Origin of the sequence: Vibrio sp. V38_P2S17PM301 (assembly GCF_009904845.1) — a bacterium.
Classification (GTDB): Bacteria; Pseudomonadota; Gammaproteobacteria; order Enterobacterales; family Vibrionaceae; genus Vibrio; species Vibrio proteolyticus.
The window spans coordinates 1-57,671 of record NZ_WXWO01000021.1 but is presented as its reverse complement, the minus strand read 5'-3'; the positions used below and the strand labels follow the sequence as shown (position 1 = coordinate 57,671).

The following is a 57,671-nucleotide window of genomic DNA, read 5'->3' as shown; positions in this document are numbered from 1 at the left end:
CACTGCATGTGCTATCGAATGATAGAGACGCACATGCAGCGTCTTTCTTCATTTTAAATTGTCACAGACTGAAAGAGTGAGTTTATGATTAAATTCATTGCAAAACGGATATTTGAAGCGATCCCAACCATGTTGGTTTTGATCACTATATCTTTCTTTCTGATGCGTTTCGCACCAGGTAACCCGTTCTCTAGTGAGCGACCATTGCCTCCTGAGGTAATGGCAAACATCAATGCTAAATACGGTCTTGATAAACCAGTATTCGAGCAGTACACCACTTACTTGACCAACATTATGGTCGGTGATTTTGGTCCTTCGTTTAAATACAAAGATTTCACGGTAAACGAGCTGATTTCTGATGCCCTGCCTGTTTCAGCGAAAGTGGGCTTCGTTGCGTTTATCTTCACCCTTATTATGGGGGTCACCGTCGGGACGATCGCGGCTTTGCGGCAAAATACCTGGCTTGATTACACCATCATGGCGACCGCCATGCTCGGGGTGGTGATGCCATCCTTCGTGTTGGCTCCGGTTCTCATCTATCTATTCTCGATCAACCTTGGGTGGCTGCCCGCCGGGGGCTGGCTGGACGGCTCCTTCAAGTACATGGCGTTACCAGTATTAGGGATGTCCTTGTTATACGTGGCGACGTTCGCACGTATTACCCGTGGTTCAATGATTGAAACGCTGAACAGTAACTTTATCCGTACTGCACGTGCAAAAGGTCTGAGCTACCGTTACATCATCCTGAAACACGCGCTGAAACCTGCACTGCTTCCTGTTGTGTCGTACATGGGCCCGGCCTTCGTCGGTATCATTACCGGTTCTGTTGTTATTGAAACTATTTTCGGTCTGCCAGGTATCGGCAAACTGTTTGTAAACGCTGCATTTAACCGTGACTACTCACTGGTTATGGGTGTAACCATTCTGATTGGTTTCCTGTTCATTCTGTTTAACGCAGTAGTGGATATTCTGCTTGCAGCGATTGACCCGAAAATTCGTTACTAACAGGGAAGTATTAGTATGTTGACGAAAAAAGAGAATCTGGACGCGATCGAAAAGTTTTCCGAAAACCTGGAAATTGAAGGTCGCAGTTTGTGGCAAGACGCCCGTATCCGCTTTATGCGTAACAAAGCGGCGATGGTGAGCCTGTTTATTCTGATGCTGATGACTCTGGCAGTCATTTTCCTGCCAATGCTGGCACCGTATACGTATGAAGACACTGACTGGTACGCGATGCACGCAGCGCCGTCGATGGAACATTTGTTTGGTACGGATGCGTTGGGACGTGACTTGTACGTCCGTACTCTGGTAGGTGGTCGTATCTCATTGATGGTGGGCGTGATGGGCGCGTTGGTTGCGGTACTGATTGGTACGCTTTATGGCGCGGCATCGGGCTTCATCGGTGGCAAAGTTGACCGTATTATGATGCGTATTCTGGAAATCCTGTACGCGATTCCGTTTATGTTCCTGGTGATTGTTCTGGTGACGTTTTTTGGCCGTAATATCGTGCTGATTTTCGTCGCGATTGGTGCAATTGCCTGGCTGGATATGGCCCGTATTGTACGTGGTCAGACACTGAGCCTGCGTAGCAAAGAGTTTATCGAAGCGGCGCACGTGTGTGGTGTCAGCAACTGGAAAATCATCACCCGTCATATTGTGCCAAACGTATTGGGTATCGTTGCGGTTTACTCAACCCTGCTGATCCCAAGCATGATTCTGACGGAATCTTTCCTTTCATTCCTTGGTCTTGGCGTTCAAGAGCCAATGACAAGTTGGGGCGCACTTCTGCAAGAAGGGGCGAACACCATGGAAGTGGCGGTATGGCAGTTGGCCTTCCCGGCATTGTTTATGGTCGTGACGCTGTTCTGCTTCAACTACGTTGGTGATGGTCTGCGCGATGCGCTGGATCCAAAAGACAGATAAAAATAGAGCAAGATTAAGGAAGCAATGATGAGTTTATTAGATGTCAAAGATCTGCGCGTCGAATTCACCACGCAAGATGGTATCGTTACCGCAGTCAACGATTTGAACTTCTCCCTAAACCAGGGAGAAACATTGGGTATTGTGGGTGAATCGGGCTCAGGTAAATCCCAGACCGTTTTCTCTATCATGGGTTTGCTGGCTAAAAACGGTAAGATCTCTGGTAGCGCAAAGTTTGAAGGTAACGAGATCCTCAACCTGCCAGAAAAAGCCCTCAACAAAGTTCGTGCTGAACAGATCGCTATGATCTTCCAGGACCCGATGACGTCGCTCAATCCGTACATGAAGGTCAGCGATCAGCTGATGGAAGTACTGATGCTGCACAAAGGTATGGGCAAAGCAGAAGCGTTTGAAGAGTCTGTGCGTATGCTGGAAGCGGTGAAAATTCCGGAAGCGCGTAAGCGTATTACCATGTACCCGCACGAGTTTTCAGGTGGTATGCGTCAGCGTGTAATGATCGCCATGGCTTTGCTGTGTCGTCCGAAACTGCTGATCGCCGATGAGCCGACAACGGCACTGGACGTAACCGTCCAGGCGCAGATCATGGACCTATTGAATGAGCTGAAGAGCGAGTTCAACACTGCCATCATCATGATCACCCACGATCTGGGCGTCGTTGCTGGTTCGTGTGACAAAGTACTGGTGATGTACGCCGGTCGTACCATGGAATACGGCACGGTAGACGAAATCTTCTATAATCCAAGCCACCCATATGCGGAAGGTCTGCTAAAAGCCATCCCGCGTCTGGATACCGAAGGCGAAATTTTGCCGACGATTCCAGGCAACCCGCCAAACCTGCTGCGTTTGCCACCAGGTTGCCCTTACCAAGAGCGTTGTCACCGTGTGACTGAACGTTGTAAGAGTGAAGCACCGATTCTGACTCCGTTTGGTGACGGTCGTCAGCGTGCATGTTTTTCTGATTGGGAGGCTTGGGCAAAATGAGCATAGACAAAAAACTATTGTTAGATGTTAAAGATCTTAAAGTTCACTTCAGCATCGCATCGAAATCCGCCTGGCCATGGTCAAAGCCGGCTAATCTAAAAGCCGTCGACGGCGTTAATATCCGTTTGTATGAAGGTGAAACGTTGGGCGTTGTGGGCGAATCTGGTTGTGGTAAGTCCACTTTTGCTCGCGCTATTATCGGTTTGGTTGAAGCAACAGATGGCGAAGTAGTGTGGCTGGGTCAGGATCTGACTAAGATGCAGAACATCCAGCGCCGTGAAACGCGCAAAGAGATCCAGATGATTTTCCAGGATCCTCTGGCGTCACTGAACCCACGTATGACAGTGGGTGACATCATCGCCGAGCCGCTGGAGACGTTCTATCCGGAGTTGTCTAAAGACGAAGTGAAAGGCCGCGTCAAGCAGATGATGGCGAAAGTCGGCCTGCTGCCAAACGTGATCAACCGTTACCCGCATGAATTCTCAGGTGGTCAGTGTCAGCGTATCGGGATTGCCCGTGCTCTTATCCTTAAGCCCAAGATGATCATTTGTGACGAGCCAGTGTCGGCACTGGACGTTTCGATTCAGGCTCAGGTAGTGAACCTGCTGAAAGAGCTGCAAAAAGAGCTGGGCTTGTCTTTGGTCTTTATTGCCCATGACCTGTCGGTCGTCAAACACATTTCAGACCGTGTACTGGTGATGTACTTGGGGAACGCAGTGGAATTGGGGGAGGCCGATGCACTGTTTGCCGAACCTAAGCACCCTTACACCCGTGCGTTGATGTCTGCGGTACCAATTCCGGATCCGAAGCTGGAACGCGCGAAGAAAATAGAGATGCTGGAAGGCGACCTGCCATCACCAATCAGCCCGCCATCGGGTTGTGTCTTCCGTACCCGTTGCCCTCAGGCGACGGAGGTGTGTGCTCAGCAACGCCCATCTATTCAAGGTAACGACACACACGCGGTGTCCTGCCTGCACGTGGAAGTGTAGTATCCACCCATTCAGCCTGTGACGGGCTTAAGCGCGGCTGCTTTTTTAGCGTCGCGCTTTTTTTGTTTTTGTTGCAGGTAATTGAGTCTGACCACTTTTGCCAATTCCATCGAAATTTTCGAACAACTAAGCCAATTCGGTTGGGTTTAGCCACTATGCTGTCAGGCATAGAATGAAACCGTATTAGATATAAACAAGATTGAAACAGGTGAATGATATGGGCAAGCTGATAGAGGGTAAGTGGCACGACATCTGGTATGACACAAAGGCAAGCGGGGGCGAATTTGTCCGTGAAGATGCCGGCTTTCGTCACTGGATCAAGAACAAGCCAGACGCAATGTTTGCACCGGAGTCGGGGCGCTACCATTTGTACGTTTCACTGGCTTGTCCGTGGGCTCACCGCACATTGATCCTGCGTAAATTGAAGCAGTTGGAAGAACACATTGATGTCACGGTGGTGTGTCCGGATATGCTCAGCGAAGGCTGGCAGATGGGGTTGCCAGAGCCGCTGTTTGGTCATCGCCGGTTACATCAGATCTACACTGAAGCCAAATCTGATTACACTGGTCGGGTAACGGTACCTGTCTTATGGGACAAGAAGCACAACACCATCGTCAGCAATGAATCCTCGGAAATCATCCGTATGTTCAACTCGGAGTTCAACCAACTGACGGGCAATCAGGACGATTATTACCCGGCAGGGCTGCGACCGCTGATCGATGAGTGGAATGATTACATCTACCCGAACATCAACAATGGGGTTTATCGCTGCGGTTTTGCGACGTCGCAGGAAGCCTATGAAGAAGCGTACGATAATTTGTTTGCTGCTTTGGACCGCGTTGATGCACATTTGGCGACGCATCGCTATCTGGCAGGAGAGCAAATCACCGAAGCGGACTGGCGTTTGTTTACTACGCTGATCCGTTTTGATGCTGTGTATGTCGGCCACTTCAAATGCAACAAACAGCGCATTGCCGATTACCCGCATCTGAGTGGTTATCTGAGAGAGTTGTATCAGATTGACGGTATTCGTGAGACGGTCGATTTTTATCATATCAAGCGGCACTATTACTTTAGCCACAAGACCATCAATCCGACCCAAATCGTGCCGAAAGGGCCTGAATTGGATCTGGAGGCTCCCCACGGACGAGACACGCTCTTCGCCAAATAACTTCGTTTATCTTGCGCAGGTCAGCCTCAACAGCTGGCCTTTGTGCTATCTGGGCGGCATGTCGACAGAGCCACGTTTGAGTGGACGCTGACCAATAAAAAAGCCTCCCGGTTGGGAGGCTTTTCTGCTTAAGGTACAGAATCAGTTTTGATCCTGATCTGCCTGAATCGCGGTCAGTGCGATGGTGTAGACGATGTCGTCAACCAGCGCGCCACGAGACAAGTCATTCACTGGCTTACGCATACCTTGCAGCATAGGACCGATAGACACGAGGTCTGCAGAACGCTGTACGGCTTTGTAGGTAGTGTTACCTGTGTTCAGGTCCGGGAATACGAAGACAGTCGCTTTACCCGCCACAGGCGAGTTTGGTGCTTTTGATTTCGCTACGTTTTCCATGATCGCCGCGTCGTACTGCAGTGGACCATCGATAACCAGATCAGGACGTTTTTCTTGCGCCAGCTTGGTCGCTTCACGTACTTTATCAACGTCCGCACCTTTACCTGACTCACCAGTCGAGTAAGAGATCATCGCAACGCGAGGATCGATACCAAATGCCGCAGCTGAGTCGGCTGACTGGATTGCAATTTCTGCCAGCTGTTCAGCGGTTGGATCCGGGTTGATTGCACAGTCACCGTAAACCAGAACCTGATCAGGCAGCAGCATGAAGAACACTGAAGAAACGATTGACGCGTTTGGTGCTGTCTTGATGATCTGGAACGGAGGAACGATGGTGTTAGCGGTTGTGTGAACCGCACCAGACACCAGGCCGTCTACTTCGTTATTTTCCAGCATCATGGTACCCAGGAAGACAGAGTCCTGCAGTTTCTCACGAGCAACCACTTCAGTCATGCCTTTCGCGCCGCGCAGCTCAACCAGACGGGCTACGTAGTTTTCACGGATGGCATCCGCATCAATGATTTGTACGCCAGCACCCAGTTCAACACCTTGCTGAGCTGCAACACGTTTGATCTCTTCTGGGTTACCCAGCAGGACACACTCTGCTATGCCGCGTTCAGCACAAATAGCAGCAGCTTTAACGGTACGAGGTTCGTCACCTTCTGGCAGTACGATACGTTTGCCTGCGCGACGGGCAAATTCAGTCAATTGGTAACGGAATGCCGGTGGGCTCAGGCGACGTGAACGCGTGGTACCTTCCGTCATGGATTCGATCCAGTTGCCGTCGATGTGGCCTGCAACGTGATCGTTGATGAATTCAATACGCTCTTTGTCGTCTGCTGGTACTTCCAGGCTGAAGCTTTGCAGATTCAAAGATGTTTGCCAGGTGTTGCCTTGTGCTTTAAAGATTGGCAGGCCAGTCTCAAACGCAGGTTTACACAGGTTGTTGATCTCTGCCGGGATATCGTAACCGCCAGTCAGCAGGATTGCGCCGATTTCAACGCCGTTCATTGCGGCCAGAGATGCTGCAACGATTACGTCTGGGCGGTCTGCTGAAGTCACCAGCAGTGAACCTGGTTTAAAGTGCTCAATCATGTGTGGCAGAGAACGTGCGCAGAAGGTGATGCTCTTGATGCGACGAGTCTGGATGTCACCCTGATTCACCACTTCGGCATTCAGGTGCTTCGCCATGTCGATAGCACGAGTGGCGATCAGATCGATGCTCCAAGGCACACAACCAAGAACGCGGATAGGAGAGGTGTTAAAGATCTCCATCACTTTCATTTCGTTCTGTTTTGCGCTGTCGGCATCATCGAAGATCTCAGACAGGTCAGGGCGAGTACGGCCTGCTTCATCAACTGGTGCATTCAGTTTGTTGATGATTACGCCAGAGATGTTTTTGTTTTTTGTGCCACCGAAGTTAGAACAAGCGACTTCGATACGCTCTTTCAGCTGTGCAGGGTTGTCCGTGCCAGGGGTCGCAACCAGAACAATCTCAGCACCCAGAGTCGCAGCGATTTCTGCGTTCACCTGGTTAGCAAACGGGTGTTTGCGAGTCGGTACCAGACCTTCGATCAGCGTTACGTCTGCATCTTTATTGATCTGGTTGTAACGCTCTACTACTGTTTCCAGCAGCTCATCCATTTTGTCGTTACCGATCAGGCTGTCGGCAACAGACATCGCCATTGGCTCGCCGATTTTCATATCGCTGTTTGCTGCAACGATGGTCGACGTCAGATCCGGTTGATCGCCGCCAGCGCGAGGTTGCGAGATAGGCTTGTAGAAAGAAACCTTAACGCCTTTACGCTCCATAGCGCGCAGTACGCCCATGCTCACACTGGTAAGACCGACACCAGCGCTGGCAGGAATAAGCATAATAGTACGGGACATTGAGTAAGAACCTCTAACTATTTGACACCAAGCCGACGGAGCAGAGACTCAGTCAGAATGGTATTCGGGAGAAAAGCTCAATTTCTTTGCGACTCGGAACAAAAGCACAAACCAAATTGAGCCCCAAAACGGAAACTGGCTAACTTGAGTTAGCCAGTTTGGGTCAATTACAGACCAGCCAGACGTGCTGTGTCTTCTGCAATGACTAGCTCTTCGTTAGTTGAGATAACCATGGCAGGGATGCGGCTGTTTGCTGAAGTGATGGTGCCTTCGCCGCCGAAACGTGCTTTCAGGTTTGCATCGCTATCCACTTCGATACCGAAGATGCCTAGACGGTTTAGAACCATTTCACGGATAGGTGCAGAGTTTTCGCCGATACCGCCAGTGAAAACGATCGCATCCAGACGACCTTCCAGAGACGCAGTGTAACCTGCAACGTATTTCGCCAGACGGTGGCAGAATACGTCCATTGCGCGAGTCGCTTCTTCTTTGGTGCCGTAGTTGTCTTCAACGAAGCGGCAGTCAGACGTTACTTCAGTCAAACCTTGCAGACCAGACTCTTTGGTCAGCATGGTGTTGATTTGGTCTACAGAGTAGCCCAGAGTGTCGTGCAGGTGGAAGATGATCGCAGGATCGATGTCACCACAACGAGTGCCCATCACCAGACCTTCCAGCGGAGTCAGACCCATTGATGTATCAACAGACTGGCCATTTTTAACTGCACATACAGATGCGCCGTTACCCAGGTGACAGTTAATGATGTTAACTTCTTCTACTGGTTTGTTCAGCAGGTTTGCCACTTCACGTGTAATGAATAGGTGTGAAGTACCGTGCATGCCGTAACGACGGATGCCGTGCTCTTTGTACAGGTTGTATGGCAGAGCGTATAGGTAAGACTCTTGCGGCATAGTTTGGTGGAAAGCCGTATCAAACACAGCCACGTTTTTCAGTGCTGGGAATGATTTTTGTGCAGCTTTGATACCGATGATGTGCGCTGGGTTGTGAAGTGGTGCCAGAGTGGCACAGTCTTCGATACCTTTCACAACGTCGTCTGTGATCAGTGCAGACTGAGTGAACTTCTCGCCGCCGTGTACGACACGGTGACCAACCGCTTTCAGCTGATCTGCAAGTTCTGGTTTTGAAGCAAGGATAGTTTCGACGATGAAAGACAGCGCTTCATCGTGTGCAGCACCTTCGCCCAGTTGCGCTTCGTGTTTGCCATCAAGTTTCCACTTGATACGAGCTTCTGGAAGATGAAGACATTCAGCAAGACCTGATAGGTGCTCGTCGCCATTTTCCGCGTCAACGATCGCGAACTTAAGAGAAGAACTACCGCAGTTTAAAACTAAAACTAGCTTAGACATGAGTGACTACCTGTAATAATCGGTTTAGATAAAAATCATTCTCAAGAATAGCCGAACTCCAAGAGTGCGTACTAATCCTGGTCAAAAAAACTTCAATTTCCGTATAATGAGCTGCTGCTTTACCTTCAAAGCCAGCAGTGCGATCCTTGCAGAGATGGTCTCAAAGTTGCCTAAATTGTAAATAAGAGCAACAATGAGATTGAGGGTGTGCAAAGGATAGCGATAATAAGCAAATATAACAAAAAAAATTTGAAAGAATATTAACTTTCATCAATTTTTTACAATGAGAGTTGAATTGTTCAACTATTTTTTAGTTAAGGCCCCAGATTGAGTGAGGGAGTCCAATGAGTAATAGAGTCGGCTTGATACACAGTTTGAGAGATGGTCAGAAGTACATGGATACCTGGCCGATGCGCAAAGAGCTCAGTATGCTGTTTCCTGAGCATCGCATCATCAAAGCAACCCGCTTTGCCACTAAGGTGATGCCTGCCATTGCGGCGATCAGCGTGCTCACTCAGATGAGTTTTCAGAATTATTCAGCCATGCCTCAGGCGGTGGTGATTGCCTTGTTTGCCATCAGTCTGCCAGTACAAGGTATATGGTGGCTGGGGAATCGAGCCAATACCCAGTTACCTCCAGCGTTGGCTGGTTGGTATCGTGAAATCCACCAGAAAATTGTTGATACCGGCTGCGCATTGGAGCCGGTCAAATCTCGTCCACGCTATAAAGAGTTGGCTGCGATTCTCAACCGGGCGTTCCGGCAGTTGGATAAAACTGCGTTAGAGCGCTGGTTCTGATAAACAAAAAAGCTCTCACCAAGGTGAGAGCTTTCTTTATTCGTTCAGCAATGCTTAGTTGAACATGGCGATCGCGGTTTCCGGCTCTACGTATTCCAGATTAAACGCTTCTGCGACTTCTTTGCACGTTACTTTACCGTGAATAACATTCAGGCCTTCCAGGAAGCCGTGGTCAGCCAGCAGAGCTTCACGGTATCCTTTGTTTGCCAGTTTAACGATATATGGCAGGGTTGCGTTGTTCAGCGCAAAAGTGGAAGTGCGAGCAACAGCTCCAGGCATGTTTGCTACACAGTAGTGAACCACATCATCAACGATGTAAGTTGGATCTGCGTGCGTTGTCGCGTGAGAAGTTTCAAAACAACCGCCCTGGTCGATTGCAACGTCGACAACAGCCGCGCCTGGTTTCATTTTAGCGATGTGCTCTTTTGTCACCAGTTTAGGAGCTGCGGCACCTGGGATCAGAACTGCACCGATAACCAGATCGGCCGCCAGAACGTGTTTTTCAATCGCATCTTCAGTTGAGTAAACCACTTTGGCACGGCCCTGAAACTCTTCATCCAGCTTACGCAGTGTATCGATGTTACGGTCTAAGATAGTAACGTCGGCGCGCATGCCAACTGCCATACGAGCTGCGTTAGCACCCACGACGCCGCCGCCGACGATCACAACTTTCGCTGGTTCAACACCTGGTACGCCACCCAGCAGCAGGCCACGGCCGCCGTGAGATTTCTCGAGAGTTTGTGCGCCTGCCTGGATAGACATACGACCCGCAACTTCAGACATTGGTGCTAATAGTGGCAAGCGACCCATATTATCTGTTACAGTCTCATAGGCTATGCAGACAGCTTTGCTCTTGATCAGGTCTTCAGTTTGTGGAAAATCTGGTGCCAGGTGCAAATAAGTAAATAAAATTTGCCCTTCTTTGAGCATAGCTCGTTCGACAGCTTGAGGTTCTTTGACCTTAACAATCATATCTGCTTGAGCGAAAACCTCAGCAGCAGTAGGAAGAATGGATGCGCCTACAGCGATGTAATCATCGTCTGAAAAACCGATGCCTGCGCCGGCATTGGTTTCAACAAAAACTTGGTGACCATGTGAGATTAGCTCACGGACACTTGCTGGAATCATACCGACGCGGTATTCGTGGTTTTTGATTTCCTTAGGTACGCCAATGATCATCCTGACTCCTCATTGTATTGTGGTTGTATTGACTATGTGTAGGGTAATTCTGTCGAATTAAAGTCTAGTATAGATGTGAGTCAGTAAAATTTGATACTGAATATTAAAAAGTTGTAGTATATTTTTTTGCAAGGAAGTAATAAGGTGGAATAAAAAATGGCAGACAACTATAAAAAGCCGTCCAAGGATCTTGACCGTATCGACCGCAACATTCTTAACGAGTTGCAGAAAGATGGTCGTATTTCAAACGTTGAACTCTCTAAGCGTGTCGGGCTTTCTCCCACGCCGTGTCTTGAACGTGTACGCCGTCTGGAACGCCAGGGCTACATCACAGGCTACACCGCGCTGTTGAACCCACAGTTTTTAGATGCCTCTCTTCTCGTATTCGTAGAAATTACGTTGAATCGTGGTGCGCCTGACGTTTTCGAACAGTTCAATGCAGCAGTGCAGAAATTAGATGATATTCAGGAATGCCATCTGGTTTCTGGTGATTTCGACTATCTTCTCAAAACGCGCGTGTCGGACATGAGTGCGTATCGTAAACTACTGGGTGATACGCTATTACGTCTGCCTGGGGTGAATGACACCCGAACCTACGTGGTGATGGAAGAAGTGAAGCAAACCAATCAATTGGTGATCAAGACTCGTTAAAAGTGAGAATAGTGGTACTCCTTTCCATATTCTGACTTTATACAATTGGGTTTTTGACCTTGATATGGTTAAATCTTTAGACCGAGCGGCTTTGTGCCGCTCGGAGTTTTTCTACTCATTCTTAGATTTAAGTTGGTTATGTTCAAAGAGAACAAGAATAAGGTCGAAACCATCATCAAAACCGGTGAAGAGCCTCAGTCTTCCCGATTGAATGGTACACAACGTCTCAGAGAGTGTGGGCTGATTCTGGCCGTGCTCATTTCCATTCTGCTGTCCATTGCCTTACTCACGTTTAGTCCGGCGGACCCATCCTGGTCGCAGACTGCCTGGGGGGTAGACATTGAAAATGCTGGCGGCATCGTTGGCGCCTGGACGGCCGACACGCTGTTTTTTACCTTCGGTTCTCTGGCGTATCCGCTACCGATCCTGATCACCGTTGCGGCGTGGATTGTTCTGCGTAAGCGTGACGAAGACGAACCGATTGATCTGATGCTGTGGGGTTCCCGTCTTGCGGGGTTGGTCGTGTTACTGCTCACCAGTTGTGGTCTTGCTGATATTAACTTTGATGATATCTGGTATTTTTCATCGGGCGGGGTGATCGGGGATGTCCTGACCAGTTTGGCTCTGCCAACCCTCAATGTATTGGGAACCACACTGGTTCTGCTGTTTTTGTGGGGCGCGGGTTTTACACTGTTGACCGGCGTCTCCTGGTTACGCATCGTCGAATGGATTGGGCAAGGCAGTATTTCTCTCTTCAGTGGTCTGGTGAATCGTCTGCGCGGCGAAAAAGAGGAAACTCTCGAACCACAACTGATCACGCCACAAGCGCCGGTTAAAATAGCGCGTCAAGTGCCGTCATTCGGCGAACTTGATGACAATAACACCGAATCAGAGGACGATGTTGCGATTGAGACGCCAAGTGCGCCATCACGCCGATACAACATCCATATGCCGGACAAAGCCGAAGCCAAACCGGCAGAGTACGATCCGCTGCTGGCTACACCAGTTGAGCCTGAGCCAGCGCCAACACGTCAACCTCAGGCAGTACCGAGCCGTCCAGTAGTGACGCCGACCGTTCAATCCGAGTCTCAGTCTGCCGCGAAAGCAGCATCAACAGCTGAGACAGTTGAGCGGACACGCCAGCTCGGTGCAACGATTGAAGAACTGGAACAGGCTGCCTGGGATGACGACGATATGGCGAGTGAGTATGAGGTTCAGGAAACGCCGGTGGTGAACCCAGAGCCGCAACCTGCGCCAACCGATACGCCGCCTTGGCTGAACGATGACGAGGAAGATGAACTTCAACCGACGCTTAACCCGTCTGAACTGGCGCATATCTCTCAACAGGTCGAACCGGACGCACATCATATTGAACCCGTGATTTCTGACTTTGATGTCGCCGATGACGAATTCGTTGAAGAAGATGTGCAACCTGAGCCGCTATCTGCTCAGCCTGAGGTTGAAGACCTGGGATACGAGGAAGACTCTGCGCAGGATAAAGACGTCAACGCCTTCCAGAGTATGGTTGCAGAAGCGCAAGCCAAAGTGGTTGCGCAGCAAAACCCGTTCTTGGTGCAACAGGATGTAAATCTGCCGAAACCTGCAGAGCCAATGCCGACACTGGAGTTGCTGTACCATCCTGAGAAGCGTGAAAACTTCATTGACCGTGACGCACTGGAAGAGATAGCACGTTTGGTGGAGTCAAAACTGGCTGATTACAAGATCAAAGCGCGCGTGGTCGATATCTTTCCAGGCCCGGTGATCACTCGCTTTGAACTGGATCTTGCGCCAGGTGTGAAAGTCAGTCGTATTTCCGGGTTGTCAATGGACCTGGCCCGTTCGCTGTCAGCCATGGCGGTTCGGGTAGTCGAAGTGATCCCAGGTAAACCGTATGTGGGACTGGAACTGCCGAACATGAGTCGTCAGACGGTGTACTTGTCTGATGTCATCAGCAGCCCGCAGTTTACGGAAGCGAAATCACCAACCACGGTGGTACTCGGTCAGGATATCGCAGGTGAAGCAGTGGTGGCTGATCTGTCGAAAATGCCACACGTGTTGGTGGCGGGTACCACAGGCTCCGGTAAGTCGGTCGGGGTCAACGTCATGATCCTGAGTATGTTGTACAAGTCGACCCCGGAAGATGTACGATTCATCATGATCGACCCGAAAATGCTGGAATTGTCGGTTTACGAAGGTATTCCTCATCTTCTGTCCGAAGTGGTGACTGACATGAAAGACGCCTCCAATGCGTTGCGCTGGTGTGTTGGCGAAATGGAGCGCCGTTACAAGTTGATGTCTGCACTCGGTGTGCGCAACATCAAAGGCTTCAACGACAAACTGAAGATGGCCGCAGAAGCCGGACACCCTATTCATGATCCATTGTGGCAACCGGGCGACAGCATGGACCCTGAGCCGCCATTGCTGGAAAAACTGCCTTACATTGTTGTGATTGTCGATGAATTTGCCGATCTGATGATGGTGGTCGGTAAGAAAGTCGAAGAGTTGATCGCGCGTCTGGCACAGAAAGCCCGGGCGGCGGGTATTCATTTGATTCTGGCGACTCAGCGTCCGTCGGTGGATGTGATTACCGGTTTGATCAAGGCCAATATTCCGACCCGCGTTGCGTTTACCGTCTCAACCAAAACGGACTCGCGTACCATACTCGATCAGGGCGGTGCCGAATCGCTGCTGGGCATGGGTGATATGCTGTATCTGCCTCCGGGCTCCAGCCATACGGTACGTGTTCATGGCGCGTTCGCCTCGGATGATGACGTTCATGCGGTGGTGAACAACTGGAAAGCGCGTGGTAAACCGAACTACATTGATGAAATCACCAATGGTGATCAGGGACCAGAAGCCTTGCTACCGGGTGAAAAACCGGAAGGTGATGAAGACATGGATCCACTGTTTGATCAGGTGGTGGAACACGTGGTCGAAACCCGCCGAGGTTCGGTATCTGGTGTACAACGTCGTTTCAAGATTGGTTACAACCGCGCTGCGCGGATTGTTGAACAGCTCGAAGCACAAGGTATCGTCAGTGCGCCAGGGCACAATGGTAACCGGGAAGTGCTGGCACCTAAGCCAGGGCGAGATATGAACTAACGCGATCTGCAATAACAAAAGCTTGGCCCCGGCCAAGCTTTTTTTATTTGAATGGTCAGTCTGTGCGTTGTCGGTTTATTTGCTTTTGACGAATTGGGCGATAACCACCACCGCCAGAGCCAGTAGGTTCGCGGCGAAGATCACCACCAACCATTGTGGCATGGATAACGTCAGGAACTGCCACACGACTTTGGAGCAATCGCCGTAAGCTTCGAACATCCAAGGTGCCCACTGGTTCAGTGGTGCCCAGTCCGGAAAGGTGACAAACAGGTCACACGTTGCAAATGGCGATGGATTAAACTGGTAATCCACATGCTGCAGTGCCAGCGTCAGCCCTTTATACGCTGTGATGCCCCAGGCGGCCAGACCCAGCCATCGGAACAAAGGGTTGGTCGGTGCGATGATCCCAATCAGTGCCGCAGCGCCAATGCCCAACATGGCGACTCGCTCGTAAATGCACATCACGCATGGGGCCAGCAACATGACGTGCTGGAAGAAGAGGGCGCAGGCTTCAAAGAACACGACAAAGCCCAGCAGCAGCAGCCATGACAGGCGCTGTTGAGAAAATGATTTAACGGCGGCTAGAAAGTTCACAGATTCAGTCCTTGGGGAAATAAAAAAAGCTCTGAGTTATCAGAGCTTTTTATCGCGTAATAGTTTCGTGTTCAACAAAAATTATTAGTGGTGGCCCGCAGAAACCGCTGCGCCGGCTGCCTCAACCGCTTTGTGTGTGATCCAGCCCGCGTCGTAGAACCAGGTCGTCATTGGATCAACCAAGAACACAATGCCCGCCAAACCGACCAGAGCCAGTACTATGGTGTAAGGCAATGCCATGACCACCATGCGGCCATAGGACAGACGAATCAACGGAGCCAATGCCGAGGTCAGCAAGAACAAGAAAGCTGCCTGTCCGTTTGGTGTCGCCACCGATGGCAGGTTGGTGCCGGTGTTGATCGCCACAGCCAGCAAGTCAAACTGGTCACGGGTGATGATGCCTTCAAGCAGAGCTGTTTTCACTTCATTGATGTAGACGGTTCCGACGAACACGTTATCCGATACCATTGAGAGCAGGCCGTTCGCCACATAGAAGAGTGCCAACTGAGTACCGCTGTCTTCAACGTGCAGTACTGCATCGATCACTGGTTTGAACAGCTGTTGGTCGATGATGACCGCCACAATCGAGAAAAAGACCGCCAGCAGCGCAGTAAAAGGCAAGGCCTCTTCAAACGCTTTACCCAGTGAGTGCTCTTCTATCACGCCCGTAAACGCCGTTGCCAGAATGATCACTGACAAACCGATCAGACCGACTGCGGCCAGGTGCAGTGCCAAGCCCACGATCAGCCATACGGCAATCAGGCCTTGAATCCACAGTTTAGCGACGTCTTGGTTGGTGCGGTTTTTGCGTTCTTCATAGTCAAAATCCACCAGAATCTGGCGCACGTTGTCCGGCAGTTCAGCACCGTAACCAAAGACTTTGAATTTCTCGACCAGAACACAGGTGATCATGCCGCAGATAAAGACGGGTAGGGTAACCGGCGCCATACGGATAATGAATTCACCAAATAACCAACCGGCCTGGTCGGCAATGATCAGGTTCTGAGGTTCACCTACCATGGTCGTTACTCCACCCAATGCGGTACCGACACCGGCGTGCATCAGCAAAGAGCGCAGAAACGCACGGTAGTTTTCCAGATCGTCACGGGTCAAATCAGTAAAGTGGTCATCCATGGTATGGTCGTGCGCGGAGCTGGATCCTTTACCGGAAGCCACTTTGTGGTAGATCGCGTAGAAGCCCACCGCGACGCTGATGACGACCGCAATGACAGTCAGCGCATCAAGAAAAGCCGATAGGAACGCCGCAGCGAAACAGAAGGCCGCGGATAACATGGCTTTTGAGCGGATACCCAGTAAGATCTTGGTGAAGATAAACAGAAGCAAGTGCTTCATGAAGTAAATACCGGCAACCATGAACACCAGCAGCAGCAACACTTCGATGTTCGCCACCAGTTCGTGTTTCACTTGCTCCGGGCTGGTCATGCCAATGGCAATAGCTTCAATGGCCAATAAGCCTCCGGGTTGAAGCGGGTAACACTTCAGCGCCATCGCCAGAGTAAAAATGAACTCAACGACCAGCAACCAACCAGCGACAAACGGGTTGATCAGGAAGAAGACAATCGGGTTAACGATAAGAAAGGCGATAATGGCAACTTTGTACCAGTCTGGTGCTTTACCAAGAAAGTTTTTGATAAAAGCATTTCCGAGCGACATCGGCATGGGTATTACTCTTACTGTTTTCTGAATAGACATTTCGACTGTGCTTGTATCTGTCATCCATTAATCGCGGTTATCAAGAAATAATGGCTATTCAACAGTGACTTAGAAAAACAACAATGTAACATTTCGCCATTGTGACCTTGCCAAGTCACTCCCTGAGAAACACAAGCACTCCCTACTTTCGCTCGCCACTCTACTCTTTGGATAGCTTTAGTCAATAAGAAACTTTATATTGATATAAGGCTCAGTGATATTTTGTTTAAAAACATGATCTCAGTTGAGAATGTCGAGATTGAGAGTTGTGAAAATTACAGCTAGTTGTCTTTATCCAATTGAAAAGCGGATAGATCACACTTTTGTGCTTTAATAATTCTGTAAATAGCAACTTTAAATTGCATAAATTGAATGTGTGACTGCATAGCAATTCCCGTAAATTCAACAGTTATAAATGTTTAATATTTGTTAAATTTAGAATTGTTTAGATTCAGGTAACTGAAACATCGAATAAAATAAATATTCATTAATAGAGCATATACTCTATCGTCAGCGTGAGGTCAGTTTACGCGCTACAGGTTTCCGTAGTGTGAAAACTAGTGGTATGATGAGTTATATTAGACCCAATAAATGATAAATACCGGAAAACAAATTAATGGTCATTAAGGCAAAAAGCCCAGCAGGATTCGCTGAAAAATACATTATTGAAAGCATCTGGAATGGTCGCTTTCCGCCTGGCTCTATTCTTCCTGCCGAACGCGAGCTCTCCGAACTGATCGGTGTTACCCGAACGACATTGCGTGAGGTGCTGCAGCGCTTGGCACGTGATGGTTGGTTGACGATTCAACACGGTAAACCGACCAAAGTGAATCAGTTTATGGAAACGTCCGGTTTGCATATACTCGATACGCTGATGACGCTTGATGTTGATAACGCAACTAATATCGTTGAAGATTTACTGGCGGCGCGTACCAACATCAGTCCTATCTTTATGCGCTACGCTTTTAAAGTGAACAAAGAGAGCTCCGAGCGCACCATCAGTAACGTGATTGAGTCGTGTGAAACGCTGCTCAAAGCGGAATCCTGGGATAAGTTTATCGAAGTGTCACCCTATGCGGATAAGATCATTCAGCAAGTTAAAGACGACGGTGAAAAAGACGAACAGAAGCGCCAGGAAATTCTGATCGCTAAGACGTTCAACTTCTACGATTATATGTTGTTCCAGCGTCTTGCGTTCCATTCTGGCAATCAGATCTACGGTCTGATCTTTAACGGCCTACGCAAATTGTATGATCGAGTGGGCAGCTACTACTTCTCGAATCCGAAGGCTCGAGATCTGGCTCTGGATTTCTACCGTCAACTGCTTGATGTGTGTGAAACCGGTAACCGTGAACAGATCCCTCTGGTTGTCCGCCATTATGGTATGGAGAGTGCGCACATCTGGAACCAGATGAAGACCACTTTACCGACTAACTTTACCGAAGACGACAGCTAATCATACGGTTGACTCATCATTAAAAAAACCCGCCTGCTAGCGGGTTTTTTCGTATCAATCCAGGTCGTCTTCTTTACCACCAGCCTCTTCAAACCATTTGGTCAGGTGGGTTTTGAGATCCTTCAGCTCTTCCGGCCCAATCAGCGCCAGACCAAGATCTTCGGCGCGCGTGATGTCGTTGTAGCGCAGTGGACGGAAGCTGACCAGCATTGCGCGGGCCTGTAGGCCGCCGAGCAGGTCGCGTAAGGTGTCGAGTTTATACAAAGTGTCATCACCGTCATCGCGCATGCCTTTGGTTTTGCATTCAATGATGTGCAGTTTGTTGTTTACGACAGTCGCCACATCCAGTTCGTTACGCACTTCACGTTCGCCGATTTCTCGATAAACCTGCACGTTCAAAGAACGGTCCTGAATGGTGGGCATGTCATCTTGAATCTGGCGCACGGTACTGTGGACCAGAGTCTCTAACCATTCGCCGTTGGAGAAGCGTCGTGCGTCTTCATTCACAAACGTCAGGATGCCACTTTGGTATGACGCGATTTGCGCCTCGACCAGATCGGTGATCAGCATATTGAGCTCTCGATAACCTTGCTGCTTTTCCGTCAGTTCGACGTCGAGTTTCTGTTCTTTGCGACACGTGGTGGCGAGATAGTTGAGTGTGGCGAGACCGGGCCCGAGCTCAAGGGCGTTACCGGCCCAGCGTTCACCCAACTCATACAACTTCTGGTCGAGCTGAGGGGGGAGGTGATGTTCGCTGAATTCGCCACGCGCACCAAAAATGGTTAAATAATCGGAGATGGTGATCAGGTCTTCAACCTGAGTATCCTCGCGGCCATCGGGATAAAGCCAACACAAACGATCACTGTTGGGCTCCACAACGAAAATTGGCCAGTGGTATGTACGGAACACCTCGTACACCGATAACAGTCTGTGGCGCAGGCCGCAGCTGGCATTCAAGCGGACGTCTTCACCCCGCTCATGCAACTGTTGCGCTAATCGTTGCACAGCTTGTTTGATTTTTGAGGTATTGACCACATTCGGAATTTCGAAAAATTCTGAGGTAATGTTGCGTTTATCAAGTACCGACGCGAGTCGGTGGTACATGGTTTTTTGAGCGGGTTCACCAATAAAAACAATGTGTTTACTAATGGTCCGGTTATCAAGAAGGGGCGTGACCAAACGGATCGGATCTTGATCGATAATGCCAACATGAACTGCCATATATTTTCCTCATGCATGGCTTGCAAAAATTTGAGCAGAAAAGGAAAGCAAGCCGTGGGTGCCACAAGTCAGTATGTCGGGAATCCGTGTAAAAGCTTGTGGCTCTATCTACTCATATAAAGTTGCAGACCATAAAAAACAAGAGCGGTTTCACAAAAAACCGCTCTTTGAGGAGAATTGACAGTACGTTTACAGTTTAAATCGGTGAACCAATTCACCCTGTTGATTGGCCAGAGAGGTAAGGCTTGCGCTGGTTTGTGCAATTTCGGACATAGCCTGATAGCTGCTGTCGGCGATCAGGTTGATTTCTTCAATGCTGCGAGCGATGCCGGATGTGGTTTGACTCTGCTCTGCCGCCGCCTGTGAAATGTAGCTGCTCATGTGACTGATTTCGATGATCAGCGCCTGAATTTCTTCCATGGCACTGTTGGCATTCGAGGCTTGTTCAACCGACAACTCCATGTCGGTCATACAGCTCTCAATCACTTGGCCGGCGGTTTTTGAGCTGGTTTGCAGATTACTGATCATGCTCTCAATTTCGCTGGTGGACTCTGTCGTGCGCTGGGCAAGAACCCGGACTTCGTCTGCCACCACGGCAAACCCTCGTCCTTGTTCGCCTGCACGCGCTGCCTCAATAGCCGCATTGAGAGCCAGCAGGTTGGTTTGCTCAGCAATGTTGCGGATAACGTCCAGAATCGACCCGATTTGACTGCTCATGCGCTGCAGTTCACCGACGGCCTGCACCGACTCATTGAGGCGGGACTCGAGCTGATTGATGGTCGTGATATTGGTGCTCATTACCTGACGGCCCGATTCCGACGCGTTTTCCACTTGCTCGACCATCTGCTGAGAGCTTTGTGCGCTCTGAGCCACTTCTTGCACCGAGTGCGCCATTTCCGTCATGGCCGTTGCCACGCTGGCCGTTTGTTCGCGTTGATTGCTCAATTGCTGCTGAGCACTGGTTGATGTGTGCTGGTTGGTATTAGCCGTTGTAGTGAGGTTGTCGGAGGCATCGTTGAGCCGGACCAGAATATCGTGCAGGTTATCCGCCAACGAGTTGATGTGCCCGCTGACCCGGCTGAATTCGTTGTTGTAGCGAATGTCGATACGCTTGGTCATGTCACCATCGGTGAGGCCTTCCAGTGTTTTCAAGATACGGGTCAACGGCTCACGGACGCTGTGAGCGATGTGATAACCAATACCGGCGGCAAACAGCACAATTGCAATGCCAATCACAATGGCTTTAACTACGCCTTGCTCGTAAATGTCGCTGGCCAGAGTCAATGATTGATTCAGGTGCTCAGTGGCTCGTTGGTTAAAGGATTCCAGAATCGTCATAGCCTGGTCGACTTCTACCGCCAGATTCGCGATGTTGTCATACAGCGCAGCTTTGGCTTGCAGATAATCGTTGTGCTGATCCAGCACGCCGCCCTTCATACCGATATCAGTAGTAAATTGCTGGACAGCTTCGTCGAAGGCCTTCTTGATTTCCGGCATTTGAGTCGCCAGGCCACGATAGGCGTAATTCAAGTGAGTGACGGCTTTTTTATTTTTGTTCACCGCTTCCAGCACATACGCAGGATCGGAACTCGCCAGCGCATCTGAGGTGACGACTTCGGCGTCTTTTAATTTGATGAAGTAGCTCTTGGCCATGACTTTGACCGAAATACTGTCCTGATCATCCACGTAGTCTTTCATGCCCACGCTCAGTTCAGAGTGCAGCCTTTGGAAGCGCCGGGTCGATTTCTGCACGTCTTCCTGCGCTTTGAACATCGCCTGATAGTTATCCATGGCTTCGTTGGCTTCGGTGACGTAACGTTGCTTCATCTCTTCCAACTGAGCGATACGGGTTTCCAGCTCGTTATCTCCGAGACTGGCTTGTTTCAGTTGATCCAGCGCCTGGCCTAGCTGGTCGCTGGCCTGTTGAAAATCGTTCCGTCGTTCCGCCATCCGCTCCGGATTCTGAGTGGTCAGAAAGTCTTTAAAGGATTTGTCCGCAGAGAGCAGACTGACACTGGTTTGATTGGACAATGAGACCAGAGGCAATGAGGTCTTAGAGACCGACTGGAAGTACGACTGAATCTGATTCATTCCGGCCATCATCATGGCGCTGGAAATGATAAACAGAATAATGATCAACGTGAATCCGGCGTACATCCGCCTTATCACAGAACCCTTCATAAAACTCTCCCTGAATTAAAAAAGACAATCGCTGTCTTAAAAAAGTAACAAAACAATCAACATTGTATTGAGAACGATTCACGCGTTTTATGACGTACAAGACAGTTTTAGTTTGTGTTTGCGGAAGGATTGATGATTCTGTTAAGTGAACACTGTTTTTATTGAGCTTTTTTAAGCCTTCAAGCATACTTATCGGCATACTGATATCCAATCCAACTCATAATGGAGCGCTTCATGGCTGAAGAAACCATTTTTAGCAAAATTATTCGTCGCGAAATCCCGGCCGATGTGGTTTACCAGGACGATCTGGTGACCGCTTTCCGTGATATTAATCCCCGAGCTCCAAGTCACATTCTGATCATCCCAAACAAACTGATTCCTACGGTGAATGAAGTTGAGGAAGCGGATGAGTTGGCGCTCGGTCGTATGTTTACGGTCGCCCGCCAACTGGCTAAAGAGGAAGGGATTGACGAGGATGGCTACCGTTTGATTATGAACTGTAACTCACATGGTGGTCAGGAGGTGTATCACATCCATATGCACCTGCTGGGTGGACGCCCGCTGGGGCCGATGTTGATGAGCTGATTGGCATCTGATGCCTGTGTTGCGGAGCTCGGGAGTCTTTCCGGGCTCAATATGAGAACCATAAGTAAGTGTTACGGAGTTTGAATTGCTAAGTCAGATTCGACTCGCTCTGGTGCTGTCATCTTCACTGTTGTTGTCTTCGTGTGCGAATTTGTCCGCTGGCAATCTGTTCAGCCACTACAGCGCACAAAATCAGGACATGTATCAAGCGGTGAAGAGTGGCCAGTATCAAAAAGCGGAAGAGGAACTGCCGAACCAAGTGGCGGGTGAGATACTCGACAACATGGAGAAAGGTCGGGTGTATTTCCTCAATGCGCAGTATGAGCAGAGTAAATCCAGCCTGGAGTCCAGTGACAAAGCGGTTCAGGTGCAACAGGATAAAGCGGTGATTTCGGTCTCGGACACCGCAACCAATGTCGGCTCTATCGCGGTGAACGATAATCTTAACATTTATCGGCCTGCCGATTATGAACTGGGGTTTTTACATCTGTATCTGGGGTTGAATTACCTGCAACAGAACAGCCTGGAAGGGGCTCTGGTGGAAATGCGTCGCGGTAATCAGGTTCAGGAAAAAGCACGCAAAGAGCGTGAAAAAGAACTCGAATCTGCGGCCAAAGAGATGCAGTCTCAGGGGCTTTCTCCTAATCTGGGAAGTGTACTGTCGAACTACCCCGATGCGGGTAAGCAGCTTCAGGCGGTACAAAACGGCTATTTGTTGTATTTATCGGCGCTGCTGTACGAAACCGCCAACAACCTCAATGACGCTTGGATTGATTATCGCCGTGCATTGGCGGTGATGCCAGACAATCGCGATGTCATTGATGGGGCAATGCGGGTTGGTCGCCGGTTAGGAATGCGTCAGGACGTGTCTTTGATGGAAAAACGCTACGGCAAACACAAAGCCATGCCGGTCGGAAAATCTCGGGTGTTATTCATTGAAGAGCAAGGGGTTGTCGAGGCGATGCAAAGCTGGCGACTGACTTTACCGATTTATGACAGTCGGGACAACGTGGGGCTGTATTCTCTCGCGCTGCCGTATTACCCCGCTCAACCGATCCCCACCTTGGGTCGTTACACTATTGACGGTCAATCGGTCGGTGGTCACTTACTGACGGACGTCAACCTGATGGCGCAGCGTGACCTGTCCGAGCGGATTCCAGCCATGGTGATTCGTCAGGCACTGCGGGTCTGGGCGAAAGACAGACTGCGAAAAGAAGCAACCAAGAAAGGCGATGATGTCGGGAATCTGATTTTCAACGTCTGGAATACGTTGACTGAGCAGCCGGATACGCGCAGTTGGCTGACCCTGCCGGGAGCGGTGCTCAGTGGCAGTCGATACGTGACACCGGGTACCCAAACACTCAGTGTGGATGGTAAACAGTATCAGTTTAATGTTGAAGCGGGTCAGACCGCATTGGTATGGATTTCACGCCAGGGCGGTAACGCTACGATCTGGCATAAGCAACTAGGAAAACTATGATGAAAAAATGGCTTTTCGCTGCGTTGGCAGCTGTGCTGATGATGGGATGTGCCAGTAATACGGCCGGGTTGAGAGTCGACGGCGCGTCTCAGACGGTCCTGTTTGGTGACAATGTGTTGGGTGGTCGACTTAACGTAGAAGACATTACTACCAAGCAAGTCGATGGTCATGCCCGTGGCATCGTACGTTTGGCAAGCCAGTACAAAGGCGATCAACACATTCAATATCGTTTCTACTGGTACGACAATGACGGCCTTGAAGTTAACAACAAGCTTGGTCCGTGGAAGCAAGCCATTGTGCGTGGTATGGAAACCGTCACTATCTCAGAAGTGTCTGTGAATCCAAACGGAACCCAATTCCGCGTTCAGATCCGTGAAGCGGACGATTAATCAATTTTGTATCCAGGCACTCACTGATGAGATGCCTGAACTGTTTTGAGACGTACTGTAATGGTACGAATTGGTAGAGAAAGGAACCAACATGAAAAAGAGTGTAATTGCATTACTGGGTTTGGCCGTGATTCTGGGCGGTTGTTCGAACCGCGTCAGCTATGGTGATGCGCAGGCTGTAGAAACAACCACCATCGATTTTGGTTCGACGGATCTGCAGAAAATTGCCGGTGAGATGGTAGACAGTATGTTGTCTTCCGGTTCAGTGGCGGCAATCACCAGCAACTCTCGTCCCATCGCGTTTGTTGACAGCATCAAGAACAAAACCAGCGAGCACATTGATACCGAGTCCATCACAGACACCATCAGCACAAAAATGCTGAATTCGGGTAAGTTCCGTTTTGTGGATATGGATCGTGTGGAATCGGTACGTAAGCAACTGAACTTCCAGAACAACGATCAACTGGTGAACCAAAGCACCGCGATTCAGTTTGGTAAAATGGTCGGCGCGCAGTACATGTTGTACGGCAACCTGTCCAGCATCGTGAAGTCTGCAGGTAGTGACAAAGACGTCTACTACAAAATGACCATGCGTTTGATGGATCTGGAAACGGGTCTGATTGAATGGGCGGACGAAACAGAAATTCGTAAGCAGGCATCGAAGAGCTTGCTGGGTCTGTAATCATTGCTAGGATCTCGCCGATGGCAAGGATGTCATGGAAAGAGGCGTGTCAGCTCGACACGTCTCTGGTTAGTTTAGATTCGTTCTTTCATCGGGCCCCTGAGTTCGCTCAAACACTGACCGGGGGCCTGACTAATCGTTGTTGGAAAGTGGTGCTTCCCTCTGGTCAGGCGTACGTCTGGCGGCCTATCACCCCAATCACTAAGGCGTTTTCCATTTCACGCCATCAGGAATATCAGATTCTTAAAGCCATTGAGCCCTCGGGCATTGCACCTGCGCCTTCGCTGGTCAATGACCAGGGACTGCTGGTCGAATGGGTTGACGGCGAAGCCTTACATCAGGGTATGGCGGTCGCCAGCTTGGTAGAGACACTGGCCGCAGTGCATGATCTGGACATTCACCGCATTCCCGTTGCGCCTTTTAACTTTACAGCACGTGTTGACCATTACTGGATGCAGCTAGATAGCGAGCGCAAAACTGAGCGCGTGACGGATATCTATCAACGTTGGCGCAGCGCGCCAAATCTGCGGGATGCAGGTAAAGTGTTGTGCCATTTCGATTTGGCCGGTTACAACTTGGTTGCCACCCAGACCGGGACGCGAGTAATCGACTGGGAGTACGCGTCACTGGCCGATCCGAGATTGGATCTTACCCTGACCATCGGTGCGGCGGACTTACCGATGCTGGAAGCCATCCAGTTATATTGTCAACAACGGGACATACGAGAGTGGGATGATTGGGTAGAAGGCGTGATGGCCTGGCAGCCACGAACACAGATGATGGCAATGCTCTGGTATCTATTGGCTCACCAGCTCTGGGGGGAAGAAAGCTATGGTCTGGCAGCCCAGCAGTTGGAAGCGTCGTTTTGCAGTTGAGATCACTGTTTGTCTTTAATGGCTTATAAAAAATAGGGGCTTAGCCTTTTCACGCACAACATTCGTGATAAATTGGGTGTTCAGGGAGGACACACACATGATTATTTATCTACACGGCTTCGACTCCACCAGTCCGGGTAATCACGAGAAAGTACTGCAACTGCAATTTATCGATGATGATGTCCGGTTCATCAACTACAGCACCTTGCACCCGAAACATGATATGCAGCATTTGCTGAAAGAAGTGCACAAAGTCATTGAGCAGTCCGGCGACACTGAGCCTATGATCTGTGGCGTGGGGTTGGGGGGATACTGGTCAGAGCGTATTGGTTTCTTGTGCGGCATCAAGCAGGTGATGTTCAATCCCAATCTGCATCCTGAGATCACGATGCAGGGGCGCATTGATCGGCCGGAGGAGTATGAAGACATCGCGACCAAATGTGTGAGCGATTTTCGCCACAAAAATCAAAGCCGTTGCCTGGTGATATTGTCCCAACAAGACGAGGTGCATGATAACCGCAAAACGGCCAGTGAGCTTGAGGCGTATTACGACATCGTCTGGGATCAAACTCAGACGCATAAATTTAAGAAAATCTCACAACATCTGCAGGCCATGAAAGCATTCAAACAAGCTTAATATCCTGTCGTATTAATTGCTTAGCGAGGGTTGCTCCCTCGCAGGCTCGTTCCGGCTTTCTCTAACGCATCACACCAACCAGACAGAAATTGCAGAACTTTCATGCAATTTACTTCTTTATCCGTAATGTCCCTATCAAGGCTAGTGAATTTCATGCAATATAAGGTTGCGCAGTGAATTTTGCTCTATATAATGACTTTACTATAAATATTTTGATAAATATCAACAAAATTTGAGAGCAAGACAGAAACTTGCCGAAAATTGAGCTTGGGTCTCGCTTTTACTCCATTGCGTGTCGTTGCTTATCTCTAGAAAGACAAATTTTAAAAATTTTATCGGTTGGAGCGCCGGTTGCTGTTTATCCATCATGCAGCCTTTGGCCTCGGGCCGACACCCATTTATCGACATTTTTAGAGGATCAATACTGTGACGCGAATTATCGTTGTAGGCGGTGGCGCTGGTGGCCTGGAACTGGCAACCAAACTGGGGCGAACCCTAGGGCGCAAAAAACGAGCAAAAATCACCCTGGTGGATCGAAAAGCCAGTCACTTGTGGAAACCCTTGTTGCACGAAGTGGCGACCGGTTCTCTGGATGAAGGCGTGGATGCCCTGAGCTATCTGGCGCATGCCAAGAATCACAGCTTTGACTTCCAACTGGGCAGTCTGGCCGATATCGACCGTGAACGAAAAGTGATCACCCTGAGCGAGCTGCGCGACAGCAACAATGAATTGCTGATGCCTGGACGTGAATTGGAATACGACATTCTGGTGATGGCGATTGGCTCGACGTCAAACGACTTTAACACGCCAGGTGTACGTGAGCACTGTATCTTCCTCGACAGTCCAGAGCAAGCAAGTCGTTTCCGCACGGAAATGAATAATGAATTCCTTAAGTTGCATGCCAAAGAAGGCCATGGCACCGTGGACATTGCGATTGTTGGCGGTGGCGCGACTGGCGTAGAGCTGTCAGCTGAGCTGCATAACGCAATCAAAGAGCTGCACAATTACGGTTTCGGCGATCTGGACTCCAGTAAACTGAACGTTAATTTGATTGAAGCTGGTGAACGCATTCTTCCTGCATTGCCACCTCGAATCTCTTCCGCGGCGCATCATGAGTTGACTAAGCTGGGCGTAAACGTACGCACGGCGACGATGATCACTCAGGCCGAGGCTGATGGCCTAGTGACAAAAGACGGCGAGAAGATCCCAGCTCAGATTATGGTCTGGGCAGCAGGTATTAAGGCACCGGATTTCATCAAAGATATTGGTGGCCTTGAGACCAACCGGATCAACCAACTGGTGGTCAAAGAGACGCTGCAGACAACACGTGATGACGACATTTTCGTGATCGGTGATTTGGCTCAGTGTACGCAGCCGGATGGTTCGTTTGTACCACCGCGAGCTCAGGCTGCGCACCAAATGGCCAGCCGCGCATTCAGCAACATTGTTGCCAAGCTCAGTGGGCGTGAGATGAAGCCGTATATCTATAAAGATAAAGGCTCTTTGGTTTCACTCAGCCGTTTCTCAACGGTCGGTAGCCTGATGGGCAACCTGACCAAAGGCTCGATGATGGTTGAAGGTCGCATTGCGCGGGTAGTGTACATTTCACTATATCGACTGCACCAGATGGCGCTGCATGGGTTCTTCAAAACGGCGCTGATTGTGCTAATGGGCAGGATCAACCGGGTGCTACGTCCGACCCTCAAATTGCATTAATAAAAAAGAGCTCTTCGGAGCTCTTTTTGGTGGGCGTGGCCTTTAATTAAGGCAGTACTGAGAACACCATACCGTCTCTCGGCTGATTATTGAACACGTAGCGATTTTGGGCCGTCACTTCATATTGAGCACCACACGCCAGAGCGAGTTTCTGACTGGGCAGGTTGGCTGGGTCACACACAATTTCGACTCGGGTGACTTTCAATTTTTCAAAGCAAAAATGAATCAGTGCCTGCAGCGCTTCACTGCCGTATCCGTTGCCCTGATGGGCGTCAGCAATCCAGTAACCTAAACTGACCATATTGAAGGTATGGTACATCTCGTTGATGGCCACCATGCCAAGCAGTTGATCGTCAGAGCGGCGGAAAACACCAAACCCATAGGCTTCGCCTTTGACCCAGTTAAGTCGGGTGGCGAGCAGGAAACGCTCGGCTTCTTTGGCACTGAAATCGGCGCGACACCAATCAACCCATTGATGCAGGGAAGGGGAGTGTTGAATGGCGTGGCACAGTGTCTGAGTCTGGTCGGACTCAATCAGCTTGAGAACCAGACGGGATGAGATGATTTGGAAATCCGGGCTCATGGTATTCGATAAATAATCGCCCTCCAGAGAGGGCGAATACGTTAGCCTGCGCGACGAACCTGGATAATCATGCCCATCAATGGGTTATCCAGATAGTGGATCTCGCCGCTGCGCATACGACGTTTCTGATCCATGCGGTAGCTCTTGAGGAACTTAAGTTCTTCAACCGTTGGTGTGACGTCTTCCAGGTTGCCAACCTGTACGGTATCCCCGTTGTCAAATTCCGCCATGGGCTTTTGCGGTAGCATGATCTCTTTGACCACCGGCTCTTTGACGTCCAGCATCACATCGGCATACAGATAGTGTTCCACATACACCTGCATTCTGCCGTCCAGTTGGTAAACCGGGCCGTTTTGAGTCTCTTCGCTGACACCGTCAATACTGGTGAGTGCGGTGCTGCCTTTCGGGCTACCATCTACGTTGTACTGGCTTGAGTAGTTCTTGCCGCCTTGAATATGAAAAACCGGTGCAGATAGGCGACCCCGACCGCTTTGGCGCCATGCGGTGTGCATCAGCACCTGGAAGCCTGCGTGATTGCGCAGAGCTTGCTCTTGTGGATTAAGGCGGTACGAAGAGCTTGGTAACAGCTGCACGCCTTTTTGAGCGCGATAGTTGGCATCGTTCAAGTTGCCAGCGTTGTCCATGCTGATAACCGGCAGTTGATCAGGCCAGGATTCCGTGGTTTGTTCCGCATTCACGGTACGTTTAAATATGATCACTTCTATATCAAATTGTCGGGCCATGGTCGGCAAAGAGACAAAAAAGAGTAGTAGTGGGATCAGCTTTTTCATTTCGACTCCGTCGTAGGTGCAGGGCACCTGAATTTAAACTTGGATACTTATCTGTTATGCGCTGGGCAACAAGTTTTGTTGAAACTCAGTCAGCATATCTGAAACAAATTGGATACGCTTGCGTCTGTCGACCAATGGTACCGCAAACTTAAACTTGGTTGGGCCTTCCATCGCAAATTTTTGTGGCTGTGATTGCAATAGTGTAACCAAAAACACTGGATTTATGTCAGCGTCCGGATAGAACTCGATGAAGCCACCCTTATCGTGCGCTTCAATCTTTCTCACTTTCAGCATGGCCGCGTCCAGCTTGAGTTCAGTGACAGAAAGCAAATTTTTGGTCGCGTCCGGCAGCAAGCCAAAGCGATCTATCAGTTCTACTTTCAGCTCTTCCAATTCTTCATTGCTCGACACGCTGGCGATTTGTTTGTACATCGACAGGCGCGTGTTCACATCCGGAATATAATCATCGGGCAACAGTGCGGGTAAGCGCATTTCGACTTCTGTCTGCTCGCGCAGCAACTCATCCAAAGAGGGCTCTTTGCCTTCACGCAGAGCGTCGACTGCTTGTTCCAGCATCTCCATATACAGGGTGAAGCCGACCGACTGGATTTGTCCGCTCTGCTCATCGCCCAGTAATTCACCCGCTCCGCGGATTTCAAGATCGTGCGTTGCCAGCGTGAAGCCGGCGCCCAAATCTTCCAAAGAGGCGATCGCATCAAGCCTTTTGATCGCGTCTTTGGTCATGGCTTTAGGGTGTGGAGTCAACAGATAGGCATAAGCCTGATGGTGCGAGCGACCGACGCGGCCACGCAGTTGGTGCAACTGAGCCAGGCCGAGGTGATCGGCGCGATCCATGATGATCGTGTTGGCGGTCGGCACATCGATGCCGGTTTCAATGATGGTGGTACATACGAGCAGATTAAAGCGCTGGTGATAGAAATCATTCATGATGCGTTCCAGCTCGCGTTCGCGCATCTGACCGTGAGCCGTGGTAATACGCGCTTCGGGGATCAGTTTTTCCAGGTCAGCGGCTACTTTTTCTATGGTTTCGACCTGATTATGCAGGAAGTAAACCTGGCCACCGCGCATGATCTCACGCAGAACCGCTTCGCGGATGATGCTGTCGTCCCGCTCACGCACAAAGGTTTTGATGGCCAGACGCCGCGCCGGTGGCGTTGCAATAATCGACAGGTCGCGCATGCCACTCATCGCCATGTTGAGGGTCCGTGGGATAGGGGTGGCGGTCAGAGTCAGAATATCGACGTCAGCGCGCATCGCTTTCATCTTTTCTTTCTGGCGCACTCCAAAACGGTGTTCTTCGTCTACGATCAACAGGCCGAGGTCTTTAAAACGAATATCGCTCGAAAGCAGCTTGTGTGTGCCAACCACCAGATCGACTTTCCCGTCTTCAATGTCTTGAAGAATCAGTTTCTGCTCTTTGGCCGATTTAAATCGTGACAGTACTTCGACCCGGATGGGCAAGTTAGCAAATCGGTCGCGGAAGTTTTCAAAATGTTGTTGTGCCAGCAGTGTGGTCGGTACTAACACGGCCACTTGTTTGCCATTGTCGGTGGCCACAAACGCCGCCCGCATCGCCACTTCGGTCTTGCCAAAACCCACGTCGCCACACACCAAACGATCCATGGCTTTGGGTTGGCACATATCTGACATTACCGCGTTAATCGCCATTGCCTGATCATCGGTTTCCTCAAACGGGAATCCGGCTTTGAACGTCGCGTACTGGCCGCGGTCGAGCGCAAACTTATAGCCTGGTTTCAGCTCGCGTTTGGCGTACACATCCAACAGCTCTGCCGCCACATCACGCACTTTTTCCGCAGCGCGGCGACGAGCCTTCGCCCAGGCTTCTCCGCCGAGTTTATGCAGTGGTGCGGCTTCTTCGGCGCCACCAGAATAACGGCTGATAAGGTTGAGTGACGCAACCGGGACATATAATTTGGCGTCGTTTTGATACTCAAGCGTTACGTACTCGGTGGTCATGCCACCCGCTTCCAGCGTTTGCAGGCCAATGTAGCGGCCAATACCATGATCAATGTGGACCACGGGTTGCCCGGGTTTGAGTTCGGCCAGATTACGGATAACCGCGTCACTGTTGGTGACTTTGCGGTCTTTGCGACGTCGTTGAATGACGCGATCGCCCAGTAAATCGCTTTCACAGATAAACGCGATGTCCGCCAGAGAATGAATGAATCCGTGCTCGCTGGCGCCCAGTACCAGAGTAAAACGTTCCGGGCTGTGCAGCGCTTCGTGCAATGATGCGCAAGCGACAGGACGCAGTTTAATGCGCTGCAGTAACTCCAGCAGGGCTTCTCGGCGTCCTTCCGATTCAACTGAGAAGATCAGTTTGCCGCTAAAGGACTCACTGAACTGGCGCAGCGCTGCGAGAGGCTCTTTGTTCTGATGCTGTACGGCCAGCTCCGGCAGTGCTTCCAGAGGCGGATTGATTCGCCCGGCCTTTTCACTGACGCTCTCCGCGGACAACACAATTTGCGGCAGCGACTTGAACTGTGCGTGCAGTTCATCTTTCTTCAGCCACAATTCATGCGGTGGCAATAGAGGGCGGAGTGGGTCTACCTTACGCTGGTCGTAGCGATAATCGACATCATTGAGGAAGGTATCAATGGCAGACTCGATATCGCCAACGGCAATCAATTGGCTGTCGTCGGCAATGTAGTCGAATAAGGTTTCACTATGATCAAAGAACAGCGGTTGCCAGTATTCAATCCCGGCTGGCCAGGTGCCTTTGGAAACTTGCATATACACTGACTCTGGCTCGCGACGAGCTTCGAACCGCTGACGCCAGCGAATCCGAAACTCTTCAATGGCCGATTCGCTGGTGGGGAACTCGTGTGCTGGCAGCAGACGGATCTGCGCGATGTCTTCAATGGAGCGCTGCGTTTCCGGATCAAAAGTCCGTATCGTATCGATCTCATCATCAAAAAAATCGATTCGGTAAGGATCGCTCGATCCCATCGGAAACAGATCCAGAATGGAACCGCGACTGGCGTATTCGCCCGGACCAAAGACCTGATCGACATGACGGTAGCCGGACTTTTCCAGTTGCAGGCGCAGTTTCTCTAAAGAATAGAGATCGCCGGTTTTGACCATCAGCGTATGCTGCATCAAAAATTCGCGCGGAGACTGACGTTGTAGCAATGTACTGACCGGCACAATGGTGATACCGCGGGTTTGCGTCGGCAGCTGATACAGACGGGCTATCCGATCTGAAATGATTTCCTGGTGTGGTGAGAAGTTGTCGTATGGCAGCGTTTCCCAATCCGGAAAAAGCGCGACTTCACTCTCACTGAACTGTTCGATTTCCTGCTGCAATTTGAGGGCGGTCTGTGGATCCGGGACCGCCAGCAGCGTATGGCTGCTGTGTTGCGCTGCCAGCTCGGCGATCGCCAGTGCCAGACTGGCGCCCTGAAGATTGCCGACGTGCTTTTTGTCTCCGGCGCCGCTTGGGTTGGCCAAAGCAAGTAAATGGGATGTAGTCATGGTAATGCTTATTGTTTTTCTCGGGTTAAAGAGCGCTGACGCAACAGTTTTTGTTGTTGGAAAAGCGCGGCTTTAATCAGCAGATCCTGGTCGCTGTCTCTGAGGCGTTCATATTTCATCGTGATCAGGAAGTCATTCTCCTGAGCGTCACAGCCCGTTACGCGGCCATAACAATAGATCGCTGCCGAAGGATGTTCCAGAAATAGTTTCACTCGGGCCTGCATGTCAGTTGGCATCGCTTGTGTGCTACGAAACGTAAACTGACTGGCACCAAATGACTCGGTGGTATAACGATACCTGGGATCATCCTGTTGTGACAGCATGTACGTCAGCAGCAGGTTCAGTTTGGCGTTTTGATTTTCCAGCAGTTCCACGATTTGGCGGATATCTTTGTTCTGCATATCCAGGCGAGCGTGTTCATTGGCTTGCTCAAGATGACAAAACTCACTGGCCACTTTGAACGGAACGGGAATTTCAGCGTCGAAGTCATTACAGGAAGGAAGCGTGACACCGTCATCCAATGGTTCAACATTGGCGGTCATGTGATGATGGACGGTGAAATATTCTTGATCGGACATACGTATCTTCCTTTGTCTAATGATCTGATTATCGACATACCGGTCAACTTATCAAGGTATGTCGTTACTATTCACAGACTTAATTACGTAATTTAACGCTGAATTGGCAAAATAGGGCTACATATGCGCGAGATTAATCGTTACAGTAGCGATAATTTTTATCTAGGTTGACTAGTTATGTTTCACCCAGTTTCGACGTTTATCGGTCTGCGCTACCTGAGAGGCCGCTCAGGCGACAGGTTCAGTCGGTTTGTTTCTTATATGTCCACCGCAGGCATCACCATTGGTGTGATGGCGTTGGTGACCGTTCTGTCGGTCATGAATGGCTTTGAAGCACAGCTTAAAAGCCGGATTCTTGGTGTCTTGCCTCAGGCTGTGATTGCGCAAGGCGATGATCGCACCAGCTATACTGCCGAACCGCCGGCATTTATTACCTCGTTGTCAGCGGCAAAGAAGCCAGAGCCTATTGTACGCAGTGAAGCGGTCATTCAAAGCGCGTCAGAGTTGAGCGCAGGCTTGATGGTTGGGATTGAGCCCGGTGATGATGACCCGATCGAAAACTATCTGATAGCTGGCCGGATTTCGGCGTTGCAGCCGGGTAAGTATCAGGTGTTCCTTGGCCATACCCTGGCGCGTAACCTGAACGTTTCGCTGGGTGATAAAGTCCGCCTGATGGTCACCAGTGCCAGTCAGTTTACCCCGTTGGGCCGGATTCCGAGCCAACGTAACTTTACCGTTGCCGGAATTTTCAATACCGGCTCTGATGTCGATGGCCAGCTAATGGTGACACACCTGCATGATGCAGGTCGCCTATTGCGCTTCAAATCCGATACCATTTCTGGCTGGCGCCTGTTCTTTAACGATCCGTTTGTCGTCAGTGAGCTGGCAACCAAATCGTTGCCGGACGGCTGGCACTGGAGTGACTGGCGTGAGCAGCGCGGCGAGTTATTTCAGGCCGTGCGAATGGAAAAGAATATGATGGGTTTGATGCTGGGGCTGATTGTCGGTGTCGCAGCATTTAACATCATCTCTGCGCTGATCATGGTGGTGATGGAGAAGCAGTCGGAAGTGGCTATTTTGAAAACACAAGGCATGACCAGCAATCAAATCCTGGCGATTTTCATGGTGCAGGGGGCAAGCAGCGGCGTGATTGGTGCGGTTGTCGGTGGTGTCCTCGGTGTCGCACTGGCTGCCAATCTGAATACGTTGCTCGATACCATGGGCGTCGCGCTATTGTCCATTGGTGGAGAGCTGCCGGTGATGATCAGTCCATGGCAGATCTCGGTCGTGGTTTTACTGGCGGTTGCACTGAGCTTACTGGCAACCCTGTTTCCTTCTTACCGCGCATCTTCTGTTAAACCCGCTGAGGCTTTGAGATATGAATAACCTTTTACACTGTCACGATGTATGTAAGACCTACCGGGAAGGTGGGTTGGACACACAGGTTTTAAAAGGCGTCAGCTTTGACATCCAGGTTGGGGAGTTGGTCTCGATCATCGGTTCGTCCGGATCGGGCAAAAGTACGCTGCTGCACATTCTGGGCGCATTGGATGATGCGAGCCGGGGTGGGGTCACTTTTCTTGGTCACGATCTCTCGGCGCTGTCTTCCAATAAACAAGCCAAAATCCGCAATCAACATTTAGGGTTTGTGTATCAGTTTCACCATTTGCTGGCGGATTTTAGTGCACTCGAAAATGTGGCGATGCCGCTGTTGATCGGTGGCGCTAAGGTCAGCGATGCGAAACAGCAGGCCAGTGAGTTGCTGGAAAAAGTTGGTCTGGGGCATCGGATGGAACACCGCCCGGCAGAGCTGTCTGGTGGGGAACGTCAGCGTGTGGCGATAGCCCGTGCCTTGGTCAACAAGCCGGATCTGGTGCTGGCCGATGAACCTACCGGTAACTTGGACCATAAAACCGCACTGGCGATTTATGATCTGATGCGTGAGCTGAACAGGGAATCTGGTACCGCGTTTCTTGTCGTCACTCATGACGGTGAACTGGCGGCGAAAATGGATCGTCAGTTGCATATGCAAGATGGTCTGTTGCTGAACGTGGAGGTGGCGTAAGTGTTGTCCTCCCTGTCGTTGTTTATTGGCGGGCGTTTCAGCCGCGCCAAACAGCGTAACAAAATGGTGTCGTTCATCTCGCTGTCTTCCACCATCGGCATCGCTGTTGGTGTGGCGGTGATCATCATTGGTTTGTCTGCCATGAACGGTTTTGAGCGTGAGCTGGAAAATCGGGTTCTTTCCGTGATTCCTCACGGCGAATTTGAAGGGGTGCGTAGCCCGATTGAAGATTGGTCTTCGGTGATCAAACAGGCTGAACAACATCCACAGATCACCGCAGCAGCGCCCTACGTGAAATTTACCGCACTGGCAGAAAAAGGCCAAAAACTCAAAGCGATAGAAGTACGTGGCGTGGATCCCCAAAGTGAAGCGACTGTGTCAAAAATTGCTGAGTTCGTCGACCCGTCTGCCTGGCAGGCATTTAAGCCGGGACAGCAACTGGCGATTTTGGGGCAGGGCGTAGCCGATTATCTCGGCGTGAAAAAGGGGGATTACCTGACCTTAATGATCCCGACCAGCAATACCACCAAGCAGGTGCAAGCACCAAAGCGAGTTCGGGTGCAAGTGGCAGGGTTATTGGCGCTCAATGGCCAGATCGATCATAACCTGGCGATGGTGCCTCTGGCAGATGCACAGCAGTACGCCAATATGGGCAGTGCGGTTACCGGGGTGTCGGTCAAAGTGTCCGATGTCCTCAACGCCACTCAGATCGTGCGTGAGGCAGGAAATACGCTTAACGTCTATGTGTATCTGCGCAGCTGGCAGCAGAAATTTGGTTTCCTGTATCGAGATATTCAGCTGGTACGTACCATTATGTATCTGGTAATGGTATTGGTGATCGGTGTCGCGTGCTTCAATATTGTCTCGACTCTGATGATGGCCGTTAAAGATCGCGCATCAGAAATCGCGATACTTCGCACAATGGGGGCCACTGACGGGTTAATTAAGCGCATATTTGTCTGGCAAGGCGTGTTTTCCGGTGTACTGGGGAGTGTTGTTGGCAGTGTGATTGGTCTGGCTGTAGCGTTCAACCTTACGCCGATGGTGAAAGCTCTGGAAAGCCTGATTGGGCATCAGTTTCTGTCTGGTGATATTTACTTTGTGGATTTTCTTCCCTCACAGGTGCATCTGGACGATGTTGTGTTGGTGTCAGGAACCGCCATCATACTGAGCCTGCTGGCGACCTGGTATCCCGCGTCACGAGCGAGCCGGCTCAACCCAGCCAGCGTGCTGAGTGGTAAATAACAAAAAAGGACCACACGGTCCTTTTTTCATACTTGCTTAACGCTTTTTGCAGTCAGAAAAATATCCCTGATCGCAATTGTCTGTTTTCGGCCTTCTGTCACGTGAGGTGGTGAACTACCGTTGCTGACGTTTCTGCCAGCTTCTCACGACAGAGTAGCGCCACAAACCTTTAATGCCAAAGTAACCCACGATGGCACTGACCACGCCGCAAATCATGCAGCCGAGCAGGAATGGCGGTCCGATGGTTTGCATCTGGTGCAACAAAAATTCCCACGAAAGTTCGAAATGAAAAGGTTGTGGCGGGACATGCATTACCCAGGCGCCAAGTTTGTAAGCAAAATAGAACAGAACCGGCATGGTGATCGGATTGCTGACCCAGACCAGTGCAACGGACAGTGGCAGATTGACACCGCATGCAATCGCCAGTCCGGCTGACATGATCATCTGACTGGGGAGCGGAACAAACGCCATGAATAAGCCGACCGCAAATGCGCCGGCGGCAGAGCGGCGGTTTAAACACCACAGGTTCGGGTTGTACAGAACATTGCCAAAAATTTTCAATGCCTTCTGACGTTTGATGACCTCGTGATCTGGCATGAAACGCTTGATAAATTTTCTTGGCATGGGGCGATGACTCTCTTATCAAATTATTGGACGTTAGCTTCGTTCAGTCTCACACTCTTAACGTCACCACACTGGCTGACCCTGCCCTGTGGGTTGTGGTGTGTCCCTGTTCTGATCGTCTTGATAACAAGTCTGAAGTACAGAAAGTTAAGATGCCTGACAGGAAGTTTAGCTGCAATTCTCGTTATCCTCTTTCAAGGCAACGTACTGCGATGGCAAGCAGATTCTCTGTTCCTAGCAGGTCAGGATATTACCATAAAAGCCGACGTTGACAGCTTTTTTAAGCAAATAAGTCACGGATATGATGGAAAAGTGGTGATTACCGCCATCAATGGCCAACCCTTGTCCTACTTTCAGCAGCCACGTGTTCAGTTGATTGCGCCGCGTCCGCTAATGCCAGGTGAGGTAGTGACGGCGCAAGTGTCGTTGAAGAGTATGATCGGGCTCAGAAATGAAGTCGGTTTTGATCGCGAACGTTACGCGTTCAGTCAGCGCTTGTTGGCGCGTGCAGTGATTGTTAAAGGTTCATCCTGGTTCAGTGAATCACCCAATCACCTGCGCAGCCGGCTGTTCACACTGATTCGACAATCGTTAGCGGCCAGTCCGGAGCGTTCACTGTTGTTGGCTCTGACGTTTGGTTACCGAGGTGAGATTGAGCCTGACTTATGGCAGTCGCTGCGCAATAGCGGGCTGGCACATCTGGTGGCCATTTCCGGTTTGCACATCGGTATCGCTTTCTCCGTCGGGTTCATGATGGGCACGCTGTTGTTGCGGTTGTCGTATCGTGCGCTATTGTTGCCCTGGCTCCTGGGCTGCGTGGTGGCCGCTTGTTATGCCTGGCTGGCGGGGTTTTCGCTTCCCACCGAACGGGCGCTGATCATGTGTCTGCTCAATGTCTTGTTCTCGTTGCTGAATTTACGGGTGAGTCTGGTCGGGCGGATATTGGCGACGCTTGCGTTGGTGTTGCTGTGGGATCCTCTGGCTTCGCTGGCGGTCTCGTTTTGGTTATCCTTTCTCGCCGTCACGGTGGTGTTCACTTATCTGGCTCGCCAGTCTGTGACTGACAACCTGTTCATCAGGCTGACGAAAATGCAACTCTGGCTGGTGACTTGTATGCTGCCAGTCAGTTTATGGTTTTTCGATGGCATTACCCTGGCCAGCGCTTTGTACAACCTCGTTTTTGTGCCCTGGTTTTCCTTTTTTGTTGTGCCCTTAACCTTAGCCGGGCTGACGTTCAGTGCGGTGCTACCCGATACAGCGACGGTGCTTTGGAACGGCGTTGCCTGGACGCTGAAACCGGTTATCTACGCGATTGACTGGGTGGGAGAGCTCTGGTGGACACTCAACGCGGTTTGGATGCTGCGATTCGGGATGATGTTGGTCGTGGCACTGTTGTGGCCCTTGCTGAGTGGCTCTGCGCGACTCTGGCTATTGATGCTTTGTGTGATGGCGGGTTGGTTAACCGACAGGCCGCAAAGCGTGAACCGATGGCGTCTGGATGTCCTGGATGTCGGCCATGGCCTCGCTGTGGTGATCGATAAAAATCGCCGGGCCATTGTTTATGATACCGGTTTGGCGTGGGAAAACGGCAGTATGGCCGATGCGGTGATTTTGCCGTTTCTGCGTAAACGCAATATTCGCTCTCTGGATGGACTGATTCTCAGTCACATGGACTCCGATCACTCGGGTGGCTGGCAACAGATTCAACGTGCATGGTCACCGGGTTGGATTCGTGCCAGCCAGGACTCTCCCGATTTTTCACCATGCATTGCTAAGCAAACCTGGCGGTGGAACGGCCTGGACTTTGAGGTATTGTGGCCGCAACAAGGAGTGATGCGCGCGTACAATTCGCACTCGTGCGTCTTGCGCTTGAGCGATCCTGTTTCCGGCGTCAGGGTGTTGTTGACGGGTGACATTGATGCACTGGTTGAGTGGATGTTGGTCCGTCAACCGCAGTTATTGCGCAGTGAGATAGTGATTGTGCCGCATCATGGGAGTAAAACTTCGTCAATCCAGCCGTTTGTCGATGCGGTCGGGGCTCATTATGCTTTTGCCTCTTTAGCTCGGGACAATCGCTGGGGAATGCCTGCGGATCAGGTGGTATCGCGTTATCAGGCGGCGGGCACCACTTGGTTGGACACGGGTCACAATGGGCAAATTTCGCTCTTGGTTGAGCAAGGCCAGTGGCGGGTGGAAAGCCTGCGACAAAGAGAGTCTTGGTATAGGCATATCTTGCGGAAGCGAGTAGAATAGGAAGATTAATACAATCAAAAGTACCATTCGTATATGTCATTGAATCAAGACGAGACCACTTGGCAGACGTTCCGTCGCTTGTGGACTTACATCCGCTTATACAAAGCGGGACTGGGTGTGGCGGTTGTCGCCCTGGTGATCAACGCTATCGCAGATACTTACATGGTTTCTCTGCTCAAACCGCTGCTTGATGAAGGATTTGGCGACACTCAATCCAATTTTCTCAAAATTCTGCCATTCATCATTTTTGGCATGATGTTGGTGCGCGGTGTGAGTAGCTTTGTTTCTGACTATTGCCTAAGCTGGGTTTCTGGCAACGTGGTCATGCTACTTCGCCGAAAAATATTCAATCATTTCATGCATATGCCTGTGTCTTTCTTTGACAGAGAGTCCACCGGAGGCTTGCTTTCACGCATCACTTATGACACCGAGCAGCTGGCAGGAGCGACCAGCAAAGCGTTGGTGAGTATTGTACGTGAAGGTGCCAGCATCATTGGTCTGCTGACCCTGATGTTTTGGAACAGTTGGCAGTTATCACTGGTTCTGCTGGTGGTTGCGCCTCTGGTCGCTTGGGCGATTGGGATCGTTTCTAAGCGTTTTCGCAAGATTTCCAAGAACATGCAAACCACGATGGGCCATGTTGCAACTTCCGCTGAACAAATGCTGAAAGGCCACAAAGTGGTGCTGAGTTACGGTGGTCAGGATGTCGAAAGCGCACGGTTTGACTCAGTCAGTAACCGCATGCGCCAGCACTCAATGAAGTTAGTGTCAGCGCAGGCTATCGCCAACCCGGTGATTCAGATTATCGCCTCTATTGCGCTGGTTACGGTACTTTTCTTGGCGAGTGTGGACTCCATTCGTGAAACGCTCACTCCGGGGACATTTACGGTCGTGTTCTCGGCGATGTTTGGTTTGATGCGCCCGCTGAAAGCGCTAACCAACGTGACGTCGACATTCCAGCGCGGTATGGCAGCGAGCCAAACACTATTTGCTCTGATCGATCTGGATACGGAGCAGGACAACGGTGATTACGAAACCAAGCAAGTGCGTGGCGATATTGAAGTGAAACACGTGACGTTCACGTACAGCGGTAAGGAAAAACCGGCGCTGCGAGATGTCAGTTTCAATATCCCACCGGGCAAAACCGTGGCTCTGGTTGGGCGGTCTGGCTCAGGTAAGAGTACCATTGCGAATCTGTTTACTCGTTTCTATGACGTCGATTCTGGTTCGATACTGCTTGATGGCCACGATATTCGTGAATACAAGTTGACTAACCTGCGTCAGCATTTTGGTCTGGTGTCGCAGAACGTGCATTTGTTCAATGACACCATCGCCAACAACATCGCCTATGCGGCGAAAGAGCAATACAGCCGTGAACAAATTGAACAGGCGGCCAAGCTGGCTCATGCGATGGAGTTTATTGACAATCTGGACGAAGGCCTAGACACCATGATTGGTGAAAACGGCGCCAGCTTGTCTGGCGGGCAGCGTCAACGTATCGCCATCGCACGTGCCTTGTTGCGTGATTCGCCGGTGCTGATTCTCGACGAAGCCACCTCGGCGCTTGATACAGAAAGCGAAAAAGCGATTCAGATGGCGCTGGATGAGCTGCAAAAAGATAAAACGGTGTTGGTGATCGCTCACCGACTGTCAACCATTGAAGCCGCCGATGAGATTCTGGTGGTGGATGAGGGTGAAATCATCGAGCGTGGTTCGCACGCTGAGTTGATAGCCAAAGATGGCGCCTATGCTCAGTTGCATCGTATTCAGTTTGGTGAGTAAGCGTGATTGAGAAAATCTGGTACAAAAATCATCCACTCAAATATCTGTTGTGGCCACTATTGTGGCCGCTAAGTCAGCTGTACCGCCATATCAGTGCTGGCCGAAAACAGGATTATCAATCCGGCAAAAAGCACAGTTATCGGGCACCGGTTCCGGTCGTGGTCGTTGGCAATATTACCGCGGGTGGGAATGGGAAAACGCCGATGGTGGTGTGGCTGGTTGAGCGTCTGCAACAGCAAGGTTATACGCCCGGTGTGGTGTCCCGTGGTTATGGCGCTAAAGCGCCCCTGTATCCTCTGGTTGTCACGCCAGAAACGCCAGCGATTCACTGCGGCGATGAGCCTAAGTTGATTGCACAACGCACCGGGGCACCCGTTGCAGTGTCTCCGGTACGTAGCGACGCCGTAGACGCGTTGCTGCCGTTAGGCGTTGATATCATCATTACCGACGATGGACTGCAGCACTATGCGTTGCAGCGTGACATTGAGATCAGTGTTATGGATGGTGCTCGCCGTTATGGCAATCAGTCTTTGATCCCGTTAGGACCACTGCGTGAGCCGCTCAGTCGTCTTGAAGAGGTTGATTTTATCATCAACAACGGTGGTGACCCGCAGCCGGGTGAAATGGCAATGACACTCAGCCCGGGCCTGGCGGTGAACTTAACGCACGCCGACAAAACTTTGGTTAGTCAGTTGAAAGCGCTGGTGGCATTCGCCGGTATTGGTCACCCGCCGCGGTTTTTTGCCACGCTGGAAAAACTGGGTGCTGATCTGGTCGTAACCAAGGGGTTCGCGGATCATCAGGAATATCAAGCGTCTGAGCTGGAAGCACTTGCAAGCCAGGGGACGAACGTCATAATGACAGAAAAAGACGCAGTAAAATGTCGTGAATTTGCAGCGGATAACTGGTGGTATTTGCCAGTTGATGCCAGGTTTAGTGAACAGGATGAGCTGCGAATCTTAAATCGAATTAAAGAGGTTATGGAACAATATGGATCACCGTCTGCTTGAGATCGTTGCCTGCCCGGTATGTAAAGGCAAACTGACTTACGATAAAGACAGCCAGGAACTTATCTGTAAACTGGATCGTCTTGCCTATCCGATCAAAGATGGCATCCCGGTATTGCTCGAGCCTGAAGCGCGCACCATGTCGATGGATGAGGGAAGATAATGGCTTTTACCGTTGTTATCCCTGCACGCTATCAGTCTACTCGTTTACCAGGTAAGCCGCTTGCTGATATCGGTGGCAAACCTATGGTGCAGTGGGTTTATGAGCAGGCGAGACAAGCCGGGGCGGATCGTGTGGTTGTGGCAACCGATGACGTACGTGTGCAACAAGCCGTCGAAGCGTTTGGCGGTGAAGTGTGCATGACCTCAGCCGAACACGAATCTGGTACCGAGCGTCTGGCGGAAGTGATTGAACGGCTGAAAATCGATGCCTCACACATTATCGTGAACGTTCAGGGCGACGAACCCCTGATCCCACCAACGATCATTGCTCAAGTGGCCAACAATTTGGCCAACAGTGACGCGCCAATGGCAACGCTGGCGGTTGAAATTAGCGATGAAGCGGAAGTGTTCAATCCCAATGCGGTTAAGGTCGTGACTGATAAAGACGGCTACGCGTTGTATTTCAGCCGCGCCACGATCCCATGGGATCGCGACCAATTTTCTTCGCAGCCGGCACATATTGCTCAGCCACTGATGCGGCATATTGGCATTTACGCTTACCGTGCTGGTTTCATTAACACGTATGTGAATTGGGCACCGTCGGCGCTGGAAAAAATTGAGTCTCTGGAGCAGTTGCGCGTGCTGTGGTACGGCGAAAAAATCCATGTGGCCGTTGCGCAAGAAGCGCCAGCAGCGGGCGTGGATACCCCAGAGGACTTGGATGCAGTGCGCAAAATCGTAGCCTCCAAGTGATTCGATCCAATAATAAAAAGCTCCCCTAGGGAGCTTTTTATTGGTTTGAGGGTGACCTTAAGTTTGACGATACACAAACTCAAATTTTGGTGTCGTAGTCATTGCGCTGCGGACACGTGGCTAAAATCTCTCTTCTTCCGGTATCTTTGACCTCTTCTAAAATGACGTCAAATCCCCACAAGCGGTAAAGGTGTTTCAACACTTCGTTATAGCTCTCATCCAGTGGAACGCGATTATGCGGAACGTACTGAAGGGTAAGAGAACGGTCACCGCGAACATCGACGTTATATACCTGAATGTTTGGTTCGAGGTTGCTGAGATTGTATTGGGCAGCGAGTTTTTCTCGGATCTGCCGGTAACCCATTTCATCATGGATCGCACTCACTTCAATGAAGTTTTTCCGGTCGTCATCGACAATGGAAAATAGCTTGAAGTCGCGGATCAACTTGGGTGACAGGTATTGACTGATAAAGCTTTCATCTTTGAAATTATGCATCGCAAAGTGAACGGCTTCCAGCCAGTCACTGCCAGCCAGATCCGGGAACCACTCTTTGTCTTCATCGGTCGGCTCTTCACAAATCCGTTTAATATCACGAAACATCGCAAAACCGAGCGCGTAAGGGTTGATACCGCTGAAATACGGGCTGTTGTAAGGCGGCTGCGCGACCACGCTGGTGTGGCTATGGAGAAACTCCAGAATGAATTTGTCCGATACCAGGCCCTCATCGTACAGATGGTTCAGAATGGTGTAATGCCAGAAGGTGGCCCAGCCTTCGTTCATCACCTGAGTCTGTTTCTGAGGGTAAAAATACTGACTGATTTTACGCACGATCCGGACGATCTCACGTTGCCAGGGCTCTAGCAGGGGAGCATGTTTTTCAATGAAGTACAGGATGTTTTCTTGCGGCTCGCTCGGAAAGCGTTGCTTCTGATCTTCCGCTTTAATTTTAGACTTTGGCACGGTTCGCCACAGCTCGTTGACTTGAGATTGAAGATACGCTTCACGCTCTTCCTGACGAGCTTTCTCTTCCGCAATGGAGATTTTTTCCGGACGTTTATAGCGGTCCACGCCGTAATTCATCAACGCGTGACACGAGTCGATCAGGGCTTCGACTTCCGTGACACCGTATTTTTCCTCGCATTCGACGATATAATTTTTCGCAAATAACATGTAGTCAATGATGGAGCTGGCATCAGTCCAGGCCTGGAACAGATAATTACCCTTAAAGAAGGAGTTGTGTCCATAGCTGGCGTGCGCCATAACCAGCGCCTGCATGGTTACTGAATTCTCTTCCATCAGGTAGGCGATACACGGGTCCGAGTTGATGACTATTTCGTAAGCCAGTCCCATTTGACCGTGTTTGTAGCCTTGTTCGGTTTGAATGAATTTTTTACCGAACGACCAGTGATTATAATTGATTGGCATACCAATACTGGAGTAGGCATCCATCATCTGCTCTGACGTGATCACCTCAATCTGATTGGGGTAGGTGTCAAGGCGGTAGTGTTCGGCTACCCGCTTGATCTCTTTGTGATAACGCTCAAGCAGGTCGAACGTCCAATCGGGGCCATCCGGCAGGCACTTAGTGTTTTTTTTCGCTTTTGTTCTTGTGGTCGCTGTCATAACGGCCTCCCTAAGCGGTTTCTTTCCTGAATAGCTCCCTGAACACAGGGAAGATGTCGTCAACAGTGCGGATGTTTTTCATTGCAAAGTTGTCGAACTGGTTTTCTATTTTCTCGTATTCATGCCACAGCGTCTGATGGGATCGGCGGGTAATTTCAATATACGAGTAGTACTGACAGTTAGGCAGCAAGTTATTTACCAACAATTCTTTACAGCGTGGTGAGTCGTCTGCCCAGTTGTCGCCGTCGGATGCCTGGGCGGCATAGATGTTCCACTCGCCAACCGGGTAACGTTCCGCAATGATCTCCTTCATCAGTTTCAGAGCGCTTGAAACGATGGTGCCCCCGGTTTCCTGAGAGTAGAAGAATTCATGTTCATCGACTTCTTTGGCTTGCGTATGGTGACGAATGAACACAACATCGACGTTTTCGTAGGTCCGGGTTAGGAACAAATACAGCAGAACATAAAAACGTTTGGCGATGTCTTTGGTTGCCTGATCCATTGAACCAGACACATCCATCAGACAAAACATCACTGCCTGGCTGGACGGAACCGGGCGTTTTTCGTAATTCTTGAAGCGCAGGTCGAAAGTATCGATAAATGGTACGCTCTCGATTTTTTGGCGTAGCTCTTGAATCTCTTTTCTCAGGCGTCGTTCTTCCAGAACCTGAGCTGGTTCTTGATTTTCAATTCGCTCCAGTTCTTCCTCTAACTCCTGGAGCAGACGTTTTTTGCTGGCGGTCATAGCCGTGCGGCGCGCAAGAGATTGCTGCAGCGAACGCACGATAGCAATGTTTGAGGGCATGCCTGCGGTTTGGTAACCCGAGCGATGGGTTTTCCATTCTGTGATTTTATTAATTTGGTTTTTTTCCAGATTAGGCAGCTCTAAATCCTCGAAGAGTATGTCGAGGTATTCGTCTTTTGAAATCTGGAATACAAATTCGTCCTGACCTTCGCCGTCCGGGCTGGCGTCGCCTTCTCCGGCTCCACCGCCTTGACCGCCTCCTTTGGGGCGTTCAATTTTATCGCCAGTGATGAACTGGTCGTTACCGGGATGAACACGCTCACGCATGCCGCCGCGGCCCTGGTGAAAGGTCGGTTCTTTGATGTCCCGGTGTGGAATAGACACATCTTCGCCGGTCTCGGTGTTCGTAATCGAACGACGATTGACTGCGTCTGCAACTGATTCTTTTATCTGGTCTTTATGACGGCGCAGGAAGCGTTGCCGGTTCACTGCACTTTTATTTTTGCCATTCAGACGTCTATCAATGAATTGCGCCATAAGTGACCCCTTAATGTCCGTATACACCTAGAAAGAGGCGGGTGCGAGTGCCCACGAGCACTCACACTGACCATTTCTCCGCGTTGTAGGTGCTGTTAAGAGGATTTACGTACGCGCAAATACCACTCAGACAACAACCTGACCTGTTTCTCGGTGTAGCCTTTCTCCATCATACGATTAACGAAATCGTCGTGTTTCTTCTGATCTTCCGAAGAGGTTTTGGCATTGAAGGAGATAACAGGCAGCAATTCTTCCGTGTTGGAGAACATTTTTTTCTCGATAACCGTGCGCAGTTTTTCGTAACTGGTCCACACCGGATTTTGCCCATTGTTGTTGGCGCGGGCACGCAATACGAAGTTAACGATCTCGTTACGGAAATCTTTAGGGTTGCTGATACCAGCTGTTTTCTCGATTTTTTCCAGTTCACTGTTGAGTGAGGCACGGTCAAACAACTGTCCGGTTTCTGGATCTCGGTATTCCTGATCCTGGATCCAGAAGTCTGCATAGGTAACGTAGCGATCAAAGATGTTCTGACCGTATTCGGAGTAGGACTCAAGATACGCGGTCTGAATCTCTTTGCCGATAAACTCAATGTAGCGTGGCACCAGATACCCTTTCAGGAATTCCAGGTAGCGCTCAGCGGTTTCTTGTGGGAATTGCTCTCGCTCTATCTGCTGCTCAATGACGTAAAACAGGTGGACTGGGTTAGCCGCCACTTCCGTTTGGTCGAAGTTGAACACACGCGAAAGAATTTTGAACGCGAAACGGGTCGACAGACCACTCATGCCCTCATCCACACCAGCGTAGTCACGGTATTCTTGGTAGCTTTTCGCTTTGGGGTCGGTATCTTTCAGCGTTTCGCCGTCATACACCCTCATTTTCGAATAGATGGATGAGTTTTCTGGATCTTTCAGGCGTGACAGAATACTAAATTGTGCCAGCAAGCCAAGCGTGCTTGGCGAGCAGGGCGCTTGAGCCAGTTCGGAATGATCCAGCAGCTTCTGGTAGATTTTGACTTCTTCGGACACACGTAAGCAGTAGGGCACTTTAACAATGTACACCCGATCCAAGAAGGCCTCGTTGTTTTTGTTGTTGCGGAACGTCTGCCACTCTGATTCGTTGGAGTGCGCGAGAATCATACCGTCAAACGGCAACGCCGAAAGTCCTTCGGTCCCGTTGTAGTTGCCTTCCTGTGTGGCGGTTAGCAATGGGTGCAGAACTTTGATCGGTGCTTTGAACATTTCGACAAATTCCATTAACCCTTGGTTGGCTTTACACAGGGCACCGGAGTAACTGTATGCGTCGGGATCGTCTTGTGAATAGTGTTCCAGTTGACGAATATCGACTTTACCCACCAAAGATGAAATGTCCTGGTTGTTCTCATCACCAGGCTCCGTTTTAGCTATGGCGACCTGATCCAGAATCGATGGACGAACTTTTACCACTTTGAATTTAGAGATGTCGCCACCAAACTCATGCAGGCGTTTGGCCGCCCAAGGAGACATGATCGAGCGAAGATAGCGTTGCTCGATACCGTATTCTTGCTTGAGCAGCTCACCGTCCTCATTGACGTCAAACAGACAAAATGGGTGGTCGTTAACCGGGCTGCGCTGGCCGTTCGCGGATAGCACATAAATAGGAAGTTGCTGCATTAACGCTTTCAACTTCTCGGCCAGTGATGATTTACCGCCCCCGACAGGACCAAGTAAGTACAGGATTTGCTTGCGTTCTTCGAGACCTTGTGCAGCGTGTTTTAGGTACGACACAATTTGTTCAATTGAGTCCTCCATGCCATAAAAGTCCTGAAAAGTTTTGTAGCGGGAGATGACCCGGTTCGAAAACAGCCGGCTGAGGCGGGGATCGTGTGAGGTATCGACGAGCTCGGGCTCACCGATAGCCATTAGAAGGCGCTCAGCGGCGTTCGCGTAGGCACTTTTGTCCTCTTTACACAGCGCCAGGAAGTCTTGTATGGATAACTCTTCATCCTTGGCAGCTTCGTAGCGTGCTTGATAGTGGTCGAAAATACTCATAATCAATTCCCCTCTGAACCTGTCACAGTGACAAACAACTCGCAATGGACTACAAATCCTTTACTTCTAAGACTAGTTGGTATTTGTAATTTTGCTTAAAAAATATGTGTTTATTTACGATCGGTTGCGTAAATTTGTGCAGTCGCTCCGTTCATATTTGAGCTGAATATTTTCAGTATCTTGACGGCAGATAAACGACTGGTCTGCTCAGTTAGTGCAGGTGTAAACGGCTGGATTCACTATCACTGATCTGAATACAACCAAGTATTCGGGTGACCTTACGAGTGATTACGCAATGAAAAGGCAAAATGATCAGAAGCGAGGAGTGCGGACGTTCTAATAGGGTGAATAATGTATTTTTGTTTATCAGCCAGATAATTAGGTGGGTGGGACAGGAAAAAGGCGACGGTCGCCGCCTTTTTGACTCAGAGGCGTAAAATGGAGCTTAAGCGTTAAAGATCTGCTTTAATTCGGTGGTAGACAAATGATATTGACGTGGGCAGTGACGCCAGGTGGTCAACATACGACGATATTTGTCGAACATCGGGGTTTGACTATTGAAATGGTGATCGCCTTTATCAAACTGAGGATAGAGGCCCTCTGACTCAACCAAAAAACGCACGTAGTGAACCAATTGGGATTCTGTTGCAATGTCAAAGCCAAGAAACTGCAATCGGCGCGCGTCGACGTCTTTTTGCTGTGTTGCATCGAGCATGTTAAATGACTCCTGCATCGCATGATACATTTCCATCATGTCGATGATTTCGCGACACTTTTCTTCCGGTAGGCAACCGAAATCTTTATTCAGCTCGCGCATTTGCAGTTCATACCCGCGTTCAACGATGGTTTGCATTCGTCGATACTTGGTCGCGTTGTCCGGATCCATCTGAGACATCAGATAATACTGGTTAGACAAAATCAGGCGTTGAGCGTTGGTCATTTCCATGGGGGCCCTCACTAAGAAACTATGATTATTTGCTGTAGCCAGATTACCAGCAAGTCTCTGCGCTGAAACATGATCTCAACACGGATTTAATATGAAAAGTGTAATAAATCGCCACCAAAACGCGATTTATTTATTACGATGATGGTGGTTATAAATGTAATCACGGTCGGAGAACGTGCGCAGCCACTCTGGTTTGAAAACGGACAGTATTGCCAGTGACATGCCGTTCAATAACCCTTCCGGAAAGGCAAGTAAGGGGACCAGAATAAGGTAGTTATCCCGCACCGTCTGCCAGTCGTAATTGCCCAGGATCATTTGATAGGCGGTGTTAATCGTCAGATGCAGGCTGCCGGTCAGTCCGCCGTTAAAAAATCCGGCAACAAAGATAAACACGAAGATGTTGCGCGGCAGGCAGCGATAGCTCAGAAGAAAGACGCCATAACTGATCAAAATAGGAATCAGGCTCGACAACATCAGGTATTCCGGAATATCGACCAGTGTCAGTTTTCCGGTTAACGCGAGCGCAAAAGCAACTGGAATGGTGAGCAAAAATGCAATACGCCAGCCGTACATCAAGCTTAGGGTTGTCAGGGCAAGAAAGTGAATCGTAAGGCCTTCTTTAATGCCTGCCTGAGCAGACCAAAGTAGAAAAAGGGCAAAAATCACCGCGTATGTCAGGTGCTGAAAGCTTTTTTCGGTCGTGAACTTGGGCAGAAACGCTGCACGAAAATCACCGAGAGCGACGGCCACCGCCAGGCATACCACCACCAAAGCAAACAGTTCTTCGAGAAACAACCCTGACTCCTTTACAAAAATACCAGCGATGAGCTGGTATTTTTTACGAAACCGGGGACAGTTGGTATCAGTATTTTACGTTAGAGTGATATTGCTCAAGAATTGATACGACTTTATCCATGGTTTCTTTCGTCGGTGGCTGCACGCCTTCTAATGGATAATCTAGGCCTAACGCCTCCCATTTGTGTGCCCCAAGTTTGTGGTAAGGCAACAACTCGACTTTCTCAATATTGTCCATGTCTTTAATGAACTCACCCAGCATATGGGCAGCTTCATCATCATCGGTGTAACCCGGCACCACCACATAGCGAATCCAGGTTTTCTGTCCGATTTTATGTAGGTAGCGGGCAAAATCCAACGTACGCTTGTTCGAAACACCGATAAAATCATGATGAATTTCATCTTTCATGTGCTTGATGTCGAGCATCACCAGATCGGTTGCGTCCAGCACGTCGTCAATCACCTGCGTATGTTTGCGAACGTAGCCGTTAGTGTCCAGACAAGTGTGGATACCTTCAGCCTGGGCTGCCTGAAACAGATCGCGGACGAATTCTGGTTGTAGCATGGCTTCGCCACCGGAACAGGTGATGCCTCCACCGGAGGCTTTCATAAAATGCCGGTACGAGCGAGCTTCCTGCATGATCTCGTCGACGCTCACTTCCTTGCCACCATGCGTGTCCCATGTATCCCGGTTATGGCAGTACATACAGCGCATCAGGCAACCCTGCATGAAAACAATAAACCGAATACCAGGTCCGTCGACTGTACCGCAAGATTCGAATGAGTGAATACGACCCGTTGTTGACATGTGCTCATCTCTCGTAAGGATTCAAGCTGTTATTTTATTACAAAAAGTAGGGATTAAATAGGGTTAGCGAAATCTCATTTCCGTCATTTTGTAAATAAAGAAAAATACGTTTCGTCCGATACAGTTTATGTTATAAAGTTGTTATAAAAAGAATAAATACTAATCAGTTGAGAATGTAGATATTTGGCTCCAATCAGTGGTTCATCATAAACGATGATAAGGATGTTGCATGGACGCGCTTGCACTATCGCAGAAACACAAAATTACGCTGCTTTTGATCATACTCTCTCTTGGCTTCATCAGTCTGGGAGTATTCACTTCAACCCGCCTGGGTTCTTTGGACGCTCAGTATCAGAGCAGTTCCGAGGTCAATCATGGGGTGGTTTCCATCTATCAAACCCAAACCGAGCTTATCTCACTGGCGTCACAAATGAGCCAGTTGACTGCGCAGCAGGTGCCGTCAACTCGTCAGGCGTTGACCACTTTGCTCGAAAAAGTGGAGGAGAACCTCGCGTTTCTCAACCAGATAGGATTGTCTGATAACGCTGAGCAGGTCAAGCGAACGGCCGGTAGCTTCGAACAGGCATTGTTGCCATGGCTTAACCTGAAAACCGAGCTGGGGTTTAGTGTTGACGATGGCAAACTTGGCACGCTGAAGACACTTGCAACTACAATCGAGAATAAGATTGCGGAAACCGGAATGGTGACGCTGAATTCTGATTTTCAGGCGATGATAAAAGCCCAGCAGAATTACCTGTTGCAGCCTAATGAAGACAACCTGAAACGTTTCAATCGAGCTGTGGCCGGGTTTGAAAACATGTCCAATACTTACGCCATGTTGGAGTTGTATGAACAAGAGATTGAGCAGTTCAAAGCGACATTCGTGCAAGTCAGTGAGTTATCCCAACAACTCGGCGATATTGAAACTCAACTGGTCCGCAGTGAGCAGGCGTTTGTGGGCGTGATTGAAACGGTCACCAGTCAGCTAAGTCGCATTAGTGACGATTATCAGACTCAGGCGCTGGCCAGCAGCAGCTCAACGAAATGGTCAGTGCTGATTGCGTGTGCAGTTCTGGCTTTACTTATCTTTGCGATGTTCCTCAGTATCAGCGTATCGATGACCCGTTCGCTTAGTCACATCACTCTGGCCATTAAAGCGATTGCTCGGGGGGATCTGTCGCAGCGTCTGACAGAAACCAATAATCGCAACGACGAATTTAACCAGTTGGCGATTGCCATCAATCAGAGCTGTCAGAATCTGGGCGAATTGGTTCAAGGGGTGCAACAAAGCAGTCAAGCCTTGTCCGGAGATGCGGCCAAACTGAACCTGGAACTGGACAATCTGGCCACCAGCCAGACAGAGGTGCTTGGTCAAACCCAGCAACTGGCTTCCGCGACAGAGGAAGTCAGTGTGACGACTCAGGAAGTGTCTAATTCGCTAGAGTTTGTGGCTGAAATCAGCCAGTCATCCACGCAAGCAGCGGAACAGGGAGCGACAGTGATTGGCGCTGCGATTAATTCGATAGAAGAGATCGGTGTCATTTTAAATTCCGCCGCTGGTCACATTCAGCAATTGGAAGAGGCTTCAACCAAAATTGATTCCGTAATGGACATCATCAACGACATCGCTGAGCAGACGAACTTGTTGGCACTGAACGCCGCCATCGAGGCGGCGCGCGCCGGTGAGCAGGGGCGTGGGTTTGCGGTTGTGGCGGATGAGGTACGCAGTCTGGCGGTCAGAACGGTCGATGCGGTATCGGAAATCAGTGAAACGATTGAAACTCTGAAGAAAGAGAGTGCGGAGGTCATTCATTATATTGGCCAGTCGGAGTCATCGATGAATCAGGGCCGGGAGCGTGGTAGCCAGGCGATGAGTGCGCTATCTCATATCACCACCAAGGCGGAAGAAACCGCGCATCAGACAGACGTGATTTTTGCCTCAATTAAAGAGCTGGCGACCACCAGTCAGTCGATGGCGGACAGCATGACGCAAATTTCGTCTGCTATGGAAGCTCTGGGGCGCAATAATGACCACTTGCGCGATACCAGTCAGGCGGTGGATCAACGCTCCTCCAGCTTGAATTCCGATTGCCAGCGTTTTACGGTGTGAGTCAGGCTGTCACGAGGCGTACCCGGAACGGCTTCGTTATTCAGCATGAAAATAACTGAGACTTGGTCTGAGGCGCAGAAATAAAAAAGGCTCGCCAATTGGCGAGCCTTGACAGCACTTTAGATCTTACAGAGATTCGGTGAAAGTACGGGCAATAACGTCTTGTTGCTGCTCAGCAGTCAGAGAGTTGAAACGTACAGCGTATCCAGATACACGGATAGTTAGCTGAGGGTATTTCTCTGGGTGTTTAACAGCATCCAGCAATGTATCGCGGTTAAGAACGTTTACGTTCAGGTGCTGCCCACCTTCTACACCGGCTTCATGGTGGAAGTAACCGTCCATCAGGCCAGCCAGGTTAGCACGTTGTGAGCCTTCGTCTTTACCCAGCGCATTAGGTACGATAGAGAAGGTGTATGAAATACCATCTTGTGCATCCGCAAACGGCAGTTTTGCCACGGAAGTCAGAGACGCTACCGCACCTTTCTCATCGCGACCGTGCATTGGGTTTGCACCTGGTGCAAATGGTGCACCCGCACGACGACCGTCAGGCGTGTTACCAGTTTTCTTACCGTAAACTACGTTTGAAGTGATAGTAAGAATTGACTGAGTAGGGATCGCATCACGGTAAGTCTTAAGCTTACGGATTTTACCCATGAACACAGAAACCAGTTCACATGCGATGTCATCGACGCGAGGATCGTTGTTACCGAATTTAGGGTAGTCGCCTTCAATTTCGAAGTCGATTGCCAGACCATCTTCGTCACGTACAGGTTTCACTTTCGCATACTTGATGGCAGACAGAGAGTCAGCGGCAACAGACAGACCTGCGATACCACAAGCCATGGTACGTTTCACGTCACGGTCATGCAGCGCCATCAGAGAAGCTTCGTAGCTGTACTTGTCGTGCATGAAGTGGATGCTGTTTAGTGCAGTCACGTACTGCTTAGCTAGCCAATCCATGAAGTGGTCCATTTTTTCCCACAGCTCGTTGTAATCCAGGTATTCGCCTTCGATCTTGCCCATCTTAGGACCAACTTGGATTTTCAGCTTCTCGTCAATACCGCCGTTGATGGTGTAAAGCATGGTTTTTGCCAGGTTAGCGCGCGCCCCGAAGAACTGCATTTGCTTACCAACAACCATTGGAGATACACAACACGCGATGGCGTAATCGTCAGAGTTCATGTCTGGACGCATGAGATCGTCGTTTTCGTACTGGATAGAAGAAGTATCGATAGACACTTTGGCACAGAACTTCTTGAAGCCTTCAGGCAGTTGCTCAGACCACAGAACCGTAATGTTTGGCTCTGGGCTTGGACCCATAGTGTACAGGCTGTTCAGGAAGCGGAAGTTGGTGCGTGTTACCAGAGTACGGCCGTCAAGACCCATACCACCCATAGATTCGGTTGCCCAGATTGGGTCACCCGAGAACAACTCATCGTATTCAGGCGTACGCAGGAAACGAACCATACGTAGTTTCATGACGAAGTGGTCGATCATTTCCTGAGCTTGTTCTTCAGTCAGTTTACCAGCTTCGATATCACGTTGAATGTACACATCCAGGAATGTAGAAGTACGACCCAGAGACATGGCTGCGCCATTTTGAGACTTAACAGCGGCCAGGTAGCCGAAGTACGTCCATTGGATAGCTTCTTGTGCTGTTTCTGCTGGGCGAGAAATATCGAAACCGTATTTCGCAGCCATAGCTTTGATTTGACCTAGAGCGCGGTGTTGCTCAGCAATCTCTTCACGAAGTTGCATGGTCATTTGTAGGTCTTCGCCGCTCTCAAATTTCTCTTGAAGAGAAGTGAACTGAGCCAGTTTGTCCTTCATTAGGAAGTCGATACCGTACAGCGCAACACGACGGTAGTCACCGATGATACGACCACGACCGTATGCGTCAGGAAGACCAGTTAGTACACCAGACTTACGACATGCAAGGATATCAGGAGTGTAGATATCGAAAACACCCGCGTTGTGAGTTTTGCGGTATTCGGTGAAGATTTTCTTAACTTGAGGGTCTAGTTCACGATTGTAGGCTTTGCATGAACCTTCAACCATGCGAATACCACCGTTAGGGATGATCGCACGTTTTAGAGGCGCTTCAGTTTGTAGACCTACGATAGTTTCAAGATCTTTTTCGATGTAGCCTGCATCGTGAGCAGTGATGGTAGAGATAACAGAGGTATCAAAATCAACAGGAGCGTGAGTTGCGTTCTCTTGTTTGATGCCTTCCATTACTTTAGCCCAAAGCTTGTTTGTTGCTTCAGTACCTTCAGAAACCAGGAAAGATTCGTCGCCTTCGTACGGAGTGTAGTTCTTCTGAATGAAATCACGAACGTTTACTTCGTTTTGCCAGTCGCCTGCTGCAAAACCTTCCCAAGCTTTAGCAAATTGCTCTGCCATGACATACCTACCTTTTTAGTAGAAAAAAATACGTACCTTTTAACCGTTGAGCCAGTTAAAACCTGCGTTGCGGGCTGGTACACTCTTTATGAATAACAATATGTATAGTCGATAATCGCGGTCATAGGACCATAAATATTGTTACTACTCTTTAGGGCTAATTCTCTGTCCACAAGTACAAGTTAAACTAAAAAAAACCTGCAAACCTTAAACTAAATCAATAAATGCTAAAAAAAGTTGATAAAAAGTGGGTGGCGATAGACACCACCCACACATTTTTTTAATCACAGCCAAGCTTTGATGCCATATTGGCTCTCAAGCATACCAACTGCAAGCATAGCAACTAAACAGATAACAAGTACGCTTACCGGGATCACAATCTTGTCGACAAATGACAGACGAGCCGCGCGCTCTTTGTCACCAATTAAGCCGTTGTTATCTAATAGCATCGTGAGTGCCCAGGCGAGGACAGGGTTAACGACTGCAGAACCAAAGATACAGATGCCTGCTGCTTGTGAGTCTTTCGAGTCTTTCACCATCTGCATGCCTGCTTCCAGTAGTGGCAGAGATACGCCCACTAGCAAAGCAACGCGCATGACAGGTGGCCAGACTGCGATGTCCATAGGGAAACCAAGGATCGCAATGATCATCACCAGCAGACCAAGAAGAATGGCACCACCAGGGATAGGACGTTTTGCAATGGCGGCTGGGATCATGTAAGTCCCCCAAGAAGAGGTAATGTTACCCCCACCGACAGCGGTACCGACCATTTGGCGGACAGAACACATGGTCATGGTGTCATCCACGTCCATCAACACTTTTTCAGTCTTTTTAGGGTAGTTCAGCTCTTGGAAGATGCGGTGGCCAAGAAAGTCTGGTGACCACATTGCGACAGCAAGGATCGCAAACGGTAATGATGCAATGAAGTGTTCCATGTTAGGAAGACCCAGCATCCAACCTTCTTCAGTGCCGCCCCACCAGTAAACAGGGTTGAGGTTTGGCAAACCTGTCTCAGTCACAAATTTGATATCAAAACCGGCACCGAGTACCAGAGCAATAACAAGACCAGTGAAAGCACACACAGGAATTGCCAGCCAGCGCTTGTTCACTTTGGCAAGGAACGCATAGAGCGCGATAGTGACCGCAAGTACGATCAGGCCAACGTAACCCATGCTACCCGCTTCAACCGTCGATGATTGCAGGCCGACCGCCCAATCCTGGATAGAGGTAATCTGGCTCATGGTGCCTGTCAGACCAAGGAAGATAAGCAAGCCACCGGCAGTACCCTCAGAGGTGAGGTTCACCAGTTTGGAACCACCTTTAAGAAAGCTAAGCAGAAGACCGAATACGCCGATGAGGATTGCCAATGCAAGAGGGTGAGCACCAGCGAGAGCTATGGTACCGATAAGAGGGATCATTGGACCGTGGTTACCAGCCAGGTTGGCTTTAGGGTTAATAAAACCAGAGGCAAGCACACAGAAAAGAAGTGCAGGGATGAGCATTTCTACACGGGCAACTTCGATAGCGAAGTCTTTACCCAAATTGACATGATCCCATGCAGCGGTAAGGCCCTCAGCCCAAGACATCATCACCGCAGAGTACATTGCGATGATACCGATTGTACCTGCAAGCGCAGGGACCAGGTCTTCAAGTTCAAAACGGAAGTCGCGGCCTGGCAAGTTGAGGCCAAAGCGACGTGGTTTCATGATTTGCAGTTCATGGTCCAGATAGTCTGAACGGCTGGCAAACTCGGATGCCGGACGGTGCAGCTCACGGTAGCTTTTGTCCTCAATGTCCGAATCAGAGTGCGGTTTCTTAACGGCGTCTGACATAGATTCCTCGTATCAAAAATAAAAAGTTCATTGGTTTTGTTGTTATTCGCATCCTGCGGCATGTCTGAACGGCGTATCAGGCACGAGGTTCGTCGTGCTTAATGGTAGTCAACCGTGGCGACAATGCTGGCCTCAGAGGGCTTTTACCTTGTTGGCGAGTGTAGCTTGCTTACCCTAAAGGGTGATTGATTTAGATCAGCTTATGAAAGAATGTGAAAGAAAACTACACAACCTATAATCAACATGAATGAACACAAATTGAACCGCGTAGTTTTTTTACAAAACGTGATGTTAATTAGACGCTTAGACAAGAGATTTTGTTGTCGCAGCCGGATATAACCTCAAAGGGTGAGGAGGGTCTTGTTTTTATCAATTTGTTAATAAGCATGATGGCGAGAAATGTTTTGTCGATGTGGGTTTTATGCGGGTTTATAAGTTTAAAATGCTAATTTATGAATTGTTAATCATATAAAGTGGCATAGTATCCAGAAA

At 49.9% G+C, this 57,671-nt stretch carries 45 protein-coding genes; 25 read left to right on the top strand and 20 right to left on the bottom strand.

Annotated elements, in window-relative coordinates; genetic code table 11:
* Window positions 1-84: 84 nt before the first annotated feature.
* The 5 genes from oppB (at window position 85) to CAG64_RS04500 (ending at window position 5,082) form a co-directional block, all read left to right on the top strand.
* Entirely contained in the window at window positions 85-1,005 is a 921-nt protein-coding gene (gene oppB, locus CAG64_RS04520; RefSeq protein ID WP_021704173.1) for an oligopeptide ABC transporter permease OppB, read from the top strand.
* 15 nt (window positions 1,006-1,020) lie between these two features.
* Window positions 1,021-1,923: an oligopeptide ABC transporter permease OppC gene (gene oppC, locus CAG64_RS04515; RefSeq protein ID WP_161453261.1), complete on the top strand. Its 903-nt coding sequence runs from the start codon at window positions 1,021-1,023 to the stop codon at window positions 1,921-1,923.
* 27 nt (window positions 1,924-1,950) lie between these two features.
* A complete protein-coding gene (locus CAG64_RS04510; RefSeq protein ID WP_161453264.1) occupies window positions 1,951-2,922 on the top strand; it encodes an ABC transporter ATP-binding protein in 972 nt (323 codons plus the stop codon).
* On the top strand, window positions 2,919-3,911 hold the full coding sequence (oppF, locus tag CAG64_RS04505) for a murein tripeptide/oligopeptide ABC transporter ATP binding protein OppF (protein ID WP_021704170.1): 993 nt from the start codon (window positions 2,919-2,921) through the stop codon (window positions 3,909-3,911). Before CAG64_RS04510 ends, oppF begins: the two co-directional genes overlap by 4 nt.
* A 217-nt stretch (window positions 3,912-4,128) precedes the next feature.
* On the top strand, window positions 4,129-5,082 hold the full coding sequence (locus tag CAG64_RS04500) for a glutathione S-transferase family protein (RefSeq protein ID WP_161453262.1): 954 nt from the start codon (window positions 4,129-4,131) through the stop codon (window positions 5,080-5,082).
* Between the two features lie 141 nt (window positions 5,083-5,223).
* Here the strand turns inward: CAG64_RS04500 and pta are convergent, their stop codons facing one another.
* Together pta and CAG64_RS04490 are read right to left on the bottom strand one after the other, a co-directional pair.
* The gene (gene pta / locus CAG64_RS04495; protein ID WP_161453263.1) at window positions 5,224-7,368 is read right to left on the bottom strand and encodes a phosphate acetyltransferase; all 2,145 of its coding nucleotides are present in this window, start codon (window positions 7,366-7,368) and stop codon (window positions 5,224-5,226) included.
* A 167-nt stretch (window positions 7,369-7,535) separates the two neighbouring features.
* Complete coding sequence (locus tag CAG64_RS04490) at window positions 7,536-8,732, bottom strand: acetate kinase (RefSeq protein WP_021704167.1); 1,197 nt, start codon at window positions 8,730-8,732, stop codon at window positions 7,536-7,538.
* A gap of 344 nt (window positions 8,733-9,076) precedes the next feature.
* Here CAG64_RS04490 and yfbV point away from each other — a divergent pair, with 344 nt between their 5' ends.
* Window positions 9,077-9,529, top strand: a complete 453-nt coding sequence (gene yfbV, locus CAG64_RS04485) for a terminus macrodomain insulation protein YfbV (RefSeq protein WP_021704166.1) — start codon at window positions 9,077-9,079, stop codon at window positions 9,527-9,529.
* A gap of 54 nt (window positions 9,530-9,583) precedes the next feature.
* On the opposite strand, the gene ald is transcribed toward yfbV, so the two are convergent.
* Window positions 9,584-10,708 (bottom strand): alanine dehydrogenase, encoded by a 1,125-nt coding sequence (ald, locus tag CAG64_RS04480; protein WP_021704165.1) that lies wholly within the window; start codon window positions 10,706-10,708, stop codon window positions 9,584-9,586.
* 156 nt (window positions 10,709-10,864) lie between these two features.
* Here ald and lrp point away from each other — a divergent pair, with 156 nt between their 5' ends.
* Both lrp and CAG64_RS04470 read left to right on the top strand, forming a co-directional pair.
* Window positions 10,865-11,359 (top strand): leucine-responsive transcriptional regulator Lrp, encoded by a 495-nt coding sequence (gene lrp, locus CAG64_RS04475; protein ID WP_021704164.1) that lies wholly within the window; start codon window positions 10,865-10,867, stop codon window positions 11,357-11,359.
* 138 nt (window positions 11,360-11,497) lie between these two features.
* Window positions 11,498-14,461: a DNA translocase FtsK gene (locus tag CAG64_RS04470; protein WP_161488844.1), complete on the top strand. Its 2,964-nt coding sequence runs from the start codon at window positions 11,498-11,500 to the stop codon at window positions 14,459-14,461.
* A gap of 75 nt (window positions 14,462-14,536) precedes the next feature.
* Here CAG64_RS04470 and dsbB read toward each other — a convergent pair whose 3' ends face one another.
* Together dsbB and nhaB are read right to left on the bottom strand one after the other, a co-directional pair.
* Window positions 14,537-15,055 (bottom strand): disulfide bond formation protein DsbB, encoded by a 519-nt coding sequence (dsbB, locus tag CAG64_RS04465; RefSeq protein ID WP_161488845.1) that lies wholly within the window; start codon window positions 15,053-15,055, stop codon window positions 14,537-14,539.
* Between the two features lie 84 nt (window positions 15,056-15,139).
* Complete coding sequence (nhaB, locus tag CAG64_RS04460; RefSeq protein WP_161488846.1) at window positions 15,140-16,735, bottom strand: Na(+)/H(+) antiporter NhaB; 1,596 nt, start codon at window positions 16,733-16,735, stop codon at window positions 15,140-15,142.
* A gap of 649 nt (window positions 16,736-17,384) precedes the next feature.
* Between nhaB and fadR the strand changes: the two genes are divergently transcribed.
* Window positions 17,385-18,224: a fatty acid metabolism transcriptional regulator FadR gene (gene fadR, locus CAG64_RS04455; RefSeq protein ID WP_021704160.1), complete on the top strand. Its 840-nt coding sequence runs from the start codon at window positions 17,385-17,387 to the stop codon at window positions 18,222-18,224.
* Window positions 18,225-18,278: 54 nt separating this feature from the next.
* Here the strand turns inward: fadR and CAG64_RS04450 are convergent, their stop codons facing one another.
* Complete coding sequence (locus CAG64_RS04450) at window positions 18,279-19,445, bottom strand: DUF1887 family protein (RefSeq protein WP_021704159.1); 1,167 nt, start codon at window positions 19,443-19,445, stop codon at window positions 18,279-18,281.
* A 189-nt stretch (window positions 19,446-19,634) separates the two neighbouring features.
* The gene (locus CAG64_RS04445) at window positions 19,635-21,626 is read right to left on the bottom strand and encodes a methyl-accepting chemotaxis protein (protein ID WP_021704158.1); all 1,992 of its coding nucleotides are present in this window, start codon (window positions 21,624-21,626) and stop codon (window positions 19,635-19,637) included.
* A 234-nt stretch (window positions 21,627-21,860) separates the two neighbouring features.
* On the opposite strand from CAG64_RS04445, the gene hinT reads away from it, so the two are divergent.
* The 7 genes from hinT to CAG64_RS04410 all read left to right on the top strand — a co-directional run bounded on the left by hinT (window position 21,861) and on the right by CAG64_RS04410 (window position 27,990).
* Window positions 21,861-22,211, top strand: coding sequence for a purine nucleoside phosphoramidase (gene hinT, locus CAG64_RS04440; protein ID WP_021704157.1), 351 nt, complete (start codon window positions 21,861-21,863; stop codon window positions 22,209-22,211).
* Between the two features lie 85 nt (window positions 22,212-22,296).
* A complete protein-coding gene (locus CAG64_RS04435; RefSeq protein ID WP_161451428.1) occupies window positions 22,297-23,691 on the top strand; it encodes a COG3014 family protein in 1,395 nt (464 codons plus the stop codon).
* Window positions 23,691-24,080, top strand: a complete 390-nt coding sequence (locus tag CAG64_RS04430; protein ID WP_021704155.1) for a YcfL family protein — start codon at window positions 23,691-23,693, stop codon at window positions 24,078-24,080. Before CAG64_RS04435 ends, CAG64_RS04430 begins: the two co-directional genes overlap by 1 nt.
* 91 nt (window positions 24,081-24,171) lie before the next feature.
* Window positions 24,172-24,762 (top strand): penicillin-binding protein activator LpoB, encoded by a 591-nt coding sequence (gene lpoB, locus CAG64_RS04425; RefSeq protein WP_021704154.1) that lies wholly within the window; start codon window positions 24,172-24,174, stop codon window positions 24,760-24,762.
* Window positions 24,763-24,782: 20 nt separating this feature from the next.
* Window positions 24,783-25,637 carry a phosphotransferase gene (locus CAG64_RS04420; protein WP_161451426.1) on the top strand — a complete coding sequence of 285 codons (855 nt, stop codon included), beginning with the start codon at window positions 24,783-24,785 and terminating at the stop codon, window positions 25,635-25,637.
* Window positions 25,638-25,734: 97 nt separating this feature from the next.
* Window positions 25,735-26,274 carry an alpha/beta hydrolase YcfP gene (gene ycfP, locus CAG64_RS04415; protein WP_161451423.1) on the top strand — a complete coding sequence of 180 codons (540 nt, stop codon included), beginning with the start codon at window positions 25,735-25,737 and terminating at the stop codon, window positions 26,272-26,274.
* Between the two features lie 426 nt (window positions 26,275-26,700).
* On the top strand, window positions 26,701-27,990 hold the full coding sequence (locus tag CAG64_RS04410; RefSeq protein ID WP_021704151.1) for an NAD(P)/FAD-dependent oxidoreductase: 1,290 nt from the start codon (window positions 26,701-26,703) through the stop codon (window positions 27,988-27,990).
* Window positions 27,991-28,036: 46 nt separating this feature from the next.
* On the opposite strand, the gene CAG64_RS04405 is transcribed toward CAG64_RS04410, so the two are convergent.
* The 4 genes from CAG64_RS04405 to CAG64_RS04390 are packed head-to-tail and all read right to left on the bottom strand — an operon-like array spanning window position 28,037 to window position 33,458.
* Window positions 28,037-28,573 (bottom strand): GNAT family N-acetyltransferase, encoded by a 537-nt coding sequence (locus CAG64_RS04405; RefSeq protein WP_161447796.1) that lies wholly within the window; start codon window positions 28,571-28,573, stop codon window positions 28,037-28,039.
* A gap of 41 nt (window positions 28,574-28,614) precedes the next feature.
* Window positions 28,615-29,364 carry a peptidoglycan binding protein CsiV gene (locus CAG64_RS04400; protein ID WP_021704149.1) on the bottom strand — a complete coding sequence of 250 codons (750 nt, stop codon included), beginning with the start codon at window positions 29,362-29,364 and terminating at the stop codon, window positions 28,615-28,617.
* Window positions 29,365-29,418: 54 nt separating this feature from the next.
* On the bottom strand, window positions 29,419-32,880 hold the full coding sequence (gene mfd, locus CAG64_RS04395) for a transcription-repair coupling factor (protein ID WP_161447798.1): 3,462 nt from the start codon (window positions 32,878-32,880) through the stop codon (window positions 29,419-29,421).
* Window positions 32,881-32,888: 8 nt separating this feature from the next.
* Entirely contained in the window at window positions 32,889-33,458 is a 570-nt protein-coding gene (locus CAG64_RS04390; protein WP_161447800.1) for a PilZ domain-containing protein, read from the bottom strand.
* Between the two features lie 177 nt (window positions 33,459-33,635).
* On the opposite strand from CAG64_RS04390, the gene lolC reads away from it, so the two are divergent.
* From lolC to lolE, 3 genes are read left to right on the top strand one after another with little or no spacing between them, the layout of a single operon-like run.
* A complete protein-coding gene (lolC, locus tag CAG64_RS04385; RefSeq protein WP_161447802.1) occupies window positions 33,636-34,844 on the top strand; it encodes a lipoprotein-releasing ABC transporter permease subunit LolC in 1,209 nt (402 codons plus the stop codon).
* Window positions 34,837-35,523 carry a lipoprotein-releasing ABC transporter ATP-binding protein LolD gene (lolD, locus tag CAG64_RS04380; RefSeq protein WP_161447803.1) on the top strand — a complete coding sequence of 229 codons (687 nt, stop codon included), beginning with the start codon at window positions 34,837-34,839 and terminating at the stop codon, window positions 35,521-35,523. Before lolC ends, lolD begins: the two co-directional genes overlap by 8 nt.
* Window positions 35,524-36,768: a lipoprotein-releasing ABC transporter permease subunit LolE gene (gene lolE / locus CAG64_RS04375; protein ID WP_161447805.1), complete on the top strand. Its 1,245-nt coding sequence runs from the start codon at window positions 35,524-35,526 to the stop codon at window positions 36,766-36,768.
* Window positions 36,769-36,882: 114 nt separating this feature from the next.
* On the opposite strand, the gene CAG64_RS04370 is transcribed toward lolE, so the two are convergent.
* Window positions 36,883-37,392, bottom strand: coding sequence for a DUF2062 domain-containing protein (locus tag CAG64_RS04370; protein WP_021704143.1), 510 nt, complete (start codon window positions 37,390-37,392; stop codon window positions 36,883-36,885).
* 315 nt (window positions 37,393-37,707) lie between these two features.
* Here CAG64_RS04370 and CAG64_RS04365 point away from each other — a divergent pair, with 315 nt between their 5' ends.
* The 5 genes from CAG64_RS04365 to kdsB are packed head-to-tail and all read left to right on the top strand — an operon-like array spanning window position 37,708 to window position 43,349.
* Window positions 37,708-39,645 carry a DNA internalization-related competence protein ComEC/Rec2 gene (locus CAG64_RS04365; protein ID WP_161447807.1) on the top strand — a complete coding sequence of 646 codons (1,938 nt, stop codon included), beginning with the start codon at window positions 37,708-37,710 and terminating at the stop codon, window positions 39,643-39,645.
* A 33-nt stretch (window positions 39,646-39,678) separates the two neighbouring features.
* Entirely contained in the window at window positions 39,679-41,427 is a 1,749-nt protein-coding gene (gene msbA, locus CAG64_RS04360; protein ID WP_161447809.1) for a lipid A ABC transporter ATP-binding protein/permease MsbA, read from the top strand.
* A 2-nt stretch (window positions 41,428-41,429) separates the two neighbouring features.
* Window positions 41,430-42,437: a tetraacyldisaccharide 4'-kinase gene (gene lpxK / locus CAG64_RS04355; protein WP_161447810.1), complete on the top strand. Its 1,008-nt coding sequence runs from the start codon at window positions 41,430-41,432 to the stop codon at window positions 42,435-42,437.
* Complete coding sequence (locus CAG64_RS04350; RefSeq protein WP_021704139.1) at window positions 42,418-42,597, top strand: Trm112 family protein; 180 nt, start codon at window positions 42,418-42,420, stop codon at window positions 42,595-42,597. Before lpxK ends, CAG64_RS04350 begins: the two co-directional genes overlap by 20 nt.
* Entirely contained in the window at window positions 42,597-43,349 is a 753-nt protein-coding gene (kdsB, locus tag CAG64_RS04345) for a 3-deoxy-manno-octulosonate cytidylyltransferase (protein WP_021704138.1), read from the top strand. Before CAG64_RS04350 ends, kdsB begins: the two co-directional genes overlap by 1 nt.
* 79 nt (window positions 43,350-43,428) lie before the next feature.
* Here the strand turns inward: kdsB and CAG64_RS04340 are convergent, their stop codons facing one another.
* From CAG64_RS04340 to pflA, 6 genes are all read right to left on the bottom strand, one after another.
* Window positions 43,429-44,973, bottom strand: coding sequence for a SpoVR family protein (locus CAG64_RS04340; RefSeq protein ID WP_021704137.1), 1,545 nt, complete (start codon window positions 44,971-44,973; stop codon window positions 43,429-43,431).
* 10 nt (window positions 44,974-44,983) lie between these two features.
* On the bottom strand, window positions 44,984-46,255 hold the full coding sequence (locus CAG64_RS04335; RefSeq protein WP_021704136.1) for a YeaH/YhbH family protein: 1,272 nt from the start codon (window positions 46,253-46,255) through the stop codon (window positions 44,984-44,986).
* Window positions 46,256-46,350: 95 nt separating this feature from the next.
* Window positions 46,351-48,285, bottom strand: coding sequence for a PrkA family serine protein kinase (locus CAG64_RS04330; RefSeq protein WP_021704135.1), 1,935 nt, complete (start codon window positions 48,283-48,285; stop codon window positions 46,351-46,353).
* Between the two features lie 445 nt (window positions 48,286-48,730).
* Entirely contained in the window at window positions 48,731-49,231 is a 501-nt protein-coding gene (locus CAG64_RS04325) for a YfbU family protein (RefSeq protein ID WP_021704134.1), read from the bottom strand.
* A gap of 126 nt (window positions 49,232-49,357) precedes the next feature.
* Entirely contained in the window at window positions 49,358-50,011 is a 654-nt protein-coding gene (locus tag CAG64_RS04320; RefSeq protein ID WP_443084054.1) for an energy-coupling factor ABC transporter permease, read from the bottom strand.
* A gap of 82 nt (window positions 50,012-50,093) precedes the next feature.
* Window positions 50,094-50,834, bottom strand: a complete 741-nt coding sequence (gene pflA / locus CAG64_RS04315) for a pyruvate formate lyase 1-activating protein (RefSeq protein WP_021704132.1) — start codon at window positions 50,832-50,834, stop codon at window positions 50,094-50,096.
* 229 nt (window positions 50,835-51,063) lie between these two features.
* On the opposite strand from pflA, the gene CAG64_RS04310 reads away from it, so the two are divergent.
* The gene (locus tag CAG64_RS04310) at window positions 51,064-52,944 is read left to right on the top strand and encodes a methyl-accepting chemotaxis protein (RefSeq protein ID WP_161447814.1); all 1,881 of its coding nucleotides are present in this window, start codon (window positions 51,064-51,066) and stop codon (window positions 52,942-52,944) included.
* Between the two features lie 126 nt (window positions 52,945-53,070).
* Here CAG64_RS04310 and pflB read toward each other — a convergent pair whose 3' ends face one another.
* Together pflB and CAG64_RS04300 are read right to left on the bottom strand one after the other, a co-directional pair.
* Entirely contained in the window at window positions 53,071-55,347 is a 2,277-nt protein-coding gene (gene pflB / locus CAG64_RS04305) for a formate C-acetyltransferase (protein ID WP_161447815.1), read from the bottom strand.
* Window positions 55,348-55,631: 284 nt separating this feature from the next.
* Complete coding sequence (locus tag CAG64_RS04300) at window positions 55,632-57,179, bottom strand: DUF3360 family protein (protein WP_021704129.1); 1,548 nt, start codon at window positions 57,177-57,179, stop codon at window positions 55,632-55,634.
* Window positions 57,180-57,671: the final 492 nt, after the last annotated feature.

Excerpts from the sequence above, each read along its gene's own strand:
- oppB (WP_021704173.1), top strand. The coding sequence starts at position 85 with ATGATTAAATTCATTGCAAAACGGATATTTGAAGCGATCCCAACCATG.
- oppC (WP_161453261.1), top strand. The coding sequence starts at position 1,021 with ATGTTGACGAAAAAAGAGAATCTGGACGCGATCGAAAAGTTTTCCGAA.
- CAG64_RS04510 (WP_161453264.1), top strand. The coding sequence starts at position 1,951 with ATGAGTTTATTAGATGTCAAAGATCTGCGCGTCGAATTCACCACGCAA.
- oppF (WP_021704170.1), top strand. The coding sequence starts at position 2,919 with ATGAGCATAGACAAAAAACTATTGTTAGATGTTAAAGATCTTAAAGTT.
- CAG64_RS04500 (WP_161453262.1), top strand. The coding sequence starts at position 4,129 with ATGGGCAAGCTGATAGAGGGTAAGTGGCACGACATCTGGTATGACACA.
- pta (WP_161453263.1), bottom strand. The coding sequence starts at position 7,368 with ATGTCCCGTACTATTATGCTTATTCCTGCCAGCGCTGGTGTCGGTCTT.
- CAG64_RS04490 (WP_021704167.1), bottom strand. The coding sequence starts at position 8,732 with ATGTCTAAGCTAGTTTTAGTTTTAAACTGCGGTAGTTCTTCTCTTAAG.
- yfbV (WP_021704166.1), top strand. The coding sequence starts at position 9,077 with ATGAGTAATAGAGTCGGCTTGATACACAGTTTGAGAGATGGTCAGAAG.
- ald (WP_021704165.1), bottom strand. The coding sequence starts at position 10,708 with ATGATCATTGGCGTACCTAAGGAAATCAAAAACCACGAATACCGCGTC.
- lrp (WP_021704164.1), top strand. The coding sequence starts at position 10,865 with ATGGCAGACAACTATAAAAAGCCGTCCAAGGATCTTGACCGTATCGAC.
- CAG64_RS04470 (WP_161488844.1), top strand. The coding sequence starts at position 11,498 with ATGTTCAAAGAGAACAAGAATAAGGTCGAAACCATCATCAAAACCGGT.
- nhaB (WP_161488846.1), bottom strand. The coding sequence starts at position 16,735 with ATGCCGATGTCGCTCGGAAATGCTTTTATCAAAAACTTTCTTGGTAAA.
- fadR (WP_021704160.1), top strand. The coding sequence starts at position 17,385 with ATGGTCATTAAGGCAAAAAGCCCAGCAGGATTCGCTGAAAAATACATT.
- CAG64_RS04450 (WP_021704159.1), bottom strand. The coding sequence starts at position 19,445 with ATGGCAGTTCATGTTGGCATTATCGATCAAGATCCGATCCGTTTGGTC.
- CAG64_RS04445 (WP_021704158.1), bottom strand. The coding sequence starts at position 21,626 with ATGAAGGGTTCTGTGATAAGGCGGATGTACGCCGGATTCACGTTGATC.
- hinT (WP_021704157.1), top strand. The coding sequence starts at position 21,861 with ATGGCTGAAGAAACCATTTTTAGCAAAATTATTCGTCGCGAAATCCCG.
- CAG64_RS04430 (WP_021704155.1), top strand. The coding sequence starts at position 23,691 with ATGAAAAAATGGCTTTTCGCTGCGTTGGCAGCTGTGCTGATGATGGGA.
- lpoB (WP_021704154.1), top strand. The coding sequence starts at position 24,172 with ATGAAAAAGAGTGTAATTGCATTACTGGGTTTGGCCGTGATTCTGGGC.
- CAG64_RS04420 (WP_161451426.1), top strand. The coding sequence starts at position 24,783 with ATGGCAAGGATGTCATGGAAAGAGGCGTGTCAGCTCGACACGTCTCTG.
- ycfP (WP_161451423.1), top strand. The coding sequence starts at position 25,735 with ATGATTATTTATCTACACGGCTTCGACTCCACCAGTCCGGGTAATCAC.
- CAG64_RS04405 (WP_161447796.1), bottom strand. The coding sequence starts at position 28,573 with ATGAGCCCGGATTTCCAAATCATCTCATCCCGTCTGGTTCTCAAGCTG.
- CAG64_RS04400 (WP_021704149.1), bottom strand. The coding sequence starts at position 29,364 with ATGAAAAAGCTGATCCCACTACTACTCTTTTTTGTCTCTTTGCCGACC.
- mfd (WP_161447798.1), bottom strand. The coding sequence starts at position 32,880 with ATGACTACATCCCATTTACTTGCTTTGGCCAACCCAAGCGGCGCCGGA.
- CAG64_RS04390 (WP_161447800.1), bottom strand. The coding sequence starts at position 33,458 with ATGTCCGATCAAGAATATTTCACCGTCCATCATCACATGACCGCCAAT.
- lolC (WP_161447802.1), top strand. The coding sequence starts at position 33,636 with ATGTTTCACCCAGTTTCGACGTTTATCGGTCTGCGCTACCTGAGAGGC.
- lolD (WP_161447803.1), top strand. The coding sequence starts at position 34,837 with ATGAATAACCTTTTACACTGTCACGATGTATGTAAGACCTACCGGGAA.
- CAG64_RS04370 (WP_021704143.1), bottom strand. The coding sequence starts at position 37,392 with ATGCCAAGAAAATTTATCAAGCGTTTCATGCCAGATCACGAGGTCATC.
- msbA (WP_161447809.1), top strand. The coding sequence starts at position 39,679 with ATGTCATTGAATCAAGACGAGACCACTTGGCAGACGTTCCGTCGCTTG.
- CAG64_RS04350 (WP_021704139.1), top strand. The coding sequence starts at position 42,418 with ATGGATCACCGTCTGCTTGAGATCGTTGCCTGCCCGGTATGTAAAGGC.
- kdsB (WP_021704138.1), top strand. The coding sequence starts at position 42,597 with ATGGCTTTTACCGTTGTTATCCCTGCACGCTATCAGTCTACTCGTTTA.
- CAG64_RS04340 (WP_021704137.1), bottom strand. The coding sequence starts at position 44,973 with ATGACAGCGACCACAAGAACAAAAGCGAAAAAAAACACTAAGTGCCTG.
- CAG64_RS04335 (WP_021704136.1), bottom strand. The coding sequence starts at position 46,255 with ATGGCGCAATTCATTGATAGACGTCTGAATGGCAAAAATAAAAGTGCA.
- CAG64_RS04330 (WP_021704135.1), bottom strand. The coding sequence starts at position 48,285 with ATGAGTATTTTCGACCACTATCAAGCACGCTACGAAGCTGCCAAGGAT.
- CAG64_RS04325 (WP_021704134.1), bottom strand. The coding sequence starts at position 49,231 with ATGGAAATGACCAACGCTCAACGCCTGATTTTGTCTAACCAGTATTAT.
- pflA (WP_021704132.1), bottom strand. The coding sequence starts at position 50,834 with ATGTCAACAACGGGTCGTATTCACTCATTCGAATCTTGCGGTACAGTC.
- CAG64_RS04310 (WP_161447814.1), top strand. The coding sequence starts at position 51,064 with ATGGACGCGCTTGCACTATCGCAGAAACACAAAATTACGCTGCTTTTG.
- pflB (WP_161447815.1), bottom strand. The coding sequence starts at position 55,347 with ATGGCAGAGCAATTTGCTAAAGCTTGGGAAGGTTTTGCAGCAGGCGAC.
- CAG64_RS04300 (WP_021704129.1), bottom strand. The coding sequence starts at position 57,179 with ATGTCAGACGCCGTTAAGAAACCGCACTCTGATTCGGACATTGAGGAC.